General features: G+C 55.3%; 46 protein-coding genes. 13 read left to right on the top strand and 33 right to left on the bottom strand.

Annotated features, from left to right (window positions below; genetic code table 11):
* Positions 1 to 310: hypothetical protein (locus PCH01S_RS30980; protein ID WP_042234237.1), on the top strand; the 310-nt coding region annotated here is incomplete at its 5' end.
* A gap of 190 nt (positions 311 to 500) precedes the next feature.
* A complete protein-coding gene (locus PCH01S_RS24835) occupies positions 501 to 1,664 on the top strand; it encodes a conserved virulence factor C family protein (protein ID WP_042234239.1) in 1,164 nt (387 codons plus the stop codon).
* A gap of 138 nt (positions 1,665 to 1,802) precedes the next feature.
* Here PCH01S_RS24835 and PCH01S_RS24840 read toward each other — a convergent pair whose 3' ends face one another.
* From PCH01S_RS24840 to PCH01S_RS24850, 3 genes are all read right to left on the bottom strand, one after another.
* The gene (locus PCH01S_RS24840; protein ID WP_042234241.1) at positions 1,803 to 3,062 is read right to left on the bottom strand and encodes a M48 family metallopeptidase; all 1,260 of its coding nucleotides are present in this window, start codon (positions 3,060 to 3,062) and stop codon (positions 1,803 to 1,805) included.
* A gap of 105 nt (positions 3,063 to 3,167) precedes the next feature.
* Positions 3,168 to 4,136, bottom strand: a complete 969-nt coding sequence (locus PCH01S_RS24845; protein ID WP_042234244.1) for an MBL fold metallo-hydrolase — start codon at positions 4,134 to 4,136, stop codon at positions 3,168 to 3,170.
* A 294-nt stretch (positions 4,137 to 4,430) separates the two neighbouring features.
* Positions 4,431 to 5,438 (bottom strand): Gfo/Idh/MocA family protein, encoded by a 1,008-nt coding sequence (locus PCH01S_RS24850; protein WP_042234247.1) that lies wholly within the window; start codon positions 5,436 to 5,438, stop codon positions 4,431 to 4,433.
* A gap of 151 nt (positions 5,439 to 5,589) precedes the next feature.
* On the opposite strand from PCH01S_RS24850, the gene PCH01S_RS24855 reads away from it, so the two are divergent.
* The 5 genes from PCH01S_RS24855 (at position 5,590) to PCH01S_RS24875 (ending at position 8,196) form a co-directional block, all read left to right on the top strand.
* A complete protein-coding gene (locus tag PCH01S_RS24855; RefSeq protein WP_042234251.1) occupies positions 5,590 to 6,216 on the top strand; it encodes a DUF2238 domain-containing protein in 627 nt (208 codons plus the stop codon).
* 48 nt (positions 6,217 to 6,264) lie between these two features.
* Positions 6,265 to 6,576 (top strand): hypothetical protein, encoded by a 312-nt coding sequence (locus tag PCH01S_RS24860; protein WP_042234253.1) that lies wholly within the window; start codon positions 6,265 to 6,267, stop codon positions 6,574 to 6,576.
* Positions 6,577 to 6,730: 154 nt separating this feature from the next.
* Positions 6,731 to 6,955 carry a hypothetical protein gene (locus PCH01S_RS24865; protein ID WP_042234255.1) on the top strand — a complete coding sequence of 75 codons (225 nt, stop codon included), beginning with the start codon at positions 6,731 to 6,733 and terminating at the stop codon, positions 6,953 to 6,955.
* A 33-nt stretch (positions 6,956 to 6,988) separates the two neighbouring features.
* A complete protein-coding gene (locus tag PCH01S_RS24870) occupies positions 6,989 to 7,537 on the top strand; it encodes a spore coat protein (RefSeq protein WP_042234259.1) in 549 nt (182 codons plus the stop codon).
* Positions 7,538 to 7,887: 350 nt separating this feature from the next.
* The gene (locus PCH01S_RS24875) at positions 7,888 to 8,196 is read left to right on the top strand and encodes a hypothetical protein (protein ID WP_042234261.1); all 309 of its coding nucleotides are present in this window, start codon (positions 7,888 to 7,890) and stop codon (positions 8,194 to 8,196) included.
* Positions 8,197 to 8,471: 275 nt separating this feature from the next.
* Here the strand turns inward: PCH01S_RS24875 and thiC are convergent, their stop codons facing one another.
* From thiC to PCH01S_RS24910, 7 genes are all read right to left on the bottom strand, one after another.
* Positions 8,472 to 10,247, bottom strand: coding sequence for a phosphomethylpyrimidine synthase ThiC (thiC, locus tag PCH01S_RS24880; protein WP_042234263.1), 1,776 nt, complete (start codon positions 10,245 to 10,247; stop codon positions 8,472 to 8,474).
* Positions 10,248 to 10,404: 157 nt separating this feature from the next.
* Positions 10,405 to 11,094 (bottom strand): thiamine phosphate synthase, encoded by a 690-nt coding sequence (gene thiE, locus PCH01S_RS24885; RefSeq protein WP_129112550.1) that lies wholly within the window; start codon positions 11,092 to 11,094, stop codon positions 10,405 to 10,407.
* Positions 11,082 to 11,999 carry a bifunctional hydroxymethylpyrimidine kinase/phosphomethylpyrimidine kinase gene (thiD, locus tag PCH01S_RS24890; protein WP_042234265.1) on the bottom strand — a complete coding sequence of 306 codons (918 nt, stop codon included), beginning with the start codon at positions 11,997 to 11,999 and terminating at the stop codon, positions 11,082 to 11,084. The genes thiE and thiD overlap by 13 nt, the downstream gene beginning before the upstream one ends.
* Before the next feature lie 230 nt (positions 12,000 to 12,229).
* Positions 12,230 to 12,997, bottom strand: coding sequence for a thiazole synthase (locus PCH01S_RS24895; protein ID WP_042234267.1), 768 nt, complete (start codon positions 12,995 to 12,997; stop codon positions 12,230 to 12,232).
* 4 nt (positions 12,998 to 13,001) lie between these two features.
* A complete protein-coding gene (gene thiS / locus PCH01S_RS24900; protein ID WP_042234269.1) occupies positions 13,002 to 13,205 on the bottom strand; it encodes a sulfur carrier protein ThiS in 204 nt (67 codons plus the stop codon).
* Positions 13,206 to 13,283: 78 nt separating this feature from the next.
* Positions 13,284 to 14,444, bottom strand: a complete 1,161-nt coding sequence (gene thiO / locus PCH01S_RS24905) for a glycine oxidase ThiO (RefSeq protein ID WP_042234271.1) — start codon at positions 14,442 to 14,444, stop codon at positions 13,284 to 13,286.
* Positions 14,441 to 15,097 carry a thiamine phosphate synthase gene (locus PCH01S_RS24910; protein WP_042234273.1) on the bottom strand — a complete coding sequence of 219 codons (657 nt, stop codon included), beginning with the start codon at positions 15,095 to 15,097 and terminating at the stop codon, positions 14,441 to 14,443. Before PCH01S_RS24910 ends, thiO begins: the two co-directional genes overlap by 4 nt.
* 679 nt (positions 15,098 to 15,776) lie before the next feature.
* Here PCH01S_RS24910 and PCH01S_RS24915 point away from each other — a divergent pair.
* Complete coding sequence (locus PCH01S_RS24915; protein ID WP_042234275.1) at positions 15,777 to 16,346, top strand: TraR/DksA C4-type zinc finger protein; 570 nt, start codon at positions 15,777 to 15,779, stop codon at positions 16,344 to 16,346.
* A gap of 120 nt (positions 16,347 to 16,466) precedes the next feature.
* Here the strand turns inward: PCH01S_RS24915 and PCH01S_RS24920 are convergent, their stop codons facing one another.
* From PCH01S_RS24920 to PCH01S_RS24935, 4 genes are all read right to left on the bottom strand, one after another.
* The gene (locus PCH01S_RS24920) at positions 16,467 to 16,949 is read right to left on the bottom strand and encodes a zinc ribbon domain-containing protein (RefSeq protein ID WP_042234277.1); all 483 of its coding nucleotides are present in this window, start codon (positions 16,947 to 16,949) and stop codon (positions 16,467 to 16,469) included.
* A 512-nt stretch (positions 16,950 to 17,461) separates the two neighbouring features.
* A complete protein-coding gene (locus PCH01S_RS24925; protein WP_042234279.1) occupies positions 17,462 to 19,078 on the bottom strand; it encodes a DUF4127 family protein in 1,617 nt (538 codons plus the stop codon).
* Between the two features lie 62 nt (positions 19,079 to 19,140).
* Positions 19,141 to 19,833 carry an N-acetylmannosamine-6-phosphate 2-epimerase gene (locus PCH01S_RS24930; protein WP_042234281.1) on the bottom strand — a complete coding sequence of 231 codons (693 nt, stop codon included), beginning with the start codon at positions 19,831 to 19,833 and terminating at the stop codon, positions 19,141 to 19,143.
* 329 nt (positions 19,834 to 20,162) lie between these two features.
* A complete protein-coding gene (locus PCH01S_RS24935) occupies positions 20,163 to 25,940 on the bottom strand; it encodes a HAMP domain-containing protein (protein ID WP_042234283.1) in 5,778 nt (1,925 codons plus the stop codon).
* A 691-nt stretch (positions 25,941 to 26,631) separates the two neighbouring features.
* On the opposite strand from PCH01S_RS24935, the gene PCH01S_RS24940 reads away from it, so the two are divergent.
* On the top strand, positions 26,632 to 27,579 hold the full coding sequence (locus PCH01S_RS24940; RefSeq protein ID WP_042234286.1) for an ROK family protein: 948 nt from the start codon (positions 26,632 to 26,634) through the stop codon (positions 27,577 to 27,579).
* A gap of 304 nt (positions 27,580 to 27,883) precedes the next feature.
* Here PCH01S_RS24940 and PCH01S_RS24945 read toward each other — a convergent pair whose 3' ends face one another.
* The 6 genes from PCH01S_RS24945 to PCH01S_RS24970 all read right to left on the bottom strand — a co-directional run bounded on the left by PCH01S_RS24945 (position 27,884) and on the right by PCH01S_RS24970 (position 31,991).
* A complete protein-coding gene (locus PCH01S_RS24945) occupies positions 27,884 to 28,540 on the bottom strand; it encodes a phosphatase PAP2 family protein (protein ID WP_241688754.1) in 657 nt (218 codons plus the stop codon).
* Between the two features lie 200 nt (positions 28,541 to 28,740).
* Complete coding sequence (locus PCH01S_RS24950) at positions 28,741 to 29,001, bottom strand: metal-sensitive transcriptional regulator (RefSeq protein ID WP_042234291.1); 261 nt, start codon at positions 28,999 to 29,001, stop codon at positions 28,741 to 28,743.
* A gap of 39 nt (positions 29,002 to 29,040) precedes the next feature.
* Positions 29,041 to 29,451: a rhodanese-like domain-containing protein gene (locus PCH01S_RS24955; RefSeq protein WP_042234293.1), complete on the bottom strand. Its 411-nt coding sequence runs from the start codon at positions 29,449 to 29,451 to the stop codon at positions 29,041 to 29,043.
* Positions 29,452 to 29,530: 79 nt separating this feature from the next.
* Positions 29,531 to 29,851, bottom strand: coding sequence for a rhodanese-like domain-containing protein (locus PCH01S_RS24960; protein ID WP_042234296.1), 321 nt, complete (start codon positions 29,849 to 29,851; stop codon positions 29,531 to 29,533).
* A 386-nt stretch (positions 29,852 to 30,237) separates the two neighbouring features.
* On the bottom strand, positions 30,238 to 30,795 hold the full coding sequence (locus PCH01S_RS24965) for a DinB family protein (RefSeq protein ID WP_042234298.1): 558 nt from the start codon (positions 30,793 to 30,795) through the stop codon (positions 30,238 to 30,240).
* 230 nt (positions 30,796 to 31,025) lie between these two features.
* Positions 31,026 to 31,991, bottom strand: coding sequence for a helix-turn-helix transcriptional regulator (locus tag PCH01S_RS24970; RefSeq protein ID WP_042234301.1), 966 nt, complete (start codon positions 31,989 to 31,991; stop codon positions 31,026 to 31,028).
* Between the two features lie 476 nt (positions 31,992 to 32,467).
* On the opposite strand from PCH01S_RS24970, the gene PCH01S_RS24975 reads away from it, so the two are divergent.
* Positions 32,468 to 33,991 (top strand): MDR family MFS transporter, encoded by a 1,524-nt coding sequence (locus PCH01S_RS24975; RefSeq protein WP_042234302.1) that lies wholly within the window; start codon positions 32,468 to 32,470, stop codon positions 33,989 to 33,991.
* 248 nt (positions 33,992 to 34,239) lie between these two features.
* Here the strand turns inward: PCH01S_RS24975 and PCH01S_RS24980 are convergent, their stop codons facing one another.
* The 4 genes from PCH01S_RS24980 to PCH01S_RS24995 form a co-directional block, all read right to left on the bottom strand.
* Positions 34,240 to 35,205 (bottom strand): siderophore ABC transporter substrate-binding protein, encoded by a 966-nt coding sequence (locus PCH01S_RS24980; RefSeq protein WP_042234305.1) that lies wholly within the window; start codon positions 35,203 to 35,205, stop codon positions 34,240 to 34,242.
* Positions 35,206 to 35,321: 116 nt separating this feature from the next.
* Positions 35,322 to 36,080: an iron ABC transporter ATP-binding protein gene (locus PCH01S_RS24985; protein WP_042234308.1), complete on the bottom strand. Its 759-nt coding sequence runs from the start codon at positions 36,078 to 36,080 to the stop codon at positions 35,322 to 35,324.
* Positions 36,074 to 37,027 (bottom strand): iron chelate uptake ABC transporter family permease subunit, encoded by a 954-nt coding sequence (locus tag PCH01S_RS24990; protein ID WP_042234310.1) that lies wholly within the window; start codon positions 37,025 to 37,027, stop codon positions 36,074 to 36,076. Before PCH01S_RS24990 ends, PCH01S_RS24985 begins: the two co-directional genes overlap by 7 nt.
* Positions 37,024 to 37,974 (bottom strand): ABC transporter permease, encoded by a 951-nt coding sequence (locus tag PCH01S_RS24995; RefSeq protein ID WP_009673533.1) that lies wholly within the window; start codon positions 37,972 to 37,974, stop codon positions 37,024 to 37,026. Before PCH01S_RS24995 ends, PCH01S_RS24990 begins: the two co-directional genes overlap by 4 nt.
* A gap of 723 nt (positions 37,975 to 38,697) precedes the next feature.
* Between PCH01S_RS24995 and PCH01S_RS25000 the strand changes: the two genes are divergently transcribed.
* Positions 38,698 to 39,195: a DinB family protein gene (locus PCH01S_RS25000; protein ID WP_042234313.1), complete on the top strand. Its 498-nt coding sequence runs from the start codon at positions 38,698 to 38,700 to the stop codon at positions 39,193 to 39,195.
* A 201-nt stretch (positions 39,196 to 39,396) separates the two neighbouring features.
* Positions 39,397 to 39,957 carry a cupin domain-containing protein gene (locus tag PCH01S_RS25005; protein ID WP_042234314.1) on the top strand — a complete coding sequence of 187 codons (561 nt, stop codon included), beginning with the start codon at positions 39,397 to 39,399 and terminating at the stop codon, positions 39,955 to 39,957.
* A 133-nt stretch (positions 39,958 to 40,090) separates the two neighbouring features.
* Here the strand turns inward: PCH01S_RS25005 and PCH01S_RS25010 are convergent, their stop codons facing one another.
* The 9 genes from PCH01S_RS25010 to PCH01S_RS25050 all read right to left on the bottom strand — a co-directional run bounded on the left by PCH01S_RS25010 (position 40,091) and on the right by PCH01S_RS25050 (position 56,699).
* Positions 40,091 to 42,814 (bottom strand): alpha-mannosidase, encoded by a 2,724-nt coding sequence (locus PCH01S_RS25010; protein WP_042234315.1) that lies wholly within the window; start codon positions 42,812 to 42,814, stop codon positions 40,091 to 40,093.
* A 189-nt stretch (positions 42,815 to 43,003) separates the two neighbouring features.
* On the bottom strand, positions 43,004 to 46,303 hold the full coding sequence (locus tag PCH01S_RS25015) for a beta-galactosidase (RefSeq protein WP_042234316.1): 3,300 nt from the start codon (positions 46,301 to 46,303) through the stop codon (positions 43,004 to 43,006).
* On the bottom strand, positions 46,300 to 47,619 hold the full coding sequence (locus PCH01S_RS25020) for a glycoside hydrolase family 125 protein (protein ID WP_042234317.1): 1,320 nt from the start codon (positions 47,617 to 47,619) through the stop codon (positions 46,300 to 46,302). The genes PCH01S_RS25015 and PCH01S_RS25020 overlap by 4 nt, the downstream gene beginning before the upstream one ends.
* A 195-nt stretch (positions 47,620 to 47,814) precedes the next feature.
* Positions 47,815 to 48,735, bottom strand: coding sequence for a carbohydrate ABC transporter permease (locus tag PCH01S_RS25025; protein ID WP_009673528.1), 921 nt, complete (start codon positions 48,733 to 48,735; stop codon positions 47,815 to 47,817).
* Between the two features lie 30 nt (positions 48,736 to 48,765).
* On the bottom strand, positions 48,766 to 49,647 hold the full coding sequence (locus PCH01S_RS25030; RefSeq protein ID WP_170318649.1) for an ABC transporter permease: 882 nt from the start codon (positions 49,645 to 49,647) through the stop codon (positions 48,766 to 48,768).
* A 161-nt stretch (positions 49,648 to 49,808) separates the two neighbouring features.
* The gene (locus PCH01S_RS25035; RefSeq protein ID WP_042234321.1) at positions 49,809 to 51,278 is read right to left on the bottom strand and encodes an ABC transporter substrate-binding protein; all 1,470 of its coding nucleotides are present in this window, start codon (positions 51,276 to 51,278) and stop codon (positions 49,809 to 49,811) included.
* Between the two features lie 246 nt (positions 51,279 to 51,524).
* Positions 51,525 to 53,045: a response regulator transcription factor gene (locus PCH01S_RS25040; RefSeq protein ID WP_042234323.1), complete on the bottom strand. Its 1,521-nt coding sequence runs from the start codon at positions 53,043 to 53,045 to the stop codon at positions 51,525 to 51,527.
* Positions 53,038 to 54,858, bottom strand: coding sequence for a sensor histidine kinase (locus PCH01S_RS25045; RefSeq protein WP_042234325.1), 1,821 nt, complete (start codon positions 54,856 to 54,858; stop codon positions 53,038 to 53,040). Before PCH01S_RS25045 ends, PCH01S_RS25040 begins: the two co-directional genes overlap by 8 nt.
* Before the next feature lie 242 nt (positions 54,859 to 55,100).
* Complete coding sequence (locus PCH01S_RS25050; protein ID WP_042234328.1) at positions 55,101 to 56,699, bottom strand: copper amine oxidase N-terminal domain-containing protein; 1,599 nt, start codon at positions 56,697 to 56,699, stop codon at positions 55,101 to 55,103.
* Between the two features lie 300 nt (positions 56,700 to 56,999).
* On the opposite strand from PCH01S_RS25050, the gene PCH01S_RS25055 reads away from it, so the two are divergent.
* Positions 57,000 to 57,596 (top strand): hypothetical protein, encoded by a 597-nt coding sequence (locus PCH01S_RS25055; protein ID WP_042234329.1) that lies wholly within the window; start codon positions 57,000 to 57,002, stop codon positions 57,594 to 57,596.
* Positions 57,597 to 57,671 lie beyond the last annotated feature (75 nt).

Genomic DNA, 57,671 nt, shown 5'->3' on the forward strand with positions numbered 1-57,671 from the left:
GACTTCGGCGGCTCGCGAAGCGGCGGCGCCGGACGCGGATCACGCGGCGGCGGCTCTAACGGCCGCGGAGCAGGCCCGCGCGGCGGCGGTTCGCGAAGCGGCGGACCTGGTCCGCGGGGCGGTTCCAAGCGCGGCAGGTAGTCAGCGACACGCGTTGAGCCGGCATTTTTATCGGCGGCTGGCTAACGGCAGACTACCTAACGTTTTAAGTTTCGCCTCGGATAGACCCTCCGCCTTGCGGAAAGAGGCTGATCGGAAATGTTTTGCGATGAACCGGAACTTCATGTTCCGGTTTTCTTTTTTTACCTGAATTCATCGGGGTTCGGAAGCAGCTTATTATATAGAAGAAACTCAACGAAGCGGAGATGTCTGAAATTCCATTTTAGTTAATTATAGGTAATTTCCATCTGCACGCAGTGACTTTCCTCACAGAAATTTGGCCCGAAAGGTCTTTTAGCAAAAATGTGGTATCATAAAGAGGAACAAAGGAGGGTGATCCAGTGAATTTAGTATCGATTGAACCAACCCCGAGTCCCAATACTATGAAGCTTAACTTAGATAAGGCGCTGCCTAAGGGCCGCAGCCTGACTTTTACCCGGAAACAGCGCGACAATGCTCCCGGTTATATTCAACAGCTCCTGGATATCCCCGGAGTAACTAGCGTTTTTCAGGTAGCCGATTTTATCGCGCTTGACCGCTCCCCCAAAGGAGACTGGAAGCAGATTCTTACACAGGCCCGGGAACTGCTGGGCAGCGGCGGCTCTCAAGCCTCTCTTCCCAGCGAAGACGAAGCGGGGTCCGGTTTCGGCGGGGTTAAGGTGCTGCTCCAGACTTTCCGGGGCATCCCCATGCAGATCCGGGTAAACGCAGGCGGCGAAGAAGCGCGTGCCGCTCTGCCGGAACGTTTTACACAAGCTGCGATGAAAGCGACCGAAAATTCTCCTCACCTGCTCAAAGAGCGGAAACTGCAAGAACTGGATGTCCGATACGGAGAGCTTCAGGATGTGCTGAACGAGGTTGTGCAGGAAGTGGATGCGTCTTACGACGATAATAGACTGAACCTTCTGACGGAACAGGCCGCTAAGGGACTGTCGGAGGCGGACTATACGGAAGCCCAGCGTCCGGCCGAATTGACCGAAGAAGAAATCGGCCGGCTCCTGGACGATCCCGATTGGAAAAAACGGTATGCCGCTTTGCAAAGCGTCAAAGCCACTCCCCAGACGCTGCCTCTGCTCGCCAAAGCGCTCGGAGATGAGAAAACGTCCGTCCGCAGACTTGCGACGGTTTATCTCGGCGATATCAAAGAGCCGGAAGTGCTTCCTTATCTGTTCCAAGCTCTGGAGGACCGTACCCCGGCCGTCCGTCGTACCGCGGGAGACACGTTGTCTGATCTCGGCGATCCGGCAGCCGTTCCGGCCATGTCGAAAGCCTTGAAAGATTCCAACAAGCTGGTCCGTTGGCGTGCCGCCCGTTTTCTGTACGAAGTCGGTGACGATTCCTGCCTGGAGGCTTTGCGCGAAGCGGTAGACGATCCCGAATTCGAGATCAGCATGCAGGTCCAGATGGCGATTGCCCGTATCGAAGGCGGACATGCCGCGGAAGGCTCGGTTTGGCAGCAAATGACACGCAGCCGCCAGGGAACCGACGCGCCTAAGCAGGACTAAAGCGGTCTCTTAACCCATTGTGAAGATCACCCTGCTTGGACGCGGGGGCCCTATAGCTCTTCCCTATATGAAAAAAGCGTGCCTTTCCGCTCTTCGCAAAACTTGTTTGCGAAGCGGAAAACGGCACGCTTTTTTAGTTTAACGGGCTTTTTGCGCAGCAAACTCGCCGAAATACCGGATCCGTTCCTCTATGGTCGGATGGGAACCGAGAAACCACTGCAGAAGCGCCGGCTGCGTGACCGGACTCAAATTCGCTGCGGCGAGTTTCTGAAAAGCGCTCACGCCCGCCTGGCCGTCTCCGGTCATTTTCATCGCATACGAATCGGCCCTGGTTTCCATCAGCCGTGAAGCGGCGTTGTTTATAGGAGTTACCGCAAGGGTCAGCAGAGTGACAATGGCGAGCAGCAGCGGCAGTCCGGCCATATCCCGCGGACCGCGAAGTCCTTTCGCTCTGCCCCAATTGCGCACCGCTATCTCGTAAATCCGGCTCCCGCCCCAAAGGAGGCCGAAGCTCATGACAAGCCCCAGGCCGCTCCCCCAGAAGACGTGCCGCTCCGCATAATGCCCCATCTCGTGCGCCATGACGACCAGAATTTCACGGGTATCCATTTTTTGCAGAAGCGTATCCCACAGAACGACTCTGGCATTGGACCCGATTCCGGACACGTAGGCGTTGAGCTGATTCGTCCTCTCGGACATGTTGACCTCGTATACGTCATCCGCCGCGATTCCGGCCTGCGAGGCCAGATGCAGCAGTTCTTTTTTCAGTTCCCCCGCCCGCAGCGGCGCAAATTCATTGTATAGGGGTTCGATAATCACCGGCTGGATAAACTGGAGAAACAGCAGGAGCGGTACGGAAAAAGTCCACAGCCACAGCCACCATTTCCGGGGGCTTCGTTTCATCAAGGCAAGGACAAGCAGGAGAACGAACGTCGTGGTCAGCCATTCGATCCCGAGGTTCTTCGCATGGTCAACCAGCCAGGTACCTAAGCTGACATTGGAAACTCCGTAGTGTCTCTCCACACGAAGCATAAAGTAGTCGAACGGCAGCATAAGGACATACACGACCAGCAGGAACAGAAAAACAAACAAGCCTGTCCGCAGCAGATAGCGCCGGGTCCAGCCTTCAATGCGGTCTCTGAACCGGATAGCCGTGCCCACAAGCAAAATCAGCAGAACAAGCTGTAAGGGAGTCTGCAAAAAGTACACAATCGAGCGGATGCGCGACAATACTTCTGCCCGGCCGATCTCTCCTTCGCTCATAAATGTGTGCGGATCTATGCTAGTGCCCGCCGAACCTGACGGCAGACTGTAGATGTCCCCCCTGCCGAAATAAAATCCTACCGCAGCCGCATAAACGGCAAAGCCGAGGATCAGCACGACTTTCCAGTTCTTCATCTTCCTCCCCCGCTTCCTCGGTATTCGTTCGGACCGCATCGTGTCTGCAGGTCCTTCATGATGTATATGCCGTCCGGAAGCGGAAAAAGACGGGTTTGTCCTTATTCAGCGGGAAATTTTATTGGCTGTGCCGCCTGAGGCGGTCTTCAGTGTTTGTCCGTGCAGCAGCACTTGCAGACGCTGAGGATCGAGTTTCCGATGTTCCCAATTCAGCCGCAGTCTGTCCAGCGCTTCCTGGGGTGTATCGTCGGCAAGGCGGAACGCGCCGTAATGCATAGGCACGAAGATCTCCGCTTGAGTGTCCAGAAAAGCCTGCACCGCTTCTTCCGGGGAAACGTGCTGAGTGGACATAAACCACTCGGGCTCGTAAGCACCTATAGGCATCAGGGCGCAGCCGATGCGAAATCGTTCCCCGATCATCCGAAAGCCTTGGAAATACCCGCTGTCGCCAGCGAAATAGAGACTGTCCGGGTCCGTCCCCGGTTTGCCGGCATCCTCTACGATCCAGCCTCCCCAATGGGAGGTGTTCGTATCCGTCAGCGAACGGCGGGTCCAGTGCTGTGCAGGAACGAAATGAAAACGCAGGCCGGCGAACTCATAGCTTCCCCACCAGGAAAGCTCCTCTATATCCTTAAAGCCCTTGCGCCGAAGCGTCTTTCCAAGCCCTTCCGGGACCAGCAGCTTGGGATTTCCGGGAAGGGCGCGCAAGGAGCCGATATGAAGGTGGTCGTAGTGCCCGTGCGAGAGCAGAACCGCATCCACCGGGGGCAGTTCGCCGAGCGCAAGTCCAGGTTCCGCCAGCCGTTTGTCGAACCCCATACGGCTCGCCCATACCGGGTCCGTGACCAGGTTTATGCCGTTTTTCTGAAGCAGAAAGGTGGAATGGCCGATCCACGTGATCGTCGTCTCGCTCCGGTTGGCCTTCAAGTAGCCGGGATCTTTATCCGGACTTGTTTTTACAACGAAGGAAAGATCCTTCACTTTGCCGCTTCTTTCCTTACGCCATTTGCGGAGATCCGAGAATGTGCTCAGACCCGCGGCGGGGTCCATGTTCGTATATCTTTTCCTGTTCATCGCATGCTCCTCCTCCGATTGCCCGCAGCCCAGCGATTCGGCCGCTCGATTTTCCTTTATCTCCTATTGTACGAGCAGTAGCCCCCGCGCGCAAAAAAACGCAAAAAAACCAAGCTCATAGCAGTGTCGCGGCCACAGACCCCATGTGACTTCCTCGCTCCACTGTGCGCCGCTATTCCGAAGATAGGCGCCTGGCTTGGTTTTCGGGAGGTAAGACTAGACGACTAGTCTCCAAGTCCCTGTTAGTACCATCATAGTACAAAACGTTTCCGGGCGCCATCCTTTTTTTGCTAGCTAGAGGCTTATTCTTGCCCGGGTTTCCGCAGAAAGAAGGCAGGCCTCCAGGACCTTCATGCCGTTAATGGCATCTTCGGCCGGAAAACGGTAGGGCTCCCGGCCCAAAACGGCCCGCCCGAAGTCGTCGATCTGCACGGCGTACTGGTTTACGGGGGGCGTGGGCTCCTTCCGGCATGTGCCGTTTAACGTGACGGTAAAGTCGGCTCCTCTTCCCTCCGGTGCGACAAAAGCGCTCGGCACTTCAATCGTGCCCGCCGTCCCGACGATTTCGATCGTATTGCGGGAGGCTGCCCACATGCCGCAGTCGAACGTCAAGGCGACGCCGCCCGGAAACTCCACAAGCCCCGACGCCATCATATCTACACCACCGTGCCCGGGCGAGAAAAAAGCTTGCACTGTAACGGCTTCCGGCTCTCCGCCAAGCAAATAACGGGCCGCGTTGAGCGTATAGCAGCCGATATCGTAAAGCGAACCGCCGCCCCACTCTTTGCGGCAGCGGACATTTCCCGTATCCGCGGAGTTGTCGAACGTGAAGGAGGCGCGCATCGCGCGGATAACGCCCAGCTCCCCGGCCGCCAGAATCTCGCGGATTCGGTCGTACCGGGGATGGTGCCGGTACATAAAGGCTTCCGCAAGGAGGACGCCCGCTTCCCTGCATGCCGCGACCATTTCTTGCGCCTGGGCGGCCGTAAGGGCAAGCGGCTTTTCGCAGAGCACGTGCTTTCCCGCTCTTGCGGCCTTAATCGTCCATTCGAAGTGCAGATGATTCGGAAGCGGAATATACACCGCTTCCAGGGTCGGATCGGCGAGCAATTCTTCATAGCTTCCGTAGGCGGCCGGTATTCCGTGACGCCGGGCCGCTTCCCGTGCTTTGGAACCATCGCGGCTGGCAATAGCGGCAAGCTCCCCCGTAGACGAGGCCTGAATGGCAGGCACGATTGCCCGGAGCGCGATGGAAGCACATCCAAGGATGCCCCAGCGTATTTTTCGGTTCACAGATGACATGGTCTACCTCCCTTTCCCGCTTTCATGGTAGGATAGAGTCAGTATAGCTTACCGCTCCGGTTCCGCATAGGGATGCCGCATGAATTCAGACGCAAAGTTTGGACGAAACGCAGGAAGCGCGCACAATAATTACAGGAGGTTCTTCCATCCCATGAAATCTTCCCGTGTTCCCGTCCGGAGCTATTACGCTCTGCTGGGCAGCCTGGCGGCCGTCTTCATCTGGTCCGGCATACGGCCTCACGATTATTTCACCTGGCTGCTGGAAGTGACGCCGGGTCTGATTCTGATAGCCGTATTAATCGGCATTTACCGACGGACTCCGCTTACCCTTCTCACGTATACGCTGGTGTGGGCTCACGTCATCCTTTTGTTTGTAGGCGGGCACTACACGTATGCGGAGGTTCCCCTCTTCAACTGGCTTCGGGATACCTTCGATCTGGAGCGGAATTATTACGACCGGCTCGGTCATTTTATGCAGGGTTTTGTACCCGCCATACTCACGCGCGAAATTTTAATCCGCAAAATTCCCTTACAGCCCGGAGGCTGGCTTGTTTTTCTGACACTGAGCGTTTGCTTGGGATTCAGCGCTTTCTATGAACTCCTGGAGTTCACTGTTGCCAAGCTGACCGGTACGGCAGCGGAATCTTTCCTAGGCACTCAAGGCGATGTGTGGGACACCCAGTGGGACATGATGTGCGCTCTGATCGGCGCCGCCCTTTCCCTGCTGCTTCTCGGCAAATCACATAACCGGGCGATGAGACTCCCCGGCAGCTTTTAAACTTCAAATACCTTAATTCACACGATCGAAGGGAGCAGGCATTACGTTATGAACAGGAATCAGCAGGAAATGGAACAACGCATCATCGAGAACTATCAGCGCGACGAACGAATGATGATTCTGATTTTTGCCCAGTGGTGCATCAATCACGGACTGGACCCGGCCGGCCTGTATGCGCAGGCCTATCCCCAGCAGGGGAACAACACGGAGCTTCAGCAGGCGCTGGAGCTTACGGTTTCCAAGGAGGAAGCCGGAGAAATCCCTGACGACACTCTTCTCGGCGTGCTATCCATGTTCGGCAATGAAGAGCTTGCCTTTGTGGTGACGGAGGAAATCGCCAAACGGCCTCCGCGCAAGTAAACATTCATACTTCCCCGGCCCCCTTCATAGAAGCGGGGTTCTTTTTTTTGCTGCGCGGGACCGGCTGCTCATTCCGCAATTTCCGCCAAACATTTTTCCGAATAATTCCATAAAATCGGGTTACATTACTAAGGAACGGAAAGGAGGATTTTCCATGCAACCGATAACCAGTAAAGAATTGGACTACCTGGCCGATTCCCTGACCAATGAGGATCTGCTGATCAAACAGGCGGCAAATGCCATCGCCCATGCTCAAAACCCGGCTATCCGGCAGATCGCGGAGCATCTGATCCAGAGTCATCAACAGCATTACACACAAATTTTGTCCGCTCTTCAGCAGCACGCTCAGCTTGCCCCGAATCAACCGCAGCAGCAATAACTTGATTTAAACCCGACAAAAGGAGGGATTCCTGTGAACCAGCAACCGAACAACCAAAACCGGCAGCTGTCCTACCAGCAGCAGCAACAACATGACCAGCGCCAACAGCAGCTGGAGCAGCTTTTCCAGCAGCAGTCCGCATATCCGTACTCCCAAGGTTTCCAGCAAAATCAACAGCAGAACCAGCAGCAGAACCTCCAAAGCGGCTCGATCCTGAGCGACAAGGATCTCCTCTCCACAACCCTTGCCGATCATAAGCGCGTGATCAGAGAATATGCAACGGCTGCGACGGAATCCAACTGCCCGGCGATCCGCCAGTTGTTTAACCAGCTCACGCTGGATACCCTGCACCTGCAAGGGGAACTGTACACGTTTATGAAACAAAATAACATGTACTCCCCTCCCTCTCCCGCTCTGCGTCAGGATATCGACAAACAAATTCAGCATTCCCAGCAATCAGGACAACAAACCCAGCAGCTCGTTGCTCCCTACCTGTCCTTCGGAGGCCCGCACCAAGGCTACTCTTACATACAGCCTTCTTATAATCAGGCGGGACAAGCACAGCAGCACTATACGATGTAGGATCTCGGAATCTCGCAAAACACGAACTAACGAAAAACGGAAAAAGCCTCTTCCCCGAACGGAGGAGGCTTTTTCTGTTTTCGGCGAGGCCGCAGAGAGTTTTGTAGGAAAGCTGGCCGACGTCATGCGGTCCGCAGCCTTTTTCGATATAAAAACTTTAAATAATCATATACATGACATATAATTAGCGTCATTATTTCATTCTTTTTTTCCTGTACTCAAATATGCCCAAAAAAAACTATATATTTCCTGCGTGTGAGCAGAAACTTCTACGGATCTTACGCGTACATATGGTAGGAAGGCTCTTTTCTTCCGCAGTCGATTCGTACGTTCAAGGAGGCAGCTCAAAAATGACAGCCTTATGGGGAACATTAACATTGCTCATTTTCGGCTTTTTAGTTGTAACCGTTTTCATAAAAAGTATCCAAGGTGCCCGGGACCAATACGGCGTGTCATCCTTTGATTACGAAGAGGAAGAGCACACGTCCCCAGCCCATCATGAGTGGATGGCGGAACCGGGACCGGACAGCGCCTCCGTCAAAGAATGGGCGACTGCGGAAGTAGGTAGCGCCCGAACGGATGGAATACACAGCCGGCAGCCTGTTCAATTGCGTGCCGGTTCGGAAGCCGCTTCGGAGCAGAAGCAGCCGAACGGCTAGCGCTCGCTTGATCGTGTCGGCCCGCTTCGGACGGGTTGCGGGGCTGCCCGCAGCATGATCATTCTCTCAAGATTTCGCTCAAAAGAAAAACCGTATTCCTCCAATGAACAGGAGGAATACGGTTTTTTGTTTTAACGGCCGCACATTGCACTGCAAGCTTTGCGGACAAACGGACAGGCTGTCATGCACTGTCACGGCACTTCTCATACACCGTCATTCGCTTTCGCGCACTGTCACGCACTCTCATGCACCGTCATTCGCTGTTAAGCGCAGGCCTACTTATAAATCACGCTGCCTTCACGCCGGAATTCGGCGGCTTTATCGGCCATGCCCGCTTCCGCCGCTTCCTGTTCGCCGAGGCCGTTCTCGCGGGCATATTCGCGGATATCCTGCGTAATCCTCATGGAGCAGAACTTCGGACCGCACATGGAGCAGAAATGAGCGGTTTTGGCCCCTTCCGCAGGGAGCGTTTCGTCGTGGTACTCCATCGCCCGTTCCGGATCAAGCGAAAGGTTGAACTGATCGCGCCAGCGGAACTCGAATCGCGCTTTGGAAAGGGCGTTATCCCGGTCCTGGGCTCCCGGATGGCCTTTGGCCAGGTCTGCCGCATGCGCAGCGATTTTATAGGCGATTACGCCTTCGCGCACGTCGTTTTTATTCGGCAGACCCAAGTGTTCCTTCGGCGTTACATAGCAGAGCATCGCCGTGCCGAACGAGCCGATCATCGCCGCACCGATCGCGGACGTAATATGATCGTAACCCGGCGCAATGTCCGTTGTCAGCGGACCGAGGGTGTAGAACGGCGCCTCCTGGCAAACTTCCATTTGCCGGTCGACGTTCTCCTTGATGAGATGCATCGGAACGTGGCCGGGGCCTTCAATGATGACCTGGACGTCATGCTTCCAGGCAATCCGGGTCAGCTCTCCGAGCGTATCCAGTTCGGCGAACTGCGCTTCGTCGTTCGCATCCGCAATCGAACCGGGACGCAGGCCGTCTCCGAGCGAGAACGAAATATCGTAAGCTTTCATAATTTCGCAGATATCTTCGAAATGGGTGTAGAGGAAGTTTTCCTGATGATGCGCCAGGCACCAGGCAGCCATAATCGAACCTCCGCGGGAAACGATTCCCGTCGTTCTTTTGGCCGTCAAAGGAATATAGCGGAGAAGCACGCCCGCGTGAATCGTGAAGTAATCGACCCCTTGTTCGGCCTGTTCAATAAGCGTATCGCGGTAGATCTCCCACGTGAGTTCCTCGGCCTTGCCTCCCACTTTTTCCAGCGCCTGATAAATCGGCACCGTTCCGATCGGCACTGGTGAGTTCCGCACAATCCATTCGCGCGTCGTGTGGATGTTTTTGCCCGTGGACAGATCCATGACCGTATCGGCTCCCCAACGGGTCGCCCAAGTCATTTTCTCCACCTCTTCCTCAATCGAAGAAGCTACGGCCGAGTTGCCGATGTTCGCATTCACCTTCACCAGGAAATTGCGCCCGATAATCATCGGCTCGCTTTCGGGGTGATTGATATTCGAAGGAATAACGGCACGGCCCCGGGCCACTTCATCGCGGACATACTCGGGCGCCACATTTTCGCGGATGGCGATGTACTCCATCTCCGGCGTAACGATCCCCTTGCGCGCATAGTGCATCTGGGTCACATTGCCGCCCGGCTTGGCACGAAACGGTTTCCGGTTAAGGCCAGGAAACACCTCCGTATTCGCCAGCGCTTCCTCGCTGCGGAGCCCGTTGTCCTCCGGTTTCACCGTGCGGCCTTCGTAAGCCTCCACGTCGCCCCGCTCCGCAATCCAGCCGTACCGGTTCGCAGGCAGACCCCGGCGGATATCGGTTGCCTCTTCGGTATCGGTATACAAACCGCTCGTGTCGTAGACACGGACCGGGGCGTTCTCTTCTTCGCCAAAACGCCCGGAAGACGGGCTCAATTGAATTTCCCTCATCGCTACACGCACGTCAGGACGGGAGCCCTCCACATAAACTTTGCGGCTTCCCGGAAAAGCGGATACGTTAGGCTCTTGGATTTCTGTACTCTTGGACATTTTAAAAATCCCTCCCGAACTTTATTGGCTCGTTTTGAAAGCCGAATTAATGGACCTTTATGGCTTAAACGGCGGTTTGACACACCTTTTCGAACGCGTTTATGAACTCGCCGATAGACTGCTTACAGCCAACCGGTAAAATAACTGCCGAGCCGGCTTATCTCCGAAACGGGCGGGAGAACCGCCGGGCCGCTTCGCGAGGGTCGTCGGCACCGCTGATGGCCGAGATGACCGCCACGCCGTCGGCTCCGGCCGCCAATACGGAGGCCGCGCCCTCCGGCGTGATCCCGCCGATGCCCACCAGCGGCAGCGAAATGCCGCCCGCCCGCATGGCGGCAATCATGCCCGGGCCCTGCACGGCACGGGCATCCGGCTTCGTCGCCGTGGCGTACATCGGGCCCGCGCCGAGGTAATCGGCGCCGCAGCGGACCGCCTCCCGCGCCTCGGCGGGGTCATGGGCGGATATACCGAGAATCCGCCCTTTAAATCTTTGGCGCAGTCCCTCCCGGTCCCACTGCGCCAGATCTTCCTGGCCGACGTGAATTCCGTCGGCCTCCAGCTCTTCCGCCAGGCGGAGATCGTCGTTCACGATGAAAGGGATTCCCGCCTGACGGCAGACGCCGAGGAGCCGGTTCCCCAGCTCCGTCCGTTCCTGGCCCTGCAGGGCTCCGGGGCCCTTCTCCCTGAACTGGAACAGCGTGACGCCGCCTTCTATGGCCGCCTGCAATACGGCAGCGGGGTCTCTGCCCCCGCAGTTGGGGCTCCCCATCACGAGATAAACTTTCAACATTTCCCTGAGATTGCCGGTATACCGGGCTTCGGCAGCCGTTTTGGTCATCGCAGCCATCCCTCGCCTTCTCCGGCCGCGGCCGGCGCCGTTTGGAAGAAAACGCCTGCCGTCCCCTGCCTGTTGTACCCCCAATGATTGGTCGGACCATGCCCCGCTCCCAGGTTCAAAGGGTTCGTGAGAGCCGCTTGGATAAAGCGTTTGGCGAGCAGTACTCCTTCGTCCATAGGAAGTCCGGAGGCAAGCCCCGCCGTCAAAGCGGCGGCGAAGGTGCAGCCGGTGCCGTGCGTATGCCGCGTCTCTATCCAGGGAGCCGCAAATTCCGTAAACACGCGGCCGTCGTACAGCAGGTCCAGCGATTGGGCGCGGTTCCCTCCGTGGCCGCCTTTCAGCACCACGTATTTCACTCCCCAAGCATGAATCCGGCGGGCGGCTTCTTTGCGGTCCGCCATAGCTTCGATCCTCATTCCCGTCAGCGCCTCCGCCTCCGGGATATTCGGCGTCACGACTTGCGCCAGCGGAAGCAGCAGGCTCCTAAGCGCCTGCACGGCATTCTCCTGCAGCAGGCTTGCTCCGCCTTTGGCGATCATGACGGGGTCCACGACCAGACGGGACCATTTGTAGAAAGACGCGCGGTCCGCTACGGCTTCAATGATCTCCGCGCTGAAAAGCATGCCCGTCTTCCAGGCGGCGGGCCCGATATCTTCGGCAACCGCGTCGATCTGAGCCGTCACCATAGAAGGAGGGATCGGATGAACTCCGTGAACGCCAAGCGTATTCTGTGCCGTCACGGCCGTCAAAGCGCTTGCTCCGAATACGCCGAGCTCCTGGAACGTTTTGAGATCGGCCTGGATGCCCGCCCCTCCTCCGCTGTCGGAACCGGCAATCGTGGCCGCCGCAGGAACGAGCGGGGCTTGACGGGAAGGCTCCGGCGGATGCTGCTGTTTGTTTAAGGATATGTTCATCAGGTGGCACCTCCATTAACTTGCAGTGGCCGACATAATTCCTCTTTTTCGCATAGGTCTACACGACTATAAAGATACAGTTAGTCACACAGTCAGCAGCAGGTTCTAAAATTCTTGAAGCAGACTGTTGCGTTTGATCTCGGGCTTTCGATGGGGTTGCGTAATTCTCGCCTGTTCAGCTCACTCTTACTCGTTGCCCTTAAGGCTAGTTCCCGCCTCCCCCACCTCCGTCAACCTACGCTGACTCCCTCCAAAGGGCTGCTCGCGGTCGCATAACGCTTACGCGGGATTCGTCCGGCTTCATACCCGGCCCTTCCGGCCTCCAAAGCCAGTTTCATGGCATACGCCATCCGCACAGGATCGGCTGCGCCGGAAACCGCCGTGTTCAGCAGCACTCCGTCCGCTCCCATTTCCATGGCCAGCGCGGCGTCCGAAGGAGCCCCGATGCCTGCGTCCACGATGACGGGTACGCGCGCTTCTTCGATAATGAAGCTGAGATTCAGCGGGTTGATAATGCCCTGACCGGTACCGATCGGCGATGCCCCCGGCATGATCGCATGAACGCCCATCTCCTGCAAACGGCGCGCCAGCACCACATCATCCGACGTATACGGAAGGACAAGAAATCCTTCGGCCAGCAGCATTTCGGTGGCCTTCAGCGTTTCTACCGGATCGGGCAGCAAGGTCTTGTCACAGCCGATCACTTCCACCTTGATCATGTCGCAGAGTCCCGATGCTTTCGCCAGCTTGGCGATGCGGACCGCTTCATCCGCCGTTTTGGCTCCCGCCGTATTCGGCAGCAGCTTGAACTTGCTTACATCCAGCATGGACAAAAAGTTCGGCTGTTCGGGGTCATAAATATTCATCCGCCGCACGGCAAAAGTTAAAATCTGCGCCTCGGAAACCTCGACCGCCTTTTTCTGAATCGTAAAATCCGGGAATTTCCCCGTCCCCAGCAGCAGCCTGGAGTTGAATTCGTAAGGTCCGATTTTCAGCATAGGGTCAGCCTCCTCCTACAAAATGAACGATTTCGATCCGGTCGCCGTCCGCAACCGGGGCATCCGCATGCTCTTCCGCCTGCAAAATATGCCCGTTGGTCTCCACGATAAGCAGATTGCGTTTTAATCCAAGGTGCCGGATCAGCCCTTCTACGGTATGTACCGTTTCCGGTACCGTAATGTCGTCTCCGTTTACATGCAGCTTCATTTTCGTCAAATGCCTCCTTCACTTGCAAAATGCAGCCTCCGGGCTGCTGCTCAGAGCGATGCTCCCAGCTAGCGGAGCCTACTGCCTTACAGCCGCGGCTGCCGCCTTTCTGTCCGGCCGGAACGCTTCGAGCAGCTCCCCCGCCCCCGGCAGAGCCGCTTCGGCAGCCGCGGCCCCGCCCGTGAGCACCGAAGCGGCAAGCACACCGGTCGCCTGCGACAGCAAAATGCCGTTGCGGTAATGCCCGAGGGCCGCGAAAAGCCCCTTGCAGGCGGTTATCTCGCCGATGTAAGGCATCCCGTCGGGCGTCTGAGGCCGCAGCCCCGCCCAGGCGCGCTCCCACTCGGCCTCCGCAAGCGCCGGGACGAGCCGCTGCGCCTGCGCGGCCAGCGAAAGCAGGCTGCCAAGACGCGGACTGCGGTCGAAGGAGCCGGGCTGAGCCGTGGCTCCCACGATGATCCGCCCGCCCGGCTTCGGCACGATGTAGCAGCCGTCCGAAGCGATCGTCCTCGCGAGAAGAGGCTGCCGTACGGTGAGGGAGAAGCATTCTCCCTTCACCGGATACACGGGCAGCTCCACGCCCAGAGGCGCCAAAATCTGGGCGCTCCAAAGCGAAGACGCCAGCACCGTACCGGCGGAGCGGATCTTCCCTTCGCGGGTCTGCACGCCGATCACCCGGCCCGACTCCGTCAGGAGTCCGGTCACGTCGGCGTGCTCCATGATCCGCGCGCCAAGCCGCGCAGCGCCGGCGGCCAGAGCGGCCGACAGCTCCGGCGCCAGCACGTGCCCCTCGTCAGGCAGGTGAAGCGCCCCGCGGAGCTCCTTGCTCAGCCCGGGCTCCAGCCAGCCTGTCTCGCACGGACTGAGCCATTCGGCCCGGCCGCCGGCCTCCTGATGGAAACGGCCGTCCGCTCTGAGCGCCGCCGCTTCGGCATCGGTCCAAGCGGCTTTAAGCATCCCCCGGTGGGTCAGGCCGATGTCCAGACCCGTCAGCTCCTTGAGCTCTTCCGCCAAATCCGGGAACAAATCCCGGCTCCTGCGGGCAAAATCAAACATCGGCCCCGCCTCGTGCATTTCGGACTGGGCCCCGAGCATCCCGGCTGCCGCTCCGGACGCCTGCCCGGCAATACGGTCCTTTTCCAGCAGAGTCACACGGACTCCCCGCTTCGCCAGTTGATAGGCGATCGAGCAGCCGATGACGCCTCCTCCGATCACGACAATATCCGTATCCCGATTCATCTCAGTTCTCCTCCTGTTTTCTCCGGCTGCAGGGCAAGTTCCAATTCGTGCCGGTAATGCTCCGCAGCCTCCGCGGGATTCTCCGCTTCCCATATGCCGCTCATTACGGCCACGCCCGCCGCTCCCGCGCGGATTACCTCGGCGCAGTTCTCCGGAAGAATCCCTCCGATCGCGATAACCGGAAGGCCTCCGCAGGCCAGCACCGTCTCCTGCAGCGCTTCCGCGCCGCGCGGGGCCGCTCCGGGTTTGGAGCCTGTGGCGAATACATGGCCGAATATCACATAATCGGCCCCCTCCTTCGCGGCACGGCCACCTTCCTCCGGCCCGTGAACGGAGACGCCTACGCGCAGGCCGGGAAACCCTTTTTTCACGGCGGAGGCAGGCAGACCGCTTCCCGGAAGCTGCACTCCGGCCGCTCCGGACAGCCGGGCCGCATCGGCGCGATCGTTGACGACAAGCTTGCCCGGTGGGACCCCGCAGGCGGCAAGCTCCGAGAGCAGCGTCCACAGCTCCCGCGGGGACTGCTTTTTTTCACGCACATGAATGGCCGTTACGTAAGGATGGATGGCGGTGGCAATCCGTATAAGCTCCTCGGGTTTCTGCTTTCCGGTTGAGATGGCGTGAAGCTCCGGTCCGGCGGGATAAGGGATCATCTCGTTCTTCTCCTCTCGGTTTGTATAGAGCGGCTTACAATCTATCCTCGGGCAGAACCCGCTTTCTGACGGACGAGACGGCAATAAACGCAAAAAAACCACTTTCCGCAGAAAGTGGTTTTCCCGTACACCGTTGCACGCGAGCCTGGACGCCGCTCCGCCGATTGGCGGAAACGACCGACCGTACCGGCAATTCTCCAATTCCGGTCTTCTCGCACCTACGGCCGCCGGGCGGTTCGTAAGAGGAGACGATTTCCCGGAACAACCGGCAGGGGCCTCAGGCTTGCAGTGAACTAAAAAAGACCGGACGGAATATACCGTGCGGCCTTGGTCGGCAGGGTTATTCTCTCTACGCTGGCATTACCCAGATCAGATACGGTTAGTGACATTCGCGGTCACACTCTCAGCCGGACTTCATCCAGCTCCCGAAACATATAAGGTTATCTTAACCTTACCTTATCCTTTTTCCAATTACAAGCTAAATTTTCCCGTAAAATGCGGCCGGAACCGAATTCGTCTACTTCCGTCAAGCTCTAAATACCCGCTTCCGTATGTTTCCATTCTTCGCTTTTGCGTCAAAGAAAGGGATCTTCGGGTAATAAAAAAATACGAATCGGGCGGTGCTCCTCTCTTCAGGAGAAACCGTCCCAACCACGTATCCGAAGGGGAGGAATGTCCGATGGCAGCGCTGACCGAAGAAGAAAGAAACAAGCTGGAGCAGCGGCTTTACAAGGAAAAAGGCGAGCTGGAGCACGTGCTTGAGTCCGACCGGGAAGAAGATTCCCTGAGAGACTCTACCGGAGAGCTATCCTCATACGACAATCACCCTGCCGACATCGCAACCGAAGCGTTCGAACGAGGCCGGGATCAGGCGGTGGATGATAATATGGAACAACAGCTTACAGACGTTAAACATGCGATCGGCCGGCTTGAATCCGGTTCTTACGGCGTATGCGAAGTATGCAAGGAGCCGATTCCGTTCGAGCGCCTGGAGGCGATTCCGTGGGCTTCTACCTGCGTTGAACATTCGCAGACACGTACAGAGGACGATTCCGTAGACCGGCCGGTAGAAGAAGAAATTCTCGAACCTATTCTTGAGTCTCCGAACGATGACGATAGGGGCCGCACCGAAATCGATGATACGGACGCCTGGAAGACGGTAGAAGAATACGGCAACAGTTCGGATACCCGTAGGACGGGAAACGCTCAACCGAAGGAACCCGCTGACGATTGCGAAGACGAGAAGTAGCGGGGCACAAAAAAAGGATGGGGCATTCGCGAAGAATCCCTTCATCCTTTTTGGCATGTCGCCCGTATAATCGTCTTTATCCTATGGCATGTATAATGCCTTCCGCAGGTTGGCCGCAGTCTAGCTTTCTTCTTCCGTCAGCCTGTAGCCGCAGGTCGTGCAGAACTGCATACCGGGTTCTATGTCTTCTTTGCACTGGGGGCAGAAAGGCTTCAATTCCATGATGGCCGTAAAATCCGCCTGCTCCTGAATCGGCTCGAATTTCCGCCCGCAGTTCGGACAAAACCGGGTATCCACCGCGACCACGTGACCGCATTCGCACGATTTCTCGTCGTACAGGCTGTAGATCCGGTTCTGCATCGCCTTGATTTCATCCTCGATGGCTTGAAGCTCAGCCGTTACGGCCGCGACCTGCGTCTCCGGGTAAGGCTGCTTCTGCTTGCCCGCTTCGTAGACGAATTCGCCGATCTGCGTGTACAGTTTCTGCATATCTCTCTGCTTCGCCGCAATTTGCAGCTTCAGCCGGTTAACTTCGATCGTCTGCTGCGCTTTTTTCCCCGCTTCGGCTGCGCCCTGTTTAATCTTCCCGATAAATCCGGACATAGGGTACCTCCTTGATGTTAAGATTGCATGGGCACAATCTGACTTTTATAATACCCCCATTATACCCGTTTCCCGCTGGATGCGCTAATTTAGCCTCCGTTATAGTGTATGGGACCTTTCCGGAAAAAAGGACACCCAATTCCGGCTTACCCCGGAAATGAACGAAATCCGCTAAATTTCTCGGTCCAATTAGGAAGCGGCTTGAAGGGCGGGGCGTTGTCGCCGGTGGGTCAGGCCATCAACCGGACGGCGTACAGTCCTCATAGGCAGATGAACCGCATTCTCTCGAGAATGAGGCCGCCGGACGGCTATCCTTTTGCAAAGCTTATCGCGCCCCCTCCTCGCTTTCCCTTGTACAAAAAAACGCCCCGGCCCATAAGGCCGAGGCGCTTGCGTCAACTCGAGGTCCCATGCTCGAATCCGGTATGTAATACACCGATATATCTGCAAAAACAAGTCCGATCCCGATCAGCTCCGGGCGGTCTCTTTACTTTCGCGAGACGGTTCAGGGTTCAGGGCTGAGGACTGCTACCATCGACCAGATCCAGATCAAAACCGACCTCGAACATCCGGTTCCACGGCAGATGAACGTTGGCGATCCGGATCTGCCCGGACGTCAGCCCGGCGAGGCGTTCACTGGCAAACGAGCGCAGCTTCTCCGCGATAACGGCTTCGATTTCAGGCTGCTTGCCGGCCAGCTCAAAATACCCCGCTCCGAACGCCGGAAGCACGTTCGCCTTCACATCCTTGCGGACGAGGGCCTGGTAGCCCCAGTCTTCTACGAGCCGGTAGAAGTAGAAGGCCCTGCTGCTCCGCTTCTGGGCTTCGCTCCGCAAGCGGCCTTCCGGCTCCGCTTCAGCCCCGGTGCCGCCGGCGGATTTCCGCGCGCCCGCGTAGTACGCCTCGATGACGGCGTGCGCGATGACGGTGCCCAGCGTATTGCCGGAGGTGTTCCACCCGGCATACGCGGACAGCCCTTTAAGCTGGCCCTGGCGGGCAAGCAGCTTGAGCAGCACCGTGTCGCCGCCGTTGCAGACTGCCACGTCGGCCAGGGCTACGGTCCGTCCTTCTCCGAGGTACACGCGCATCGCCTGGGCGAACTCGCGCAAATTCACCTCGGAGAAGTAGGACCGGTGCCGCTGGCTCCACGCCTGCGACGTTTCCGCCATGTCCGATTCGCCCGCGGCCGGCGAATTGACCATCAGCACGGCGTCTGCCCCCTGCGAGCTGTCCGCCATAAAAGCGCCTGCACTCGTCAGGTGCGCCTTGATGCTCTCGTTCAAGCTGCGGTCCTCGTACTTCGGAATGCAGAAAGGTCCCCTCGTGGAGGAATACCGGACGAACAGCTTCGGAAGGTATCCTTTGCTCTCGCAGAAAATCCGGGCAAACAACGTACAGCCGATTTCGTCCGCCCCCGGGTATATCGCAACGCGGTCCGTCAAGTCCAGCTCCTCCGAGAGAATCGCAAGCGCTCTCTGCTCCAGCGGGGAGAAGCCGTACTGGGAATTATCGTCGAGCGGAATGATCAAATAGTCGATAACGCCTTCTTCCGCAAGCTCCAGCGCCGTCCGGTTGATAAAAGCGTTGATTTCGCGCCGTCCGGTGAAGTCTTCCAGCACATCCTGCGGAATTTTGTCCAGAATGCCGGCGAAAATCCGCTCTTCTTCGTCCGTCAGCGCTTCCTGTTCCTTCTTATCCGTATACCAGCCGTACAAGAACAGCTCGCGGCCGTAATCCGCGTAATAATCCGGCTCCTCTTCGCTGCTGGAATAGGCGGGCACCCTCATAATCAGATTAAACGCGTGGATCCGCAGGTCCGGTTTATTCCTTTTGAGTTCGCGCAGCACTTCAAGGCGCTTAAGCGCATCCTCACGGGTCAAATAGTGCAGCCGGGAAGGTACGATGCCTCCGTAAACGAGCATATCCAGCGACACCAGAGCATAGTCCGCCCCTTGCGCTTCCCGCAGCAGCCAGTTACCAAGAGCCTCCGTATCCCCCGGAGTTTTCTTGCGGCCCAAGATGGACATAGGCGGAGCGGTAAGCTCCAAATCGGTCATCTCGGCCAGGCGCTGCGGATATTCCAGATTACACGGCCGCTCGTCGAGCGGTACAAATACGATTTTCGTCATCCCATTGATCTCCCCTGATCAGAAAAAGTGATAATTGCGCCAATCGTCCGGCAGGCGCCGGTTTAAACGTGTATACGCACGAAGTCGACAAAACGTTTGGTAATCTGCTGAGGCCTTGTGATAGCGCCCCCGATAACGACGGTATGCGCACCGCTGCGGAAGCATTCAATCGCATCTTCCCGGGTATGAATACGCCCTTCGGCGAATACCGGGATATCGGCCCGCGCCGCCATCTCGCGGATCAGCGTGAAATCCGGCCCTTCCTGCTGAGGACTGTACGGCGTATACCCGGACATCGTCGTAGACAGGATATCGAAGCCGGCTTCCTGGGCATGGAGCCCTTCTTCGACGGTAGAGATATCCGCCATGAGGAGAACGCCGGCCCGCTTTTTGATTTCGGACACGATTTCCTTCAGCGTTTCTCCTTTCGGACGCGGCCGCATCGTCGCATCCAGCGCGATTATATCGGCTCCCGCCCGCCAAACGGCTTCTACCTCTTCCAAGGTAGGAGTGATATATACATCGCTGCCTTCATAGTCACGTTTCCAGAGCCCGACAAGCGGCAGCTTTACTCTCGACTTAATCGCGGCGATATCGACCGGCGTATTGGCCCTTATGCCGACTGCTCCTCCGGCCTCCGCGGCCAGCGCCATCCTGACCATCATCTCGCTTCCGAACAAAGGTTCATCCGGCAATGCCTGGCAGGACACGATAATTCCTCCCTTGACTGCTTCCAATAGGCTGTGTTTTTCCATAGTTGTACCTCCGTTAGTTATAACCGTCCGGCACCGCTGCCGGCATTTCAAAAAGAACCCGTCACTTTATTATATGAAGTAATTATCCGTAATTCAACACAATTTTGGAGTAAATTTTCTTTATTTTAAGTTCTCTGTGATTCCACTCCGTACTCCCGGCTCTATACCTGTTCACTTTTATAGACACATATTTCCAACAAGAAGTTACATATTCCGCATTTTTTTGACTTTCCGCTCTGGTTAAGAAGCTGCTTTATACAGGGCCCCATCGTGAAGTGTCTCGGCCATAAAAAAAAGCCTGTGCTTACGCACAAGGCTTAAAAATGACGTTATTGCCCTTTCATCCATCCGAAAGGTTCGGATCCCGGAAGCTCGGCCGGACTCGGCTGAAGTCCGTCCTGGGCCAGGAACCAGTCCCGCAGCATCGCGAGAAGCTGGGCGCTGTTCACCGGCTTGGTGATGTAATCCGAGGCTCCCGCCTCCAAGCACTGTTCGCGGTCCCCTTTCATCGCTTTCGCCGTAAGCGCAATGATCGGCAGGTCTTGGAACTGGGGTCTGCGGCGGATTTCCCGCATCGTTGCGTATCCGTCCATAACCGGCATCATAATATCCATCAGAACGATATTAATGTCCGGCATTTGTTCAAGAATCTCGATGGCGTCATGGCCGTTCTCGGCGGATATAACCTTCATGTTCTGACGCTCCAGAATGGTCGTCAGAGCAAAAATGTTACGGATATCGTCGTCAACGATAAGCACCTTTTTCGAATCGATCATCTCGTTGGACTGGTGCTTTTTAATCAGAATATCTCTCTGGCTGTCATTGAGGTTTTCCAGCTTGCGGTGAAGGAACAGCATCGTTTCGTCCACAATCTGAATCGGAGATTTCACTTCCTTGATGACCGCGATGGAACGCAGCTCCTCCAGGTCGTCCTCTTCCTCTTTGGTCAGTTTCTCGGTCCGGTTGATCAGAACCGGCTTGTATTTGTTTTTGGCGTTCTTCTGCATTTCTCTCACGAACTGGGCCGGGCCCATGTCCGGCAGATCCGTATCGACGAGTACACAGTCGAAGTCCTTGGATTTCAATTGGTTCAACGCTTTGCGGCCGGTATCGGTCGCGCTGACCTTAATGTCGCTGTTCTTCACGAGATCCACCGTCTGTCTGCGGCGCTCCGAATCGGACATGCCGACCAGAAGCTGCTGGAACGGCTTAGTGCCGAAAGCATTCAGCTTGTCGATCGCGTTCTCCAGATCTTCGTTCTTGATCGGCTTGCAGAGGAAATCGAACACACCCTTCTGCAGAAGCTCGGTCGCATCGTCTTCGATCGTCATCACCGTTACGGGGATATGACGCAGCTCGATGTCGTCCTTCAGCTGATCCAGAACGGAGGACCCGTTCATGTCCTCCAGACGCAGGTCAAGCGTAATCGCAACCGGATTGTACCTCTTGGCGAGGGCGACCGCCTTGTTGCCTTTCGGCGTAATAATCGCCTTCAAGCCTTTCCTGTGAAGCATATCCAGCAGAATCTCATTGAATTTCATATCGTCTTCCACGATCAGGAATACACGGTCGCCCGCTTCAATGTTCGCCCGATCATCTACGAGCTGTGTCGTATCGAACCGGTCGTATTCGTACTTTTTAGGCTGCGCAGCCGGTACGTCGATCACTTCCGGCACATAAGCGGCGGCCGCTTCCAGCATAGCCGGATCGAGATCGACCGGCAGGAAGAGCGTGAAGGTGCTGCCGACGTTGACTACGCTGAACAGCGTAATCTCCCCGCCGAGCATGCCCGCGATTTCGCGGGAAATGGCAAGGCCCAGGCCCGTTCCGCCGTATTCGCGGTTCGTGCTGCCGTCCGCCTGCTGGAACGCTTCGAAAATAATCTGCTGCTTGTCCTCGGAGATGCCGATCCCCGTGTCTCCGACGGAGAAGGCCAGCACCATACGGGCGCGGTTCAGCAATTCGTTATCCTGGCTCCAGCCGCTGCTCGCCCGGCGCATGAGGAGAACGACTTCGCCTTTCTCGGTGAACTTGAAGGCGTTGGAGAGCAGGTTTTTCAAGATCTGCTGAAGACGCTTGGAATCGGAAATAATGGATTCCGGCAGCGCTTTTTCCGCTTTGATTTTGAAATCAATCTTCTTATCTTGAGCGATATGGCGGAAAGTCCGCTCCATATTATCGGTAATTTCGGTAAGTTTCATTTCGGTAAAGTCCGGTGTAATCGTACCGGATTCGATTTTGCTCAAATCGAGAATGTCGTTAATCAAGTTGAGCAGGTCAAGACCCGAATCATGGATGGTACGCGCGAATTTCACCTGATCGTCGGTCAGGTTGTGGTCCGGATTCTCGGAAAGCTGCTCGGCCAGCAGAAGCAGGCTGTTCAGCGGTGTCCGCAGCTCGTGAGACATATTCGCCAGGAACTCCGATTTGTACCGGGACGTCAGCGCAAGCTGCTCCGCTTTCTCTTCGAGGAAGCGTTTCGCCTGCTCGACTTCGTTGTTCTTGCTTTCGACTTCCGCTTTCTGAATGACAAGCAGCTTCGCTTTGTCTTCCAGTTCGTCGTTGGTATGCTGCAGCTCTTCCTGCTGCTTCTTGAGCTCTTCCGCGAGAGACTGCGACTGCGACAACAGCTCTTCGGTTCTCATGTTTGCCTGCATCGTGTTCAGCACGATTCCGATACTCTCGGTCAACTGGTCGAGGAACGCGATGTCGATTTCGGTAAACCGGCGGAAGGAAGCCAGCTCCATCACGGCCAGCACCTGATCCTCGAACATAATCGGCAGCAGCACGATGTTAAGCGGCGCGGCTTCGCCGAGCCCCGAGCCGATCATCACGTAATCCTCCGGTACGTTCGTCAGCAGAATCCGCTGCTTCTCGATGAGGCACTGGCCAACCAGGCCCTCGCCCATACGGAACTCGTTGGACAAGTGCTTGCGCTGCTGATAAGCATAGCTGGAGAACATGCGCAGCACCTGCTCCTCGCCGTTCGCTTCGTTCATGTAGAACACGCCGTGCTGCATGGAAACAAGCGGAGCCAGCTCCGACATAATCATGCGGCACACTTCGTACAGGTCGCGCTGACCCTGGAGAAGACGGCTGAACCGGGCCAGGTTGGTCTTGAGCCAATCCTGCTCGGTATTGATCCGCGTCGTTTCCTTGAGGTTGCGGATCATCTCGTTGATGTTGTCTTTGAGTGTTCCGACTTCGCCCGCCGCGATGACATCGATAGTCCGCGACAAGTCGCCCTTCGTCACCGCAGTCGCGACGTTTGTAATCTGGCGCACCTGAGTCGTCAGCGTGGACGCCATATAGTTTACGTTATCGGTTAAGTCACGCCACGTTCCGGCAGCCCCCGGCACATGCGCCTGGCCGCCCAGCTTTCCTTCGGCCCCTACTTCGCGGGCCACGGTCGTAACCTGGTCGGCAAACGTATCGAGCGTGTCGATCATGTTATTGATCGTTTCGCTCAGATCATAGATCTCGCCCGCCGCATCCACCATCAGCTTCTGCTTCAAGTTACCGTTGGCGACGGCCGTCACGACCTTCGCGATGCCTCGCACCTGGTTGGTCAGGTTCGTCGCCATAATGTTAACGTTGTCGGTCAAGTCTTTCCAGATTCCGCCGACCCCGTTCACATGCGCCTGGCCGCCCAGCTTGCCGTCCGTTCCTACCTCGCGGGCTACGCGAGTAACCTCCGAGGCGAACGAACTGAGCTGATCCACCATCGTGTTGATCGTTTCTTTGAGCTCCAGGAGCTCGCCTTTAACGTCGATCGTAATCTTCTTCGACAAATCGCCGTTGGCGACGGCGGTCGTAACGGCCGCGATGTTCCGCACCTGGCTGGTCAAGTTGCCGGTCATGTAGTTCACCGTGTCGGTAAGATCCTTCCACGTTCCGGAAACCCCTTTTACATCCGCCTGACCGCCGAGCTTCCCTTCCGTTCCGACCTCGCGCGCCACGCGTGTCACCTCGGAAGCGAAGTTGCTGAGCTGATCCACCATCGTATTGATCGTGCTCTTGAGCTGCAGCATCTCGCCTTTAACGTCAACGGTAATCTTGAGGGACAGATCGCCCTTCGCAACCGCCGTCGTCACGTCGGCGATATTCCGTACCTGGTCGGTCAGGTTGCTCGCCATGTCGTTTACGCTTTCCGTGAGGTCCTTCCACGTTCCGGCAACGCCTTTAACCTGGGCTTGTCCGCCAAGGCGTCCGTCCGTTCCTACTTCACGCGCCACGCGGGTAACCTCGGACGCGAACGTGCTGAGCTGATCCACCATCGTGTTGATCGTGTTTTTCAGCTCCAGAATCTCGCCCTGTACGTCTTCCGTGATTTTCTTGGACAGATCGCCGTTCGCGACGGCCGTCGTGACGACCGCGATGTTCCGCACCTGGTTCGTCAGGTTGCTCGCCATGTCGTTTACGCTCTCCGTCAGATCCTTCCACGTTCCGGATACGCCCTTCACGTTGGCTTGGCCGCCCAGCTTGCCTTCCGTTCCTACTTCACGGGCCACACGGGTAACCTCGGACGCGAAGGTGCTGAGCTGATCCACCATCGTGTTGATCGTGTTCTTCAACTCCAGAATCTCGCCGGTCGCGTTAACCGTGATCTGCTTGGACAAGTCGCCCTTCGCGACGGCGGTCGTGACTTCGGCAATGTTGCGCACCTGATCGGTCAGCGTACTCGCCATGTAGTTCACGCTGTCGGTCAAGTCCTTCCAGGTGCCGGATACGCCTTTAACGTCGGCCCGGCCGCCCAGCTTGCCGTCGTTACTTACTTCGCGGGCTACCCGGGTAACCTCGGACGCGAACGTGCTGAGCTGATCCACCATCGTGTTGATCGTGCTTTTCAGCTGCAGAATCTCGCCCTTGGCGTCTACGGCGATTTTCTTCGACAGGTCGCCGGTTGCAACCGCCGTCGTGACCTCGGCGATATTCCGCACCTGATTCGTCAGGTTGGTCGCCATGTAATTAACGCTTTCCGTCAGATCGCGCCATGTGCCCGATACGCCTTTAACGTCGGCCTGACCGCCCAGTATCCCTTCCGTTCCGACCTCGCGCGCCACACGCGTAACCTCGGAACCGAACGTGCTGAGCTGATCCACCATCGTGTTGATCGTGTTCTTCAGCTCCAGAATTTCGCCCTGCGCTTCTTCCGTGATTTTCTTGGACAGATCGCCGTTCGCAACGGCCGTCGTAACGACCGCGATGTTGCGCACCTGGTTCGTCAGGTTGCTCGCCATGTCGTTCACGCTCTCCGTCAAATCGTACCACGTACCGGATACGCCCTTAACGTCGGCCTGCCCGCCCAGCTTGCCTTCCGTTCCTACTTCACGGGCTACACGGGTAACCTCGGAAGCAAACGTGCTAAGCTGATCCACCATCGTGTTAATCGTATTTTTGAGCTCCAGAAACTCGCCCTTCGCGTTAACGGTAATCTTGCGGGACAAATCGCCTTTCGCGACAGCCGTCGTCACATCCGCGATATTCCGCACCTGATCCGTCAGGTTGCTCGCCATGTTATTGACGCTCTCCGTCAAATCGCGCCACGTACCAGATACATCCGTCACTTCGGCTTGTCCGCCCAAAATGCCTTCCGTTCCCACTTCACGCGCCACGCGGGTAACCTCGGCCGCAAACGTGCCCAGTTGGTTGACCATGCGGTTGATATTGTTAGCGGTGCGCAAAAATTCGCCCGTAAGTGCGCGCCCTTCAAATTCAAGTTCCACTTTCTGCGAAAGATCGCCCTGCGCCACGGCGTTGATAACCCGTACCATCTCGCTTGTAGGCTGAATCAGATCACTGATCAGATTGTTCAGGGAATCGTTGAACGCGTTCCAGCTTCCGCCCGTGCTCCGGCACATAAAGCGGCGGTTCGTATTGCCTTCCTTGCCGACAACTCGCTCGACCGTCTGCACTTCCTGCACCACGTTCTCCTGCATATCGAGAATATCGTTCAGCGTATCGGCGATTTTGCCCGGCATTCCGTTCAGGTCATAGGGCATACGTACGGAAAAGTCGCCTTTCTTAAAAGCCAGCAACACCTGAAGCAACTGTTTTTCGTCCAAAACATCTAGGGAATCATTGGATCTCTGTTCTTGTTCCGACATACGGCTTTTCCTCCGAATTTGTATATAAATAGAAAAAGAATCGAAAATTTCGAATTATGTTAACTTTAATAGTAGTGTTTCTAAAAACCGAATACAATAGCAAGTAGAGGAAATTTGTAACTTCTTCGCATGCGGGAACCCTTTTAGTGAAAGCCTGCCCCCGCTCCGTTACCGCTTACATACCGTCGGTTTATCCCCCTTTTCCGCTCAAATGACAGGTTTGTTCCCTTTGGTCCTTACACGTCCTTTGTAGATACGTCCTCATGTGAAGATAGTTTCTTTTTGTAAAAAAATTGTCACAGCAACAATTTCCGGTAAAAAATCCGGCTTCGAAACATTTTTCGACATTATGGCACGCTGATGCGCTTTTATACCCGCTTCCGTTAAACTTGAAACAGGGTTTTCGATTTTTTTCAAAAAGATTTTTTCGGGTTTTAAAGGAAGCGTGCGGGGTCTGGTAAAAAGGCGGAAATCCCGGGAAACGCCGGTGAATTTGAAGACACATTAGACCATGAGGCATGAATAAAGGCGGCTTCTATATTTTACAAAGCTGCAGGCGCCACGGGGGATCGCCGGTTTTTCATTTACAGGGCAGCTGGCTTCTCCTATAATAAAGAAGTAAAATTTCTTTTATTGTTATTAATTAGGGAAGATTAATTCTTCCAAAATTACGAAGCGGGGGAAAAGGTTCATGTCTTCTTACGCAGCGATCGGCATCGACATTGGGGGCACCCACATTAAAAGCGGACTCATCCTTCCGGACGGGAAAGTTCTCGCCTCCCACAAAACCGAGACGGAAGCGTCCGCCGGTAAAGCCGGTCTCATGGCTAAGCTCGCAGGACTTCTGCAAACGTATTCAGAAGAGGCCGCTGCCGCAGGCGTGAAGCTCGCCGGAACGGGAATCGGCAGCGCCGGCTACATTAACCGCGAAGGAACCGTAGCTTTCGCGACCGATAATTTGCCCGGCTGGAGCGGAACGACGCTGCGTGCGGACATCGAGAAGCTGTCCGGCCTGCCCGCTGCCGTCGATAACGACGTCAACGTCATCGCCCTCGGCGAGCAGTGGCTTGGCGCGGGAAGCGGCTGGGACACGTTCCTGTGCGTAGCGCTGGGCACCGGGGTGGGCGGCTGCTATATCCGCGAGGGCAGCCCGCTGCACGGGCGGGACGGCTTCGCGGGAGCCTACGGCCACATGGTCGTGGCTTTCGGCGGCGAGCCCTGCACATGCGGCCACCGCGGCTGCTGGGAGCAGTACGCGTCCGTGACCGCGCTGAAGCGCCTTATACGCGAACGGGGCGGGCAGACGCTGGAAGAAGCGTCTCCCCCGGAGCTGTTCGCGCGCGCCCGCGCCGGGGATGAGACCGCGATGGGCATCGTGCGGCTGTACGCCGAGTACGTCGCCACAGGGCTCAGCGGTCTCATCCACGCGTTCAACCCGCCCGCCATCGTCGTGGGCGGAGCCGTCACCGAACAGGGGGACTTCCTGTTCGATCTGATCCGCCGGCATGTCCTGGACATGACCATGCCGGCCTACACGGCGGCGCCTGTCCCGATCGTGCCGGCCGAGCTCGGCGGCACGGCAGGCATGTTCGGCGCCGCAAAGCTGCTGTTCGACCGCCTGAAGGTCGAACAGCCCTAAAGCAAAAGCCCTTCGCACGTGCGAAGGGCTTTTGCTTATTTGCGCCTGCGGCGCAGGCACGCGTGCGTGTTAGCGCCGGCGGCGACATGCATGCCGGAGGCCGCCGGAATGCACGGGCAGCGCTGTGCGCCTCATGCGGCCTCCGCCCGCTTGCGCGGGTCGCGGCGGCACACCCGTTCTATCGGCGCGGGGCATGCACGTCAGGGCCGTGCGGCCGGAACGGTTCCCGCGGCTCATCCGCAGCGTTCAAATTATCGCTAGCCGCAGGATGGATGCGGCTTCCTGTCACATCCGCATCCGCGGGCTACCTCACGGCCGATTGCCGCCTGCTCCGGTAGCTCCGGTACGTCCATATGCATACGCCCAGCCAGAAACCGCTGGCCAGATAACCGCCCAGCACGTCGCTGGGATAATGCACACCGAGATAGATCCGGGCGAGTCCCATCGCCACAATCATTGCGGTAGCCAGCGTAACGAGAACGGCTCTTCCCGCCGCACTGGAAATATGCTTCCACAGCAAGTAGACCAGAATTCCGTACAAACCGACCACGGCCATGGAATGTCCGCTGGGGAAGCTGAATCCGGTTTCTTCCATAATAATGTGGATGGCCGGACGATCCCGCTGGAAGATCTTTTTAAGAATCGTATTCAAAATAGCGGAGCCGCCGATAGCGGCAATGAGCAGAATGACTTCCGCCCGGTGCTTCAGCACGAAATATAAATACAGAGCTGCGGCGATCGTTATAAACGGGACGACGGCGGAGGAACCGATTTCGGACAGCAGACCGGCAGCCGCGGTTAAGCCGGGACTTTCCGCCCCTTGCACGAACGAAATGATCGTCTCGTCAAACCAGGCAATCTGCCGGCGGCTGACAAGCAGCGCCACCGTACCGAAGCATACGGCCAGTAAGAGACAAACGAGAAAAGAACGGGTCAGCAAAACGTTTAATTTCGTGTTCATTGCGATAATAAGTCTTCCTTTCTTCACTAATTCCTGGTCCTGAACAAAGAGATCGGGAACAGCCTTGATCATACCATATTTTAATAAATTGTTAAAAATTTGCCCTTGTCAAGCAAAAAGGAGCTTTCCATTAATCCCATAAGAGATCATTGGAAAGCTCCTGTTATTCAATACCTTGGCGGATGCCCGAAAAGCTCCGGTCAGCGGCTTTTGATAAGAAGCTCGACAGCTTCCTGCACAAGTTTGCCGGTGTCCTTGCCCTTCTCTTCCTCCTGCCGAATGCAGTGCTCGAGATTGGTGGCCACGATATAAGCCATCGCCTTATCGGCCGCGCTTCGGACAGCGGAAAGCTGAGCGACGACGTCTTTGCAGTCTTTTTCTTCTTCCATCATTTTGAGGATGCCGCGTACCTGGCCTTCCACCCGCTTCAGCCGACGGACTATGCTCTCGTCGTAGTTCATCGCGATCTTCCTTTCCGTATGCTGCTGATTGCTTCCATGTTAAGGACAGCCTGCCCCGCAGGTCTTCTCGCGACAAGTTCCCAAAGCGCGAAGTTCGGAACGAAGCTGCATGGCGTAGAGTCCCTTGAATCCGCGCCTTTTCAGAAAACGGGCCGCTTTCTTGATGTGGCGGTTAGAATCCCCGACCAGCAGAACACGGTCCTCCGGGGAAAATTCGTCCTTCCACAAGTAAGGGAGACGGCCGATAGACATATTAATGGAAGGAAAGCCAGCCGCCTCTTCATAATCCGAGGCGTCCCGCACGTCCAGCACCTTAATCCGTCCTTCTTCTCTGGAAGCCATAAGCTCTCTCGCCTTCTCTTGGCTGAGATACGACAGGCCCCTAACCGGAAGCCAGCTCAGCACAAGCACCAAGATCATCATTCCCGCAATGATCTCCCACATAATCATTCGACAATTCCTCCCTATTCACGCTGTTGACAGCTATAAATCGGTTGCCTGTCTATCCGCCGTCTCCTCGGCTCTCGTTCTAACGTCCGAACGAAATACGGTCCGTCCAGTTATTCATACCGCCGGTCATATTAACGACGTCGAAGTTTTGCTCCGTCAGCAGTTCGCAAGCCAACCCGCTCCGGTTGCCGCTGCGGCACACAACCGTAATTTCCCGATCCCGGTCCAGTTCGCCGAGTCTCTGCATCAATTGTCCCAACGGGATATGAACGGCCTGCTCGATATGCCCATCCGCCCATTCCTCATCTTCCCTGACATCCAGGATATATAGATCCTCTCCGTCGTGAATGCGCCGCGCCAGGTCCTGCGAGGTACAGCTCTTAGGTATTTGAAAGGCCATTCCAGTTCTCCTATATCGTCTAGTCGTTATCATCCTGAATAATATACCCGAATTATATACCCGTATGGGTATACTCCTATGATAGGTTTTAAAACCCTAACTGTCAACATAAAAATTACAGACTAGTCCGCGTAAAAAACTGTGGACAATTTCATCTGTGGATATGTTTATAAAAATTTAAAACTTATGCACAGCCTGCGATTTTGAACTGTTGATTTGTGTATAACCCTGTGTATATGTTCCTCCCCGCTTAACGGCGGGTTTTATATCTTACCATCATCCTGTCCAAAATAAAAGAAAAGAACTCCGAAAACGGAGTTCTTGCCAAAGTATTTTCTCCCCGCTGCCTAAGGACACCATCGCTGCATCTCTTAAGACGGCAGCGGTCAGCGAAGACCGCGTTCGAACAAAAACCCGATATAATCCGTCGGTGTGCCGGGATGCCCGAGCTGACGAAGCATAGCCGATATGTTGCCGCGATGATACGTCCCGTGATTCACCACATGCTGAACCAACGCGTAGACATGGGTTTCCAGCCGGCCGAACTGAGGATGCGACGGAGCCGTTTCGGCGGCCGCCCCCTCTCCCTCGGCGAAGAAAGCCCGGTACTTCTCCTCGGCAAGAGCGAATCTCTTCCGCAATTCGTCCAGCGAATCTCCCCGTCCCTGCGCGTAAAGGTCCGTTACGACTTTTCTGGCTTCTTCATAGCCGCCCCCTTTCATAATGACCAGCCACATTTCGTCCATCATGTAGATATGGTTCAAAGCGTCCGCGACGGACGGAAAAATGCTCTGAATCTGCTCGAAGGAAAGCTCCTCCGGCAGTGCCTCGAGACCTGCGAAAACCTTCCCGTTTGCCCACACATGGTAGTCGTACTGCTGCTCCGCGTAACCGCTTAATAAAGCGGCTTTTTCCCGCTCCTGTAGTTGCGAATCCGTTGCCATTCCGCTTCCTCCCTGTTCCTGTGGATATGTTGGGGTCTTGCTTTTACGGCTTGCGCATAATTGCGTGCGAAGCCGGATAATCGCTTGCGGGTAACCGCCATCCTGCGACGTCATCATAAAGACGATCCTGTGCCCCGGGTACTGCCCGCGGACCAGGCCTCTTCTTTTGCCGTAAGCTCGCTTGCCTTCTTAGGATAACTCAGGTTAACTGACAATTCCGGTCAGTGAAGCTATAGCTGTTTATAAAATTCAAGCAGTCCCGATGTCGCCGCGATCAGCTGCTCCTTCAGCAGAGGAGGCTCAAGAATCCGGATCGACCGCCCGTGGATCATCAGAAAATACGGAACGTAGCTTCGGATCGCCTTTTCCTCCATCTTCATATGGACCTGATCAGTCGTACGCTCCACAATAGCGCGGCCGAACAGCCAGTGATCGCAGAGCTCGGCTATCGATTCGGGGGAGCCGCTGATCCGGACGGAGACGAGCTGATCCTCTTGACTCGTGTCGGGCAGAAGATTGTTCATAAAAAAATGGCGGGCCCAAAAGCCCTGCGGCCTGTCAAACCTGTCTTCCGTCTGCGACAACACCCGAATGCGGTCGACGCGGAAGCTCCGCAGCTCGCCCCGAAGGCGGCAAAATGCCACCAGGTACCATTTGCTCCTCCAGTGAACGAGCCCGTACGGATCGACGTCCCGGCTCTGGACGGGCGCCGCATACCCCTTGCTGTACTCCATGCGGACGGTATACCCGTCGGCCACGGCTATCTCCAGCATCTGCAGATAACCCTCCAGCGAAGAATCGGTCGGAGGGTGAATGACATCGAAGCCTGCTTCGTGCCGCTCGATGAATCTGAGCTGCTCGGGGTTCGTATACTGCTTGAGCTTCCCCACGGCGCTGTTCAGCGCGTCCCCGAACGGGTAGCCTGCTTCTTCCGCGAATATGGCGGCATGAACGAGGGCTTTCTGCTCGGCGGCATTAAAGAACAGCGGCGCCTCCCGGAAATTCGGCAGCAGACTGTAGCCGCCGTTATGTCCGGAATCCGCGAGGATCGGCACTCCGCTGGCGCAAAGCGCATCTATGTACCGGTACACGGTCCGGATGTTGATTTCAAGCGTCTCGGCCAGTTCGCGGGCAGTCATTTTCCTCCCCGATTTCAAGTGCCACAGCACGGCAAGCATGTTATCCGCTTTGGACATGTTCCATCACCTCGATGCTCAATTCCGGACATGTCCATTCTAGGGCCGCGGGGATAAAGTTTCAATCGGGGAGATTTGAGAGGGGTCACGTTCCTGACTTTTTGCCCAATCTTCGGCAGTACGATGCCGAGGCTGCGGCTGCGCACCTTTTTTAGGAAAACCGACGGTATAAAATAGGGAAATTTTTGCGGGATTCAGACACTTAAATTGCTTTGACAAGCAAAGTGCATCTGTTTATATTGTAATACGGGAAACGAGGTTCTTGTGGATAAAGACAGCAAGTTAACTTCAAACTTGATACGAAGGAGACATGGATACCGCTATTCTCAAGCTAGGAACAAGAACAACCGGGAAACAGCCAGACCTATCCTGGACCTGCTTCTATAAGAAAGGCTTGTTCTTAAAGGACACAAAGCGAACCGGGGTCGTGTCACGATCCTGCAAATCATTTCATTGAATCGGAGGAAACAAGCTTTATGGCACCTGCTAAAACCAAACATCTGGGCATCGTCATTGCGGGGCTCCTGCTCGGCATTCTGATGGCCTCCATGGACAATACGATCGTCTCGACGGCCATGGGAACGATTGTCGGGGAGCTCGGCGGACTCGACAAATTCGTATGGGTTACTTCCGCTTACATGGTAGCGGAAATGGCCGGCATGCCGATTTTCGGCAAATTGTCGGATATGTACGGCCGCAAGAGGTTTTTTGTATTCGGCATTATCGTCTTTATGATCGGCTCCATCCTGTGCGGAACGGCGACTTCGATCGTCCAGCTCAGCGTCTACCGCGCGATTCAAGGAATCGGCGGCGGAGCTCTCGTTCCTATCGCGTTCACGATCATGTTCGATACGGTTCCCGTGGAGCAGCGCGGCAAGCTCGGCGGACTGTTCGGCGCCGTGTTCGGCATGTCCAGCATTTTCGGGCCGCTCCTGGGTGCTTATATTACGGACTACATCCACTGGGAGTGGATTTTCTACATCAACCTTCCACTTGGATTAATCGCCCTGGTCTTTATCGCGGCCTTCTACAAAGAATCGCACGAGCATTCCAAGCAAAAAATCGACTGGCTGGGCGCGGTCACCCTGGTCGGGGCCATTATCTGCCTGATGTTCGCTTTGGAGCTCGGAGGCAAAGAATATGCCTGGGATTCCGCGATTATTCTGGGCTTGTTCGCCGGTTTCGCCGTCCTGGCCGTTCTGTTTCTGTTCATCGAAACACGGGTAGCCGAACCGATTATTTCGTTCGGCATGTTCAAGAACCGGCTCTACGCCACGAGCAACGCGACCGCGATTTTCAGCGGAGCCGCTTTTATTACGGCGTCCGTCTATATCCCGATCTTCATCCAGGGCGTACTCGGCGGCTCGGCCACGAATTCCGGCATGGTTCTGCTGCCGATGATGCTGGGCTCCGTCGTGACGGCCACGGGAGGCGGTTTCCTCATGAACAAGGTGAGCTACCGCACCATCATGATTCCGACTACCGCCATTCTCGTGGCGGGGACTCTCCTGCTCACCACGCTGAACGCGGATTCTCCCCGGTGGCTGGTCACGATCTACATGGTGATCGTCGGCCTCGGAATCGGAGCTTCCTTCTCCGTGCTGAGCAATGCCGCGATTCATCTGTTCGATGCGCGCCAGCGCGGCTCCGCGAGCAGTACGCTGAACTTCCTCCGCTCGCTCGGCATGACGCTGGGCATTACGATCTTCGGCATCATCCAGAGCCACGCGTTCACCCGCAAGCTCACGGAATCGTTCGCCGGACAGGCCCAGGCGCCTCAGGGGCTAGATACGAGCGATGCGCGCAGTCTGCTCGATCCCGCCAAACGGGCGCTTATCCCCGCTCCGGTGCTCGATAAGATCACGCAGGCGCTGTCCTCCTCCATCGTCCATACGTTCGCATGGACGGTGCTGCCCGCGGCGCTGGCGCTCGTATGCGCCATTGCGATGAGCCGGGAGAAGCTGGACCCGAACCAGCAGCACGGGCCCGCTTCGCATTAGGGAGATCCGCTCCCGCTGATGTTTAGGCAGGCGTCAGCGACAACCGGCTCCTGCCGATGCTGAACAGCGACGCTGGCGGGGGCCAAGCTTCCCGCGATACTGCGCCGAAGAAAGCAACTGCCGCACCACGCCAAAAAAGGCCTCCAGTTCCACCCCTGCGGGTGTGACTGGAGGCCTTTTGACATCTTCCTCCCGAGGCTCGGGAGAGAGTGCCCTACGGCCCCGTAAGGCCGTTAACCGCTGCAAACTTACTTAATTCCTGCGCTGACTTCTTTAACCATCTCGGCTACGGATGCAAGTCCGCCGCCGGACAGGTACCAGTAGTCCGGGTTCAGGTAAATGATATTGCCTTCTTTGAACGCTTTCGTCGTTTTTACGAGCTCGTTCTCGATGACTTTCTTAGCGCCGGCGCTTTCCGTACCGACTGCGGAGTCACGGTCGATAACGAACAGGTAATCCGGGTTTTTCTCTACGATAAATTCGTTGGAAATGCTTTGACCGTGCGTGGATACTTCGATCGTTTTGTCTACGGCCGGAACGCCGAATACGTCGTGAATGATGCCGAAACGGGAGCCTGGACCGTAAGCGCTGATTTTACCGCCGTTCACGAGAGTGATCAGGCCGTTTTTGCTGCCCGCGCCCACTTTATCTTTGATACCTTTGATCGCTTCGTCGACTTTGGCAAGCTCTTGATCCACTTGAGCTTCTTTACCGAAAATTTGGCCGAGCTGCTTCGCGTTTTCTTTAAAGGACTCCATGTATCTCTTCGCGTCTACGCCCATGAAAATAGTCGGGGCAATGCTGCTCAATTCTTTGTAAGCGTCCTGCTGTCTGCCGGAAATAATAATCAGGTCCGGTTTCAGCTTGTTGATCACTTCGAAAGACGGTTCTTTCAGACCGCCGACGTTCGTGTACTTGGCTTCTTTGTATTTCTTGAGGTAGTTCGGCAAGCCGTCATACGGTACGCCGGCTACTTCTACGCCCAGTTTATCCAGGGAATCCAGGACGCCCATATCGAATACGACTACTTTGGCAGGGTTCGTTTTCACTTTTGTTTCGCCTAGTTGGTGCTTAATAGTCAGTTCCTTGGAAGCCGCGGCCGTTGGAGCCGTTCCTTCTTTGGAAGACGTGGTAGCCGCCTCTTTATTGCCGCACGCGGCTGCCATAACGGCCAGTACGAGGGTCATGAGAAGCAGGGAAAGTTTCTTACTCATTACAATCACTCCTATAGGTTTAATTGGGTTTTTAGTTAGCGGGCATGACACCGATCGGCATCATCCGTCTAATTGGTTACCATTTGTAAATAAAGCGGTTGGCGGGAACTTGTTCCCTAAGTGAAGTACGTGCAAATCCGGTTGCCGTTTAGGTTGTGAATCTCGATGTCCATATCGTAAATCTCTTTCAAAACGGCGGAGTCGATGATTTCGTCCGTTGTGCCTTCTTTCACGACACGTCCGTTCTTCAAAGCGACGATATAGTCCGAGTGGCACGACGCGAAATTAATATCGTGAATGACGATGACGATCGTCTTGCCCAGCTCGTTCACCAGCCTGCGAAGCACTTTCATGATCTGGACGGAATGCTTCATGTCCAGGTTATTGAGCGGCTCATCAAGCAGGATGTATTCGGTATCCTGGGCAAGCACCATGGCGAGATAAGCTCTCTGCCGCTGGCCGCCGCTCAGCTCGTCCAGATATTTGTCCTGGATATCACCCAGATCCATGTACTGGATGGCCTCGTCGATATACTTCTTATCCTCTGCGGTGAGCCGGCCCTGCGAGTATGGAAACCGTCCGAAGCCGACCAGATCACGGATCGTCAGACGAATGTTGATGTGATTGGACTGCTTTAGAATGGAGATCTTCTTGGCAAGATCATTGCTCTGCCACTGGCCGATTTCCTTGCCCTCAATGAGCACTTCTCCCTGATCTTTGTCGATCAAGCGGCTCACCATGGACAGCAGCGTACTTTTGCCGGCGCCGTTGGGACCGATGAAGGAAGTGATTTTGCCTTTGCCGATCTGGACCGATACGTTCTCGACCACATGTTTGCTGCCGTATAGTTTGGATACGCCCTTGACTTCTACCACGATTTTTTCTCCTTTAATAGAAGATAGATAAAGTAGACACCACCGATGAAGTTAATGATCACGCTCAAAGTTGTCGAGAAGGTGAATACCCGCTCTACAATCAGCTGGCCTCCTACTAAAGCGATAATGGAGATAAGAATGGAGCCGGTGATCAGCACCTTGTGCCGGAACGTCTTGAGAAATTCGTGCGACACGTTCGCGACAAGCAGGCCCAGGAACGTTATCGGACCGACCAGAGCGGTAGCGATCGAGATCAGAATGGCGACAACGACGAGCAGCCTTTTAACCACATAATCGTAATCGATGCCGAGGTTGACGGCGTGCTCTCTGCCCAGCGCCAGGACGTCCAGATATTTCGTGAATCTTGCAAAATAAACACCCACCAGAGCAAGCATCACGACCGAAATAACAAGCAGGTCCGTATTGACGTTGTTGAAGCTGGCGAACATTTTGTCCTGCACGATCAGAAATTCGTTGGGATCGATCAGCACTTCCATAAAGGAAGAGATGCTCTGGAAAAACGTCCCGAAGATCAGTCCCACCAGCAGGAGGAAGTACAAGTTCTGCCCCTGTTTCTTGAAAAGCAGCTTATATAACACGCCGGTGAAGGCTACCATCAAGCCGACGGAGATAAGAAAATTCACATTCTTATTCATCAGGAAGCTCGCGGAGCCGACCAGGAACACAATCGCGGTCTGAAACAGCATGTAGAGCGAATCGAGACCGATAATGCTCGGCGTCAAAATCCGGTTGTTCGTGATGGTCTGGAACACCATCGTCGAGAAGGCAATCGCGCCGCCCGTTATGACAATCGCCAGGATCTTCTTGCCCCTGCGGGGAAGCACGTAATCCCAGTTGCCGGAGGCGTCAATCAGGAGAAAGACCGCGATAAGCACAAGAGCGAGTACGGCAAGGATGCTGATTTTAACTTTTGCTTGTGAATTCATAAGGCCTTTCTCCTTGCCAGCAGCATGTAAAGGAAGATGCCGCTTCCGATTACCCCGACCGTAAGCCCGATCGAAATCTCATACGGGAAAATGATAATCCGTCCCAGAATGTCGCAGAAAAGGACGAACACGGCTCCGAGCAAGGCGGTGTGGGGCAGCGCCCGCTTCAGATTGTCTCCCATATAGAGCGTGACGATGTTCGGGATAATCAGCCCCAGGAACGGCAGCGTACCTACCGTCAGAATGACCACGGAGGATACCAGGGCCACGATAACGAGCCCGATGTTGACCACCTGCTTGTATTTCAGCCCCAGGTTGGTGGAGAACTCCTCCCCCATGCCGGCAATGGTAAAACGGTTGGCGTACAAATACGCGATAACGAGCACCGGGATCGAAATGTACATGATTTCGTACCGGCCCTTCATCACCATCGAAAAATCTCCCTGCAGCCACGAGGACATGTTCTGAATGAGATTGTTTTTGTAAGCGAAAAAGGTGGTGATAGAGCTTACGATGTTGCCGAACATCAGACCCACCAGCGGGATGAAAATCGTATCCTTGTATTTCACGCGGTCGAGAATCTTCATAAAGATGAACGTTCCCAGCAAGGCGAATACGAAGGCTATCAGCATCTTCTCCAGCGGACCGGCCGAAGTGAACAGCATCATCGAGACCAGAATTCCGAATCTTGCGGAATCCATCGTACCGGCCGTAGTCGGCGACACGAATTTATTGCGGCTCAGCTGCTGCATGATCAGGCCGATGACACTCATGCTCATGCCTGCGATCAGGATGCTGATCAACCGGGGGAGTCTGCTGACAAGCAGGATATGGACTTTATCGTCGCTCAGGTTGAACAGATCCAACGGGCTGATATCTTTAACCCCGATAAAGATCGATGCGACGGATAAAACGATAAGCGCGATCACCAGATATCTCTTTTTCATAAGCTGTCCTTTGGGCGGGTAATTTGGTTATGTAGCTTTGTAGTAAGAATGTTTCTCATTAATAATGAGATTCATTATCATTTGGGTTCGTAGAGTATTATAACATCTCCCCCTGTGGTGTCAACCGGTTGGAGGTATTTTTAAGAGTAGGACTATACAAAGAAGACATTCAGAAATTAATTACCAAAGACGCGCTGATAAATGTAGATGCCCTGCATTTTCGGGTTTGCTCGGAAAGTATCGCTTCAAGCTCATGTTTTTTTATAGTATTTGCTTTCTTATAACGTGGGTCCTCTCTATCCCATATCTGACTTTCAAACCATCCTACCAGGTATATTCCATATTTATTTTTTTCTTCTTTCAAATATCGATTTACTAATTGAGTTTCAAGTGCCTGAGATGTTCAAAGGAAATAAAGTATTTTCTTAGTGCTTAGGTTAAGATAAGTCCCCTGTTTAAGCACTACATGCTACCCGCATACGTTCTTTAATAGAAAAAGATTCAGACGAAAGTGTTGATGCTGCATTTTACTCATTGGATAGCCTTCCAGAAGCCTCAAATGAACTTTTTGCAAAACATCACCAAAAAGTGTTTAAAGATTATAAAAAGTTCAATGGGAAAATAATACTAGAATAGAATTTTGCCATTGAATTAACGGTGAACGTTGGTTCAATATGAATACTAGCAGGTCGCCGCATATTAGTAAGAAGGAGTGTGGAAAGTATGGTTCATGTAAAAGATATTTTATCCGATCAGTTATTAGCAAATGCTAATGACCCTAGTTGGTACCTACCATTTTCAGCTGCAGTCGAAAATTTGTCCGAGGAAGCAGCTTTTTGGAAACCTAGTGAAGATAGTTATAGTATCGCTGAAATTGTGCAGCATTTACTTTATTGGAATGAAACATGGCAAACCAGGTACCAAAAATCTGATGTCAATACCGTGCCTTCCATAGGAAATAATAATAAAAGTTTTATAATTCCTAAGGACAAAAAATTCACTGATTTAAAAGATCAATTATTAGATGTGCTTCTAAAATGGCAAGATCTACTTACTGAAGAAAAAGTCGAAAGTGATGTAATCGGGTTTCCAGTGGCTGCCAAGTGGTGGGAGTTACTTGGAAATTTATCAACTCATAATGCATATCACATTGGTCAAATCTGTTATATTCGGAAGCTACAAAAGAGCTGGAATGTAGATGAAAAACAAGAAATAATTTGACGAGATGGAAAAAGAACAAGCCGGAGCAGAGCGCTCCGGCTTTAATCATTTTATTATTCTATCGGCGAAGCCCGATGGTCACGATCTCATGAGGTCCCCCCCTGTTCTGTCAACCGTTTGGGGTGTATTTTTAAGAGTACCCATGCCCAAGCCACATGAATACCCTATTCTATACTTCTGTGAAGGGAATGAGGAAACTCCATGTATTACACCAGAAATACGTTTCCATATCCATACTACGTTCACGCGCCTGTGTATAACTATGCCAGACAACCTGTGTATCGGGGCATTCCACATCAATTAAAGAATACAGACCGATTCGGTCATCGGCACCCCTCGAACGCAAATGGCAAGACCGAGTTAAAAGATTATGGAAAAACACCGTTTGTCGTGAATATTAACGAGGCCGCAAAGCAAAACAATACTTATCGCACTGCCATATGGACAGGAGATCATTTACAAGTCACGGTGATGAGCCTCAACCCCGGAGAAGACATCGGTTTAGAAGTTCATCCGACAACGGACCAATTCTTGCGTGTTGAACAGGGTCAAGGTCTCGTTCAGATGGGGGATACTAAGGATCATTTAAATGTTCAAAAAAGAGTTTATGATGAATACGCGATCATGGTACCCGCCGGTAAATGGCACAATGTAACCAATACGGGCCGTACACCGCTTAAACTATATTCTATTTATGCGCCGCCTCAGCATCCGTTCAGCACGATCCATAGAACGAAAGCAGATGCAATGGCTGCCGAATAAAAACCATATATCCGCAGACATCCTCCATTAAGGGAACAGGCTCCATAACAGCCCCTTCTTTAAGGACAAAAATAAAATCGGGCAGACTCCGGCCTTAAAAGCCGTAGTCTGCCCGATTTATTTGATTGATCTTCTATCGGCGAAGCCCGATGGTCACGATCTCATGAGGCGCGACCTGGGCGCGAATAGCGCCGCTCTCCGCAGGGATCGCCTCCCCTGCTTCCTCCATGATGCTGCTCTTGTAGAAGCCGCTGTGAGGCAGCGAGGTGCGGACAGGCAGCTCTGCCTGCTCCGAACTCATGTTGAACCAGCGCAGCAGGATGTCTCCCGACTCCTCGTTCATCTTGAGCGAGGAGAAGGCCAGCTCCCGGCCCTTCCATTGGACAGGCGCATAGACAGGCTGAACAGCGCCTGTATGCACGCCGGTCTGGCAGAGGGTCCACGGGATCTGGAACTGGTACGCCTGCGCATAAGCGCCGGAAGAGATGCCGTCTCCGCTGTGCGGAATCAGCATCAGGCGTACCGTATGTTCGCCCAGGCACTGTGCCTCCGGTGTCGGGAACAGTCCCCAGTCGCCGAGCTCTCCGACCGCACGGAGCAGCGTCACGGCGATGGTGTTGCGCCCGTCGCGCAGCACTTCGTACTCGCTTAGGCCGAGGTTGGCGACCGTCAGACCGGCCTGAGCCTCGCTCACATCGACAAACGCCTGCTGATGCTGCGTGTTGCTCGGGTTTTCCCACTCAGCCGCAGGCTCGTTGTCCCGGCGGGCGATTTCGAAAACGGAATCGGCCGCATGAGAGCTTGCCTGAAGGTCCGTCGGGAACAGCGCGCGGATGCGGTGATCCTTCGCCTGATTGTTGAAGGAGACGGACAGCTCCACGCCCTTGCCTCCGCGGTCCAGGCTGACGACGGTGCGGATGACCATCGGCACCGTCTCGGTGGAACGCTGGGCTTTGCGGTGCGGGAAATACACGATTTCCCGCTGCTCCCGGTCCAGCGTCTCGTCGGCGGACACGGGAATCTCCCACTCGTGGACGATTTCCACGGAAGCGCGGAAAGCCGTGTCTTCCAGCACGCGAACCTGTGCGGGAAGACCTTTCGTAGTCAGCGCGGTTTCGCCTTCCGGCTGCTTGTACATATACTCGTTGCCGATGTCTCCGGTGTTCTCGTACACGCCGAGATCACGGTACGTCCGTCCGTTTGCCTTGTCGGTCAGCGCAAACGATCCGTCCTGCGCGATCTCGACTTTGAGGCTCTCGTTCTCCAGCACGCGTTCGCCTGCGAACAGGGAAGCAGGCGCGGACGGCGCCTTATCGCTGCGCACCCACGCGTAGGTCTGGAGTCCGAGCGCCGGAACGTTCCGCGCTTCGAACGTCAGTTTCACCTTGCGGCACGAATACGGCTGGCGGAACTTGTCGTCCGGCAAGTCGTAGCCGAACAGGAGTCCAAGGTCCTCCACCGTGCACGGGATAACCTTGCCTTCCGCGTCGACAAGCACGCGGCCCGACAGGTCCACGTTCTTCATGCGGCTTGCCGTTTCTTCCAGGGAATAGCCTTCCCGGAAGTACAGACGCGCCGCATCAAGCTCGATGGAGACGGTGCCGGTGCGTTCCCAGCCTGTCGTGTTGAACACGACGACCGGAAGAGCATCCTCGCCGAATCCCGCGAACGCGCTCGTGTCGATCGCTTCGGCGATGGCACGCTTGCTGTCGTCCACGATGGATTCCGCCACGTGGCGGCTCTTCTCGAACCGCGTCACCATTTCGCGGTGCACTTCGTCCACGCTGCAGCCGCAGATGCTGTCGTGCGGGTGGTTCTGCATCAGCGTTTTCCAAGCATACGTAAACAGATGATGCGGGTACTGCTCTCCGAGCAAATGCGCGAAGGAAGCGAGCGGCTCGGCTACTTTTTCAAGCAGTGCCTGGCCTTCCTGGTTCATCTGCTTCAAGTAGACGCGGGCCGACGCCGTGTTGACGAGCGTAGACCAGCCGTCCGTACGCTGGCTGCGCAGCTCGCCTTTGACGGAGGACAGCTCACGCTCCACGCTGTCGCCCAGCGCCTCCAGATACGCCGCGAAGTTCGAATGGACGAACTCCGTGTCCGGGTACAGCTTCCGCGCCGTTTCGATCGCTTCCGGCAGGTCGAGCTGGATCGGCTGATGGTCGCAGCCGTTCATAAACAGCAGCTCGCCCGTAGACGCGTACTTCTCGGCGTCCGCAAGCTTGCGGGCCCAGTATTCCTTCGCTTCCTCTTCTCCGGCCGGCACTTCGTTGCCGTTGGAGTACCAGTTCGCGAACAGGACGCCCAGCACCTTGGAGCCGTCCGTTCCTTCCCAGATCAGCTCCGAGAACGACGATTCGTATCCGGAGTCCGATACGGTGTTGTTAAAGCCCGTCGGCTTCACGCCGCGACCGAAGAACGCGTTGCGGATGCCCGCCTGCTGCAAAATCTGGGGCGCCTGCCCGTAGATGCCGAACGTATCCGGGAAATACCCGATTTTGGATATTTGTCCGTACTTTTTGGCATCCTGGTGCCCGATTTGCATGTTCCGCACGTTCGCCTCGGGGCTGGTCAGAAAAGCATCCTGCAGAATGTACCAGGGACCGATAAAAATACGGCCTTCGCGGATGTATTTCTCCAGACGCTCTTTCTGCTCCGGACGAACCTGCAGGTAATCTTCAAGAATGATGGTCTGGCCGTCGAGATAAAAGCTTTTATAATCCGGGCCCGCATCCAGTTTATCCAGCAGCGTATCGACCAGCTTCACGAGCCGGACGTGGTGCTTTTCGTAAGGCAGATACCATTCGCGGTCCCAGTGCGTGTGGGAAATAATGTGCGCCGTTCTTTTTTTGCTCATGATCGTTCGCCTCCCCTTCTTTGTGGTGATGCTTTGTGAGATCTTCTATTTGAAAAAAGGGCCGGAGAGCGTCGCGTCAGGGCGGCGTGTTCTCCAGCTTGAATTGTCGTTAGTTAAAAACAAGGGTCTGCCTGACGGGTTAAGGATAACGCAGGTACGTGCAAACGTACCCTTACGCTCCCTCCCGTCTTACTCGCTGCCTACGCCGATTTGAACCTCGTCCGGCCGGTAAACCGCGAGAAGCTTGCCTGCCGAATCAGTGGCGAACAGGACGGAACGCTCTTTCTCCAGCAGGAAGGAGTAGACCGTTCCGGTCTCCGTGTCCTTCACTTCTACCGGGGCGTCCCAGGCGAATTCAGACACGAATACGAAGAGCGAGCCTTCCTTGAAGCTGATTTTGCGACCGTACACGCCCGGCAGATTACCCCCGCGGCGCCATTCCAGACCGCTCTCGCAGCCTGCCGCCTCAAGGGCGTACCGGTAGAGTTCGGCAACGGCTTCGGTTCTCTCGTTAAGCTCGACAGGCAGCGGGCTCCAGATCAGGCGGCCCTTGCCGAGCGGTATATCCACAACAGCGTCGCCTTGCGGGCTGCTAGCTTCTTGTCCCGTTACACCGGTTGCGGCTCCGGTTGCGGCTCCCGCTCCGATGCGGCCTTCTTTTCCGGCATCGTTCAGGCGGATTTCCTTGACGGTTTCCGCAATGCGTCTCTGTCCGAATGAAACCGGCTGGAGGGAACCGCCGATGCTCAGCATTTCTTCCCGGCGCACGTTGGCGAGCTTTCCGCTGCCAAGCACATCGTCCAGGCGGGCCGTCTCTCTCCAGTAAGCGTCGATACCCAGCGGACCTGTCGCAAGCAGCACGGCTCCCGTACGTTTTACAAACTCCACGAGCTCCGCCATCGCTTGATCGTCCACGTTATGAGCGCTCGGCAGCAGAATCAGCTTGACCGGCCCCTGCTCCAGCGCATCCAGATGGTACTCCGATGCCGCGCGGAAAGGCTGGTTAAGCTGGTAAGCCAGCACACGCGTCAGCCGGGTCGTCGCATCGAAGGCCAGTTTCCGGTTCGAAAAATCGTTCGAATACGGGAAAACGGCGACGATATCTTCCAGTTTCCGTTCCCGGAACAAATCGCGGATACCGGCCATAAACGTTCCGAAGTCATAGGAAACGTCCGCTTCCGGCTTCTCCGTGCCGTCTGCCCGGAGAGCCCCGATATGCGATTCGTTAGCGTTATCCATATAGAAGTTCGTGTTCCAGATCCAGTGAACCGCCCCCGCTCCGCCTGTCGCGAACGCGTAGGCGTACTTGCGTTCCAGCAGGTTCCGCAGCTCCGTCTCGGTCCGTTTGGCCCGGCCGTCCGGTGTTTCCACGTACATGATGCCGGTTTCCTGGACGAGATTCGGCTTATCCGCCGTTTTGGCGAAAATGCCGTCCCAGAGAAGCTGATCGTTCAGCCACCAGGAGTGAACGGTCGTATAGTCGACGGCTTCTTCGTAGAAGAACGGCGACGGTCTCTGGGCTCCGAGCGCTTCGTCCTGCCCGACCGTCACGAGATGATCCGGACACTGTTCCTTGATCGTCTCGTAAAGTTCCTTGGCCCAGCGGTTGTGCATGTCCATGGAGAACAGGCAGTAGTCCAGCCAGCGGGTCCCTTTCTTGCCGCGGTGCATATCCTGCACGTCGAAGTTGATTTCCTCGGCTTCCGGTACGACGGCCGCCGCAAAATCCGGAAGCTGCTCAGGGGACATGTTCCAGCGTTCCTGCAGCGCTTCGACAGAGCCGTGGCGCTCACGGAGCCACTCTATAAAGGCCGCTTTCTCAAAAGGATCGCGGCAGGAGCGCGGGCCGTCGGAGAAGATTTTTTCCGGCTCGAACATGGACGGCTCGTTGATCAGATCCCAATCCACGTTCTTCGTGTTCCGGTGGCGCGAAACGATGGAGCGGATAAACCGCTTCTGCGCTTCCACGCTCTGAGGATCGAGGTAAGGATTGACCCCTTCCCACGTTTCCGGCGTGAAGGAGAAAAACGTAAACGTAACCTGCAAGCCGTGCTTTTTGGCCGTCATCAGGAACGCGTCGATCGCCCGGAGCACATCTTCCGACACATGGCCGTCCACCTGCATAATGTTACGGTAAGCGGTCCAGATGCCTGTGCGGATCCAATTGATGCCCGCGCGGGCCATCTGGGCCATATCGCGGTCCCATACCGCCGCGTTAGGCAGGAACAGGAACTTGCGGGCCACGTCGGAAGTCATGTAGGTCATGCCGACAACCGGCAGCGGCCTGCCGTCTTGGATGAAGTAGTCGCGGTCCCGGCCGATCGGTCGGCCTTCCGCCAAGAGCCCGGCGTCCAGGCCCCAGAAGCCCTGGCGCAGGTTGCGGATCTCGCCGCTCGCGGATTCGGCACGACACTCCACCCGGTACAAGCCGCTTCGAATGTCGAGCGGAACCGGGATGCGGACGAGGCCGAATTCGCCGGTTACCTCCTGCTGAAGCTCACACGTCCACCGATCGGAGGTGCTCTCGTGCTCCACGGTGATGGAGAACGTCCAGTTCTCCGCCTTCTTCACGCGGCCGGCACCGTTTACGCGCGTCATCCGCTGGGTCTGCAGGGTAAGCTGCGGGCGCTCGCCCGCTTCGTAGGAAGCGTAATTCGGCTTCAGCCACAGCTCGGTCACGCCGGCCGCGCAAAATTCCGTCCACTGCTTGAGCGCCGCGGCGCCGCCCTGCTCCCAGAACTGCGCGCGGAGAGGCTGGTTCACGAACAGCCAGCGCGAGCCTTCGAACTTGCCGCGCGAGTTTTCCCAGAGCACGACGGGAGCCGACACTTCGCGGCCTTCCGCGGTAGTCCCTTTGAGCAGCGGATAAATCTGCGTGCTCATCGGTCCGGCGGAGCCCATCTGGTGCGGGAGATCGCTTGTTTTGGTCACGTGCGGCACGAGATTCCACGTGTCCGCTACGCTAAACAGCGATTCTTGCCCCGCCAGCAGCGGGACTGTGTCCGAGGCGGACAGTTCCGCCGCGGAAGAAGCGTCCACGCGAAGCGCCTCGTGGATGTGCAGCTCCTGGTGGTAAGCCGTCTGCTCGGCTTCCACGTGCCATTCGCCGCCCTCGCGGCGTACCGGATGCTTGAACGGCGCGCCGCCGACGGAGATCAGGCTTCCTCCTCTCGACAGGAAGCCGAGAATAGCCGGCCACGCCGCCTTCGGGAAATACGGCGCGTGCAGGTTCACGAAGCAGCCGCCGGCCGCTTCGTTCAGGGCTTCGGCCAAGCCGTCGGCGCTGACGAAGTTCCCTATACCCGCCAGGGTATCGGTCTGGAGTGCGGCGCCGGCAGCGTCCGTTAAGCCTGCGGCGGAGTCCGGCTGCCGAACCTCTTCCTTCAAGACCGGCACGGCCTGCCGGCCTGTTTTCACGGCTGTCTGGTCTGCTGTGCTTATCGGAAACGACGGATCATAGAAAACAACGACCGGCTGATTTACGCTCATAGCAGCCCGTCCTTCATCGCCCGGTAAACGAGCTGGGAGAACAGGCTGTTCGACCACGCGAACCAGGTTCTCGTGAACGTGTTCGGATCGTCGGCATGGAAGCCCTCGTGCATAAAGCCCGTATCCGCGTCAGTCGCTTCCAGCATCGCGATCATCTCCAGCTTCTCCTCCGCCGTCGTGGCGGTCAGTCCCTGCATGGACAAAGCCATGTGCCAGATATAGCCCGGCGGCGTGTGCGGGCTGCCGATTCCTTTTGCCGCGGTCCCTTCGTAGTAGAACGGATTCTCTTTGCTGAGGGCGAAGCGTCTCGTGTTCTGGTAGATAGGATCGTCCGCATTCACATACCCGAGGTACGGAATGGACATGAGTCCCGGCGTACCCGCATCGTCCATCAGGCAGTAGTTGCCGAAGCCGTCCGTCTCGTACGCGTAGATCGGCCCGAATTCGGGGTGGCGGTAAATGCCGTACAGTTGAATTCCGTGGTCGATATCGGCTTCAAGGTCTTTCAGCTCTTTCAGGAACTCCATATCGCGGAAAACCCACTCGGCGAATTCCTCCATATGGCGAAGCGCCACTACGGCGAACATATTGGCCGGAATGTTGTAATGGAAGTCGCAGGCATCGTCGCTGGAACGGAAGCCGGACCAGACCATGCCCGTATAATTGACCGGCATCCCCAGGCCGCTGTTGCGGAGCGAATCGGTCGGAATGCCGTTGTCGCGCGTGAAGCGGTAAGGAGACTGTTCGAAGTGGCACTGCTCGGTTTTGAACAGCTCGACGATTTTACGCATCGCGCTTTTAAAGCCCGCATCGAAAATGTCCGTCAGTTCGGTTTCCTTCCAGTACGCGTAGGCCAGACGCATCGAGAAGCAGAGCGAATCAAGCTCGAATTTGCGCTCCCACACCCACGGGGACATGTCCGTAATGTCGGTGGTGTTCCAGTGCCAGTCGTTGGCGGATTCGTTGAACGCGTTCGCGTACGGGTCGATGTGGATGTAAGCGATATGGCGCTTGATCAGGCCGCCGATAATACGCTGCAGATCCTTGTCTTCTTTGGCAAAAGGCACATATTGGATCACCTGCTCGACCGAATCACGCAGCCAGGAGGCCGGGATGTCTCCGGTAATGACGAAGGTGGTGCCGTCATCCAGCAGTTTCGTCGTCGTTTCCAGTGTGTTCGGGAAACAGTTCTTGAACAGCTGAAGAAGTTTCGGGCGGTGCGCCAGCTTTTCTTCGGCTTCCTTTAATACTTCCTGGATGGCCTGCGGGAGCTCCAGCTTAGGCATCGGAATTTTGGGCAGTCTGAATTGTTCCATGGCTTCGGTTCCTCCAATAATTTCCCAGTTTGTCTGCTAGTTTACTCGATTTATCACGTTTCTTATATGTGTAGGTTTTGACCCGGTATGTCGCTTCTGCTCTTATGCTGCGAAAAGCGGCATCGGGCGGTCGTTTCGCCCTCTATGCAGGAGCGGCCCCGCATGCTGCAGGGCCGCCTGTGCACTGCGTTCGGCCTATTCTTTTACGGCGCCGATCGTCAGGCCTTGAATGAAGTAACGCTGGAAGAACGGATACGCGAGAATAATCGGTCCGGTCGCCAAGACGACCATCGCCATCCGCGACGTATCCTGCGGCAGCGACTGCAGCACGCCCATCCCGAGCGACGGGTTGTTCGTGTTCTGCAGCAGAAACTGCATGCTGTTCTCGATCCGCATCAGCATCGATTGGAGCGGAACCAGCTTCGGATCGTCGATGTACAGAAGCGCGTTGAACCAGTCGTTCCAGTAGCCCAGCGTACTGAACAGGCCGATCGTCGCCATACCGGGCAGAGCCAGCGGCATGACGAGCTTGTAGAAGATCTGGAATTCGCCCGCGCCGTCGATTTTACCGGATTCGACAATCGCGTCCGGCACCGAGGTGCTGAAGAACGTCCGCATAATCATGATGTAGAAGGCGTTCCCCGCCAAGGGCAGAATGAGTGCCCACAGCGAATCTTTCATGCCGAGCAGTTGGGTTACGACGATGTACGTCGGTACCATACCGCCGTTGAACAGCATCGTGAAGAAAGCGAAAAATCCGAAGAAATTGCGGTATTTGAACGTTTTACGCGAAATGGCATAAGCGAACAGCGCCGTCATGATGACGGAGATAACGGTCCCGACAATCGTGACGAGAATCGTGACGCCGTACGAGCGGAGAAGCTGATCGCCCGCTTTGAACAAATAACGGTAAGCCTCCAGGCTCCATTTTTCCGGGATAAGCTGATAGCCGTTGGCGGCCAGTGTCGTTTCATCCGTGAAGGAGATGATCGTAACGAACAGGAACGGAAAGACGCAGGCAAAAGCGAACAAGGCTGCAATCAGGTTAAAGACAACGTTCCAGACGGTCGGGAGCTGATGAAAATCGCGGCTTTTTTTTCTCGTTTGGGCTTGCACAGCCAATTCCCCCTTTCACATGCTGATCTGTTAGAACAAGGCATTCTCTTTGTTGAATTTGCGTACGATGTAGTTCGAGGTAATGACGAGAATAAATCCGACTAGGGACTGGTACAGACCTGCGGCAGTGCTCATGCCGATTTCACCGGTCGTTTTGAGGCCGCGGTATACATACGTGTCGATAACGTTCGTCACGGAGTAGAGCGTGCCCGAATCTCTCGGAACCTGATAGAAGAGACCGAAGTCGGCATAGAAAATGCGGCCGATCGCCAGCAGCGTCAGAATCGTCATCAGCGGCTTCAGCATCGGGATCGTAATGTGGATGATCTGCTGCCATTTGCTTGCGCCGTCGATCATGGCTGCTTCGTACAGGGATTTGTCGATCCCCATAATGGCGGCCAAGTAAACGACGCTGTTGTAGCCGACGGATTTCCACAGGAACACCAGGATGATAATCAGCGGCCAGTAGGTCGGGTTGTTGTACCACTGGGTAGGATCTACGCCGAACATGGCGCCGACTTTATTCACGAGACCTTTGTCGAAGCTGAGGAAGCTGAATACGAAATAGCCGACGATGACCCAGGACAGAAAGTACGGGAGGAACATGCCGGTCTGATATATTTTGGCGAGCCGTTTATTTACGATTTCGGATAGTACGATAGCCAGCAGGACCGCAAGGACCAGACCGACGATAATAAACACGGAGTTATAAAGCAAAGTATTGCGCGTAATGATGTAAGCGTCGTTCGTACTGAACAGGAACTTGAAGTTTTGCAGGCCGACCCACTTGCTCTCGACTATGCTGGCCCAGAAGCCGTCCCGGCTGTACCGGTATTGTTTGAACGCAACGACCATACCTGCCATCGGCAGATAGGAGAAGAACAGGAACCAGATCGTGCCTGGCAGTACCATGAGAAGGAGTGCTTTGTTTTTGTTGATGTCTTTGAAGAAATTCGTAATCCTTGTCACACCCTATCACCCCTTTTGAGAAATAATTCGAAGCCGGTAACGCTTGCGAGCATAAAAAATCAGGCGAATGCGGGAAACATTCGCCTAATCCGATTCTGATTCTCTTACTTCTTGGAAGCTTTCCACTCGTCGATTTGACGCTGAGCTTCGGCCATAATTTTATCCAGACCCGCGGCTTTCATTTTCTCGTTAGCCTGCGGAAGGTATTGATTCGGATCTACCGTACCGGTCATCAGTGAAGTCCAGAAAGCTTCCTTCACGTTCTGTACGGCGGCGATTTCAGTTGTCACTTTCGAAGTGTCGAAGTTAAAGCCGAGCAGCGGAGCCGGTTTGCCCGCATCATTGAACTTCTTGAACTCGTCCCACTTGTTAGCAGGGTCTTCTTTGTTCAGGTACGTGATAATGACGCTGCCGAGCGAGAACGTCGGCATGTCGTAGTTCTTCGCATCCGGAAGGTTTTCCATCACGTTGTCGCCGATTTTCTTGTAGTGCACGCCTTCGATACCGGAATCCACCATGTTGCGGAGCTTCGGATCGGTATTCAGCAGGTTCAGGAATTCCATCGCTTTCTCCGGATACTTGGAGTTGGCGGAAATCGCCTGCATGGAACCCATTACGGACCAGTTGAAGATAGTGGACGGACCGGCCGGAGTCGATACAACCGGATAGCCGTAGCTTGCGGACCATTGGTTGTCGGCGAAAGGCTGGTTGGTCGCTTTGTCCGCGAACCATTTGCCCGTTGCTTGAACGTCGCTCAGCGAGTTCAGTGTAGCCGCTTCAGTCGGGATGTAGCCGGCTTTATAGTACTTGTTCATCGTTTGAAGCGCTTGTTTCATTTCAGGTGTATCAAAAACGTTAACGACTTTCAGGTCCGTGCTGTCGAGCTTGACGGCCATCGGCATTTTTTCGATGACATAGTCGTAAGGAACGTACAGGCCGAAGTTTTTGTCCGCCGCCAGCGGGAATACGTTCGGTTCTTTTTCCTTGATCGTCTTAAGCAGCGGCTCCAGGCTTTCCAGCGAGTTCACGTTGGAGATATCCAGGTTGTACTTGTCGAGCAGTTGCTTGTTGAAGCGCCATACTTCCTGTGCCGGAAGCTCTTTGTTAGCCGGAATACCGTAGTTGTGTCCGTCTACTTTGGAGCCTTCGAGGAACGCCGGGTCGAGAGCGTCTTTAATGCCTTTGCCTTGTTTATTCAAGAGGTCGTCGATCGCCAGGAATGCGCCTTTTCTTGCATTCTGGACATAATCGAATGCCCACGAAGAGGTAAACATGATATCGATCGGCTCACCGGAAGCGGCCATCACTTGCATCTTCTGCGAGTAGTCGCCGAAATCGATTTGTCTCATTTTGACGGTAACGCCGATTTTCTCTTTCGTGTACTTGCTGACTTCTTCCATGACACGGTCCGTGTCTTTCTGCGGAGTCCCGATCGTGTACCAGATCAGTTCAACCGGCTTATCGGATGTACCTTCGGCTTGCTTGCCGTCTTTGCCGCCGCAGGCGCTGAGCACCAGAGTAAACGTAAGCAGCATGGCAAGTACGACAGCCAAACTTTTCTTGCTTCTTTTCATGTGTGTATCCTCCCCTTGAAATAAATCCGCCATCTCTGCACGAACAGGGCAGACGGCTTTTCTACGCGATCTTCTGCTCTATTCATTGTGCGGAACCGGGAAATGCCCTATGCATGGGGCTTTAGGCCGCTGTCCGCTTGCTTCGAGGACTATCTTTACTGTACGTGATGAAAGCAGTTTCAAATAGAAGAGAAATTAAAGTTATCGTGTCTAAAATAAAGAAAAGAGACTGCCCGCGGCCATCCGCTAGAGCAGTCCCTTGAAATCCGTAGGTGAGATTCCCACATATTTCTTAAATTGTTTGTAAAAGTAACCCGTTTCCCAGTAGCCCACATTCCGGGCGATTTCATGCACTTTCAGATGCGTCGTTTTCAGCTGTTCCTTCGCCTTCTCGATCCGGTATTTGTTGATATATTCCGTAAAAGTTTCGCCTGTCTCCCTGTGAAACAACTGGCCCAGATAGACGGGATGGATATTGTACAGCGCGCCCAGCGCTTTCAGCGAAAGCTCTTCGGCATACGATTCGTCGATGTAATTGAGCACCTGCTGGACGACCGGGCTCTTGATATCCCGGATCAGCGAATCGACCGTAAGCCCCGCCACGTCCTGGACGGCCTTGATCAGCTCACGCAGGGTGCCCGCCTGCCGCACTTTCTCGAAACCTTCCTTGTACAGCTCGGTTTCCTCCACGTGCTTGATCTCTTTGAGCGCCATTTTGAAAAGAATAATCACTTCCATGGCGATATCCTGAATGTCCCCGGGGGTGACACCCTCCAGCGTCTGCATCTCCTCGAAATCTTCTTCGATGCGCAGGAGAAGCTTCTCCCGGTCTTTGGCCATGATCAGCTTCGTATATTCGCTCCAGTCAATCGGGAACGTCGCTTTCCCCGCATCTTTACCCGAAGGCAGGTCGCTGTAGTCGATGAGGCCGTGCTCCGGGTACAGCAGGAAATATTCCTGCGCCTTCTTCGCGTGCCGGTAGCTGAGCGGGGCCTGATCGGGGAGCGGCTGCACGCTTCCAATGGAAGTGCGGATGGGCTGGTACGTCGTAAGCCGGTCCAGCAGCTCCTCGATAGTGCCGATCATCTCGCGCTTGCCTTCTTCGGGATCGTCCATGACGAAAAGGATCACGAGGTCTCCGTCCACATCCCGGAACGGGATGATCGACTCGTTGTATTTCATCTGCCGCGAAATCAGCTCGAACACCTGGACGAAGTTCTCTTCCAGCCGCATCACCGCGGCGGCCATGAACGGCTTGTCCATCTCGATGCCGAGCAGATCGGCCCGCTCCCTGTACTCGCCGGACGCAATCTGCTCCGTCAGCCAGCGGTGCATCATGTTATCCTTCAAAATCTGCACGCCGTATTCGTTGAACAGGCGTTCCGATTTTGAAGCGTTCAGCTTCTCCACCGTATTATCCAGCGTCGCTTTCAGCTCGTCCAGATTAATCGGCTTCAGCAAATAATTTTCGATGCCGAGCCGGATACATTCTTTCAGATACACAAAATCGTTAAACCCGCTGAGGACCACCACCTTCAGGTCGGGATGAAACTCACGCGCCCCGCGGATCAGATCAAGCCCGTTCATAACCGGCATCGAAATGTCCGTGATCAGAAGATCCACCGGCGTCTTCTTCAGCGCCTCCAGCGCCTCCCGGCCGTTCTCGGCCTGGCCCACAATTTCGAGCCCGAACGAGGACCAGTCTATAATGTCGTAAAGCCCTTCGATAATAAACGGCTCGTCATCCACCAGAAATACTCTATACATGGGCCGCCTCCTGTCCCTCTGCGCCGGGATAACGCACGATTACCGTCGTGCCTTGTCCCGGCTCGCTGTGAAGTTCAATCCCGTACTCGCTCCCGTACTGCAGCTTCAGCCTCTCATGAACGCTCCTCAGGCCGAACGATTCGCCTTCCGTTTCCTCCCGGTCCAGCTTCTTCGTGATCTCGGCCAGCTTCTCTTCCGTCATGCCGTTGCCGTTATCCTGCACCCGGACCCGGACGAATCCGCCCTCTTCGCCGATCGTAATCGTCAGGCGATTATCCTTGCGGTCGCTGCGGATTCCGTGAACGACGTAGTTCTCGATAATCGGCTGCAGGGACATTTTCAAAATCTGAACGTGCGCCAAGTCCCGCTCCCACACGATTTCGTACGAGAAACGGTCCTTGTACCGGATACGGAAAAGCTCCAAATACATCCGGCACGCCTCGACTTCGTCCTTCATCGTATAGATCGTCTTCTGCTGCACGAAGCTTTTGAACAGCACGGACAAGCTGTAGATCATCTCGCCCACATCGCTCGCCCCTTGCGAGAGCGCCCTCATCCGGATCACTTCCAGCGTGTTATAGAGGAAGTGCGGATTGATCCGGGCCTGAAGCGCGGTCAGCTCGGTATGCTTCTGCTTGATCTCCGCCTTGTACACCCGGTCGATGTAGTTGTTCAGCTCGTCCAGCATATCGTTAAAGCTTTTGGAAATCTGCCCAAGCTCATCCTCCCGCGTATCGCGGATCCGGGCTTTCAGGTCCCCCCGCTTCACCCGCCGCGTGAACTGGATGATCCGGTTCGTCCGCTTCGCGAAGTTCATAATGAACAGCGACGGAATGAGGATCGCGAACAGAATAGCAATGGCACTGACGAGCAGGATCGTATTGCGCAAGCCCCGGTAGGAAGCCGCGATCTCTTCCTTGGGCGCGGCCCCCATGACGATAAAACCGCCCCGGCTCTGTGTCAGCTTCGTCAAATACATGCCGTTTTGCAGCGTGCCCGTATCGTACAAGCTGTTGATCCTGTCGGTATAAGGGAACTTCTTCCCATAGTATTGCCCGGAGGAATCAAACATCACATCCCCGTCAGGGGTCATAACGAAGATTGTCCCTTTTAAATCCGGCTTATAGCTTTCGAGAGCCCGGACTATCCCGTCCGAATTGAAATAAAGAAGCAGCTGCCCGATATTTTTGAGCGAATATTTATCGTTCACCGGGACGCGGATGGAATACAGCCTGGGGTCCCACTGGTTCAGCGTCTTGCGCATCCAGATATTCGGCAGGGCAATCGTACGGGTCTCCTGCGCCATAATGTCCGGAATGTAGGATCGCGACGCGTTCGTTGAAATCAGCTTGCTCAGCCGGTTGGAATTGTACGTGTAGAGATACTGCTCCTCCGCGCTGTAGAGCATGAGATTCTGGATATCCGGGTCCACGTCCAGCTTGTTCTGCAAATATTTCAGAACATCCGTCGAGAAATTCGTATCTTTATAAAATTGATCCAGCCGGTGCTCGGCATATTCCTGATAAGGATGCTGGAGAAAATACGACATATTGGCCGACAGGGCGTCGTTCTGGTAAATGTCGGTGAGCAGTGACTGCATCCACTCGAATTTGCCGTTAACGTACGAGCTGACGCCTTCCATCGCTTTTTTCTGGTTGGCCAGCTCCCGCTGCACGATGGATTGGGACATGAAAGAAAACATCAAATACGAAAGCGTAATGATGGTCAGGATCGTGATCAGGGAAAACATCAGGATCATTTTCAGAAACAAGTTGTTTTTCAAATAGTTGCGGTAGATTCTCCTGACACCCATGCGGTCTGCCCTCCCTGAACGTTTATCCGTCTCGATTATAGCATGCCGCCGCCTATACAACCTAACCGCCTTTGTCAGTTCAGTGGCGCGAAGTCCCGGACTTATATGGAGAAAAAAGAAAAGGACCGCCTCGAAGGGCAGTCCTTTTAATGCGGTTTACGCGTCTTTCCAATGAAGCCAGAAAGTTGATTGCGGCAAATGTTAAGGCCGTTAACCTTCCTTGCCGGTCCACAGTGCCGGTATTACATGGATTTCGTCAAGGTAATGGATCTGTCCTGCTGGCCCCATTTAACGTCCCAGCCGAGCAGTTCCGTAATAAAACGCAGCGGCAACACGGTTCTTCCATCCGTATTGACGAATACTTTGGAACCGACGTTTTTCTTCATGCCGTTAAGTTCCATGAAGTCTTTGCCGATCCAGAACTGCATCTTGTCATTGCCGGCCTTTACCCAGACGGACTGGGCCTCATTGTCCCAAGTCACTTCCGCGCCGATTCCTTCCGCCAGGTAACGCAGCGGGATGTAGCTCATGTCATTCCAGATGAACGGAGTCGTGTCCATCTTCGTTACAGTCCCGTTGATGTTCAAGTCATGGCTTCCGATTTGCATCCAGACCGTGGTCATGGACGGGTCCGTCTTCTCCTGGAACTTCTCGCCGTACTGCGTAACGATGGCATTTCCGAGCGCCTGGCCTACGCCGAACATCAGCTTGAAGCCTTCGCGGTCCGTTTTATAAGAAGCCTCGTAGTTGCCCGCCGCATATTCATTCAGCACTTTCTGCACCTGACCTTCGTGCTGGCGGAGCACATCCTGGGCCGCAGCGGCCGGAAGATTGCCGGCAGTAGCCGTGCCGAGGAAATTCGCAAACTCGGTCGTAAACCCGTCGATTCTCTTCTCAACGGCGGCTTTTGCCGCTTGATCTTTATTTTTGACGGCGGTCACATAGTCACTTTGGGCGTTCACGTGGTTCGTGACCCATATTTTCTCGAAGGCCATGCCGCCTTCGGCGCCGTAAATCGAGCTGATCGCAGCTTTAAAATCGGCCGTATTTCCGCTTTCCGCTTTGATCAGCGCGTCGGAGTCCTTGCTGCCGTCGTACTGCTTCTGCATTTGCAATGTAGACAGGGACAGATGTTCGGCCGCGAGATTGTTCAGGGCCGACCGCAAATCAGCCGCCGGCGTATCCGCCTTCGTGTTGCCGAACTTCTCCGGCATTTGCGTGGTGATAGCCGTGGAAAGCGCTTTGCTGATCGTGAACATTTCCTTGAAGCCTTCACGATAAGCCGCATACGCTCCCTGATAATCGCCCGCGATATAGTCGTCGAACGTTTCCTGAACCTGATCTTCGTGAAGACGGATCGCCTGTGCGGCAGCCTGCTTCGGAAGCTTGCCTGCGGTCGCTTTGTCCAGGAAGGCCGAAAATTCGTCCACGAAGCCCTGCACCTGCTCTTCCGCTTTCTTGCGGGCTTCCTGGTTGTTCATCTTGGTCGCTTTCACGAGATCGTCCGTGTACTTGTTATGAGCCCGGAAAATCCGCTCGAACTCGGCCGCTCCTTCTTTCCCGTAAAGGGAAGCGATCGCCGGCGTCATATCCAGCGCGTTCTGATCCAGCGCCTTGTACGCTTCGGCCGCATCTGCGGAGCCGTCGTACGCTTTCGTCATAGCTGTGACTGCCAGCGCGAAGTGTTCGGAGAGCAGGTGATCCAGGCTGGCCCTCAGATCGGCGGCCGGTGTGTTTACGGTAGGTTTCGGCGTATTAACCACTGCAGCGGCGTTAGCTGCCACCGTTGGCATGAGGATGGACAAGCTTAGTGCCGGAAGAAGTAATTTTTTCATTTGCATGGACGTTCACTCCCTTGGTCTATGTGTTTTTCGCGTTTCCGTTTCTTGGTACCGCTTATTCTTGTTTTGTCTCTACATAGGGTGCAACGCAGGGGAATGAAGTTTGGATCACTATTTTTTGAAAAAAGTTTTTCGGAGAGACAGCCGAACCTATTTTTTACTTTAATTGCCAATTGGAACGACAGCCGTTACACTAGAGAAAATGTCCCCTTGGGGAGTCGGCCGTAAGTGTTTTTCGTTCATACGGCTTGCCGTCCGCACCCGGACGCCGAGCGGCTAAATATGTAACAGGAGGATAAGATGACTAAGAAAACGATCACTGGAATTGCTGCGCTTGCTGCTGTCGTCATATCAAGTACCGTTGTGTACGCGGCGAATACGACAACCGTATCGGTCCCCACCGATACGGCACGTTCTTTTACCGAAAAATATACGGACGCGGTTGCCCCGGAGGCCTCCTCTAAACCCGTTCCTTATAAGGAGTTTTCAGACTCTAGGGTGTATTCGAAATTAGAAAGCTCCTGGACTAAAGCCGTTCAGGCGCTTCATACCAAGGCTTCCAAGGAAGCAAATCAAGACACCAAACAGCCGGCCGCGTTCGCGCAAGAGCAGTGGAACTTGATTGCGGGTCCCGATATTGAAGCTGAATTCGAAAGCAAGCTCAGTAGGAACGAAGCTTCCTCTTTCAATGAAGTCTTTATCACGACGACTCGCGGGCTTAAACCCGGCGATCTTATGTATGCGCTGCTTCTGAAGGGCAACAAAACGGAAGCCAAGGTCGTCTGGCAGCGGGCCAACGGGGATATTCATGTCTCGCATCTGCGTCAGTCCAAAGATCTCCACGGCAATATCGTATGGTCGCTGCTCGGCAGCGAAGAGATAGCATCCGCCGAATAGTGTGGCCCTGACGCCGATAGCATACGGCGGATGGCGCAGCGGGCAGCGTATGTGGGCAGCTTCCGGCAGGCAGCG

The sequence above is a fragment of the Paenibacillus chitinolyticus NBRC 15660 genome (assembly GCF_000739915.1).
Classification (GTDB): domain Bacteria; phylum Bacillota; class Bacilli; order Paenibacillales; family NBRC-103111; genus Paenibacillus_F; species Paenibacillus_F chitinolyticus.

Excerpts from the sequence above, each read along its gene's own strand:
- thiD (WP_042234265.1), bottom strand. The coding sequence starts at position 11,999 with ATGAACATATCCTTAAACAAACAGCAGCATCCGCCGGAGCCTTCCCGT.
- PCH01S_RS24935 (WP_042234283.1), bottom strand. The coding sequence starts at position 25,940 with ATGTCGGAACAAGAACAGAGATCCAATGATTCCCTAGATGTTTTGGAC.
- thiE (WP_129112550.1), bottom strand. The coding sequence starts at position 11,094 with ATGGCTGCGATGACCAAAACGGCTGCCGAAGCCCGGTATACCGGCAAT.
- thiO (WP_042234271.1), bottom strand. The coding sequence starts at position 14,444 with ATGAATCGGGATACGGATATTGTCGTGATCGGAGGAGGCGTCATCGGC.
- PCH01S_RS25050 (WP_042234328.1), bottom strand. The coding sequence starts at position 56,699 with ATGCAAATGAAAAAATTACTTCTTCCGGCACTAAGCTTGTCCATCCTC.
- PCH01S_RS25015 (WP_042234316.1), bottom strand. The coding sequence starts at position 46,303 with ATGAGCGTAAATCAGCCGGTCGTTGTTTTCTATGATCCGTCGTTTCCG.
- PCH01S_RS24975 (WP_042234302.1), top strand. The coding sequence starts at position 32,468 with ATGGCACCTGCTAAAACCAAACATCTGGGCATCGTCATTGCGGGGCTC.
- PCH01S_RS24930 (WP_042234281.1), bottom strand. The coding sequence starts at position 19,833 with ATGGAAAAACACAGCCTATTGGAAGCAGTCAAGGGAGGAATTATCGTG.
- PCH01S_RS24840 (WP_042234241.1), bottom strand. The coding sequence starts at position 3,062 with ATGAAGAACTGGAAAGTCGTGCTGATCCTCGGCTTTGCCGTTTATGCG.
- PCH01S_RS24950 (WP_042234291.1), bottom strand. The coding sequence starts at position 29,001 with ATGAACTACGACGAGAGCATAGTCCGTCGGCTGAAGCGGGTGGAAGGC.
- PCH01S_RS24995 (WP_009673533.1), bottom strand. The coding sequence starts at position 37,974 with ATGAAAAAGAGATATCTGGTGATCGCGCTTATCGTTTTATCCGTCGCA.
- PCH01S_RS24875 (WP_042234261.1), top strand. The coding sequence starts at position 7,888 with ATGACAGCCTTATGGGGAACATTAACATTGCTCATTTTCGGCTTTTTA.
- PCH01S_RS24855 (WP_042234251.1), top strand. The coding sequence starts at position 5,590 with ATGAAATCTTCCCGTGTTCCCGTCCGGAGCTATTACGCTCTGCTGGGC.
- PCH01S_RS24955 (WP_042234293.1), bottom strand. The coding sequence starts at position 29,451 with ATGATTATGTGGGAGATCATTGCGGGAATGATGATCTTGGTGCTTGTG.
- PCH01S_RS25040 (WP_042234323.1), bottom strand. The coding sequence starts at position 53,045 with ATGTATAGAGTATTTCTGGTGGATGACGAGCCGTTTATTATCGAAGGG.
- PCH01S_RS25035 (WP_042234321.1), bottom strand. The coding sequence starts at position 51,278 with ATGAAAAGAAGCAAGAAAAGTTTGGCTGTCGTACTTGCCATGCTGCTT.
- PCH01S_RS24915 (WP_042234275.1), top strand. The coding sequence starts at position 15,777 with ATGGCAGCGCTGACCGAAGAAGAAAGAAACAAGCTGGAGCAGCGGCTT.
- PCH01S_RS25010 (WP_042234315.1), bottom strand. The coding sequence starts at position 42,814 with ATGAGCAAAAAAAGAACGGCGCACATTATTTCCCACACGCACTGGGAC.
- PCH01S_RS24925 (WP_042234279.1), bottom strand. The coding sequence starts at position 19,078 with ATGACGAAAATCGTATTTGTACCGCTCGACGAGCGGCCGTGTAATCTG.
- PCH01S_RS25045 (WP_042234325.1), bottom strand. The coding sequence starts at position 54,858 with ATGGGTGTCAGGAGAATCTACCGCAACTATTTGAAAAACAACTTGTTT.
- PCH01S_RS24865 (WP_042234255.1), top strand. The coding sequence starts at position 6,731 with ATGCAACCGATAACCAGTAAAGAATTGGACTACCTGGCCGATTCCCTG.
- thiC (WP_042234263.1), bottom strand. The coding sequence starts at position 10,247 with ATGTCCAAGAGTACAGAAATCCAAGAGCCTAACGTATCCGCTTTTCCG.
- PCH01S_RS24960 (WP_042234296.1), bottom strand. The coding sequence starts at position 29,851 with ATGGCCTTTCAAATACCTAAGAGCTGTACCTCGCAGGACCTGGCGCGG.
- PCH01S_RS24970 (WP_042234301.1), bottom strand. The coding sequence starts at position 31,991 with ATGTCCAAAGCGGATAACATGCTTGCCGTGCTGTGGCACTTGAAATCG.
- PCH01S_RS24965 (WP_042234298.1), bottom strand. The coding sequence starts at position 30,795 with ATGGCAACGGATTCGCAACTACAGGAGCGGGAAAAAGCCGCTTTATTA.
- PCH01S_RS25020 (WP_042234317.1), bottom strand. The coding sequence starts at position 47,619 with ATGGAACAATTCAGACTGCCCAAAATTCCGATGCCTAAGCTGGAGCTC.
- PCH01S_RS24910 (WP_042234273.1), bottom strand. The coding sequence starts at position 15,097 with ATGATCCCTTATCCCGCCGGACCGGAGCTTCACGCCATCTCAACCGGA.
- PCH01S_RS24980 (WP_042234305.1), bottom strand. The coding sequence starts at position 35,205 with ATGAGTAAGAAACTTTCCCTGCTTCTCATGACCCTCGTACTGGCCGTT.
- PCH01S_RS24845 (WP_042234244.1), bottom strand. The coding sequence starts at position 4,136 with ATGAACAGGAAAAGATATACGAACATGGACCCCGCCGCGGGTCTGAGC.
- PCH01S_RS24895 (WP_042234267.1), bottom strand. The coding sequence starts at position 12,997 with ATGCTGAAAATCGGACCTTACGAATTCAACTCCAGGCTGCTGCTGGGG.
- PCH01S_RS24945 (WP_241688754.1), bottom strand. The coding sequence starts at position 28,540 with ATGAACACGAAATTAAACGTTTTGCTGACCCGTTCTTTTCTCGTTTGT.
- thiS (WP_042234269.1), bottom strand. The coding sequence starts at position 13,205 with ATGAAGCTGCATGTAAACGGAGACGACATTACGGTACCGGAAACGGTA.
- PCH01S_RS24920 (WP_042234277.1), bottom strand. The coding sequence starts at position 16,949 with ATGTCCGGATTTATCGGGAAGATTAAACAGGGCGCAGCCGAAGCGGGG.
- PCH01S_RS24850 (WP_042234247.1), bottom strand. The coding sequence starts at position 5,438 with ATGTCATCTGTGAACCGAAAAATACGCTGGGGCATCCTTGGATGTGCT.
- PCH01S_RS24990 (WP_042234310.1), bottom strand. The coding sequence starts at position 37,027 with ATGAATTCACAAGCAAAAGTTAAAATCAGCATCCTTGCCGTACTCGCT.
- PCH01S_RS25000 (WP_042234313.1), top strand. The coding sequence starts at position 38,698 with ATGGTTCATGTAAAAGATATTTTATCCGATCAGTTATTAGCAAATGCT.
- PCH01S_RS25005 (WP_042234314.1), top strand. The coding sequence starts at position 39,397 with ATGTATTACACCAGAAATACGTTTCCATATCCATACTACGTTCACGCG.
- PCH01S_RS25055 (WP_042234329.1), top strand. The coding sequence starts at position 57,000 with ATGACTAAGAAAACGATCACTGGAATTGCTGCGCTTGCTGCTGTCGTC.
- PCH01S_RS25030 (WP_170318649.1), bottom strand. The coding sequence starts at position 49,647 with ATGGTACTGCCAGGCACGATCTGGTTCCTGTTCTTCTCCTATCTGCCG.
- PCH01S_RS24860 (WP_042234253.1), top strand. The coding sequence starts at position 6,265 with ATGAACAGGAATCAGCAGGAAATGGAACAACGCATCATCGAGAACTAT.
- PCH01S_RS24940 (WP_042234286.1), top strand. The coding sequence starts at position 26,632 with ATGTCTTCTTACGCAGCGATCGGCATCGACATTGGGGGCACCCACATT.